This is a genomic window from Yokenella regensburgei, assembly GCF_051486985.1.
GTDB lineage: Bacteria > Pseudomonadota > Gammaproteobacteria > Enterobacterales > Enterobacteriaceae > CBFFRJ01.
On sequence record NZ_JAHVDV010000004.1, the window covers coordinates 114224 to 171894 of the forward strand.

Genomic DNA, 57671 nt, shown 5'->3' on the forward strand with positions numbered 1-57671 from the left:
CAACTCCACCATGAAGAAGCAGGGCCGTGCGCTCCTCTCCGTGCGTGAAGGTGACAAAGAGCGCGTGGTCGACCTGGCCGCTAAGCTGCTGAAGTACGGCTTCGAGCTGGATGCGACGCACGGTACGGCGATTGTGCTGGGCGAAGCGGGCATCAACCCACGTCTGGTGAACAAGGTGCATGAAGGTCGTCCGCACATTCAGGATCGTATCAAGAATGGCGAGTACACTTACATCATCAACACCACTGCGGGTCGTCAGGCAATTGAAGACTCCAAGCTGATTCGCCGCAGTGCGCTGCAGTATAAAGTGCATTACGACACCACCCTGAACGGCGGTTTCGCGACGGCGATGGCGCTGAATGCGGATGCCACCGAGAAGGTGATTTCGGTGCAGGAGATGCATGCGCAGATCGTGAAATAAAACCGGGTTGACTAACCGAAAGCCAGCGCAAGCTGGCTTTTTTTATTTTCGTCCCCCCTAAATTTAATAGTTAATTTATTTTTCACTATGCGAGAGCCATCCTTTACCCTTAAAACCGTGTCGTTTACTGAGTTCGTCTTTCACGTTTAAGGAGAAACACGTGTTAAAAAGAATAATGCTTTTGGGTGCCTGTCTGACGTTAACCGCCTGTTTTGGCGACAGCAAAGAGTTTCTTATTGATAACCCGACCGGGAAACCATTAGCGATTTCGATCGACGATCAAAAAATAACGATCCCGGCAAAAGAAACGCAAAATATTAAGCTGGACGCGGGTCAACACACGCTGACCCTGGAGAGTGGTGAAAAGGTCAAATTCAGCGTGTTTGACGCCTGGCCTCGCTCAGGCGAGAGTGGTCTTATCAACCCTACCCGGACCCGCTATATATATGTGGTACAGAAGTATCTGGCGCAAGGGGTACAGCCAGCCGGTGAAAACAGTGATGTGCATACTCTGACGATTGACGGACAGACCGTCACCGGTCCGTTTAACGATCTGGGCAGCGAGCTGTTTATTGATAAATTCGCGAATAGCTGGGAACTGAAACCCACTGAAGCTTTCCCTGAATCGATGTCCTCTACCTCTAAAGATAACTACAAAACCAAGATATTCCGTATAGAGGACTTTAAGCACTATTATAGCAATGAGTTTTCTCCGTCTGCTGATTACACTCAAAATATGCGCATCACAGAGTCGCGTTATCAGCCGCCGGTTATCACCGCCCATTTCAGCTCCCCTGAGCTTCAGCAAAATCTGAATGATGCCACCAAAATTTACACCGACTTCATTCATGCCGGGTCGGCAGATGAACAAAAAGATCTGCTGAAAGAATTCGAAAAACAGAACCGCGAAAAATGGCGCAGCCCTAAAGCAGGCGGCGAAGAGCTGACCCGCTATTATGAAGTGATGACCAATCTGAATCACACCATGATGAGCTCTATTCTTGAGCTTAAACCCTAACCTCTGAGGGCCGGGCAGGCGCTTATCCGGCTGCCCGGCCTCAGAACCTTCTGTATTTACATAAATTTTCAGCAAGTTAACCTAAAATAATAAGGCGAATAATCAAAACCAACTGAAAGCAGGGGAGAACACCATGCGATCGAAACTACTGATAACGTCCATTTTTGCTGCCGCCACGCTGTTTACCGTCGCGGGCTGTTCATCCAATCAGGCAGTGAAAACCACCGATGGCAAGACCATTGTTACAGACGGTAAACCAGAAGTAGACAGCGATACCGGGCTGGTGTCCTATGAAAATGCTGAAACCGGTAAAACCGAGCAGATCAACCGCGATCAGCTTAAGAATATGAGCGAACTGGATAACTAAGTTCGCGAAGCAGTGGCCTCCGTCACTGCTTCTCTCTTCTTTTGCCTGATTATCAAGGCGGTATTTTCAGTGAGTACACAGGTTAGGCCTGTAATAAGGATTTATCGCTTTTAGATTTACATCCGCGGCAAAATATAAATTAATTAAAGCCTCGCACATATTCACCGTGGATATATATATGTCCTGGTGGTGAAGTTTACTGAATATAAATAATAAATATTATTAATTGTCGCTGTGAATTTTTAAACAGTGTTTTCTATAGTTTTGATTTGTGTCATTGGCGGTAAGGGCGTATTAAAGGAAAATTATTTCCTTTTTAGGTACTCATCATGGATGAAAACAAAAGCCCTAAAGAGAGTATTTCTCTCAATATAACGCGGCGCAGGTTTATGAAAGGCAGCGCGGCGTTAGTGACGCTTCCATTTATTTCTACCAAAAATGCGCAAGCGACAACCCTGCCACCAGAATCAACATCTGGCGTGGCAGAGCAGGTTATCCCGACCTGCAGCACTTTCGATTGCGGCGGAAAATGTGATATTCGTGCGCATGTCTTAGACGGCGTTGTAACGCGCATCGCCACGCGTCCGGATGCGGCCCTGGATCCCGATATGCCAATCATGCGTGCATGTGTGCGAGGCCGGGGTTATCGGAAATTTGTCTACCATCCTGACCGCTTGAAATATCCGATGAAACGCGTTGGTAAGCGCGGGGAAGGAAAATTTGAGCGGATTTCCTGGGATGAAGCCACTACTCTTATTGCAGATAATCTAAAACGTATTACGGATAAATACGGTCCTGAATCACGCTTTGTGCATAATAATACGGCGACAAGCGGCGGTGCGTTCTCTGGTGATGGAATGATGCGCCGACTTTTAAATCTTACAGGCGGTTATCTCTCTTATTACCATTCCGTTAGCCTTGGTAATACGGTTGCAGCCACACCTTACACATATGGGGCGGCAGCAAGTGGTAATTCGTTAGATACACTTGAAAATACCCCATTAGTCATTCTTTGGGGACATAATCCTACAGAAACAATATTTGGTCATACCAACCACTATTTTCAGAAAATGAAAAAGAACGGTACGCGTTTTATAGTGGTTGACCCGCGTTATTCAGACACGGCCTCTTCACTGGCTGACGAGTGGATCCCGCTGCTGCCTACTACTGATAATGCGTTAATGGATGCCATGATGTATGTCATCGTCAGTGAAAATCTACATGATAAAACCTTTATTAATCGATATACGTTAGGGTTTGATGAAGATTCAATGCCAGACGGCGTGCCGGAAAACGAATCGTTGATGGCCTATCTCATGGGCAAAAAAGACGGTGTAGTGAAAACGCCGGAGTGGGCCGAAAAAATTACCCATGTTCCCGCACAGACCATCCGCCAATTAGCCCGGGACTACGCAACAACAAAACCGGCTGCGCTGATTCAGGGCTGGGGTCCCCAACGTCATAACTGCGGTGAGCGTACGGCACGTGGTTCTACCCTGCTGGCAACGATAACGGGCAACGTAGGTGTGAAAGGTGGCTGGGCTGCGGGTTACGGCGGCTGCGGAAATCGTAAATTTACCACGGGTACTGAGACGCTGGATAACCCGGTGAAAGAAACGCTCTCTATCATGAACTGGGTTCAGGCAGCTGAGGACGCCAGCAAAGTGACACCAGAGGACGGTTTAAAAGGTACCGACAAGCTGAAGAGCAATATACGTATTTTGTTTTCTCTGGCGGGGAATTACCTGGCGAATCAGAACCCTGATATCCATCAGGCGGTAAAGGTTCTGGAAGATGAAACTAAAATTGAGTTTATCGTTGTCAGTGACCTGTATCTGTCTCCCAGCGCGAAATATGCCGACGTGTTATTACCGGAAACAAGCTTCATGGAGCGCTGGAACATTGGCGAAACATGGGGGACCGCCAATTATCTTATTCTTTCCGAAAAATTGATCGAACCTGATTTTGAACGTCGTAGCGATTATGAGTGGCAGCGTGAAGTGGCCGCGAAGCTTGGTGTGGAAGCGGCATTCAGTGAAGGGCGTGATGAAAAGCAGTGGGTCGAGCATATTTGGGAACAGTCGCGAAAGGCCATGCCTGAAGAACATCTGCCCACCTTCGCAGAACTGCTGGTGAAGCGTCAGCATCTGTTCAAAGGCGCGCCTCATGTGGCGTTCGCAGACAACATCCGGGATCCGGAGAATCATCCTTTCCAGACGCCCTCCGGTAAAATTGAGATCTTTTCCAAACGTCTCTACGACATGCACCATGCAGAAATACCTGCATTGTCTCATTACGTACCCGCTCATGAAGGGCCCGACGATTCGCTCGCACAAAAATACCCTTTGCAGTTAATTACCTGGAAGGGGAAGAACCGCGCTAATTCCACCCAATATGCGAATCCGTGGTTGCAGGAAGTGCAAACGCAAAGGCTATGGATTAACCCGCAGGACGCAAAGCCGCGCGGTATTCAACAGGGCGATATGGTGCGCATTCACAATGACCGAGGCATTAGTCAGATTCCGGCGGAAGTGACACCCCGCATTATCCCAGGTGTTGTGGCAATGCAGGCAGGTGCATGGTGGAAGCCGGATGCTCAGGGTGTCGATCACGGGGGATGTGCCAATGTGCTCAGTTCGGCGCGTATTACTGCGCTGGCGAAAGGGAATTCCCATCAAACCATGCTGGTAGAGGTAGGTAAAGCATGAGCCAATTCATTGATTACGCATCGGTAAGTGAAAAACAGTTGGGTTTCTTCATTGATTCTTCTCGCTGTTCAGGTTGTAAGGCATGCCAGGTGGCATGTAAAGATAAAAATAATCTTGAGGTGGGACGGCGATTTCGGCGGGTCTACGAAGTGAATGGCGGCGGGTTTGTCCCTACCGGACAAGGCGGCGTAGAAAACAATGTCTTCGCTTACACATTGTCGATTTCCTGCAATCACTGCGACGATCCTGTTTGCACAAAAAACTGCCCAACTGGAGCGATGCATAAACGCGCAGGTGATGGGATTGTTCGTGTTGATACGGATAAGTGTGTGGGATGTGGTTATTGCGCATGGTCTTGCCCCTACGGCGCACCACAGCTTAATACTCAGACCGGACAAATGTCCAAGTGTGATATGTGTATCGATCTTTTAGCAAAAGGTGAGCCGCCAGTCTGTGTGGCAACTTGCCCGCTTGGCGCTATCGATTTCGGGCCTGTTGAAGAATTGCGCGCAAAGTATGGGGCCCTCTGTGATGTAAAAGGATTACCAGACTCTTCCATTACCCATCCTAACCTGGTCGTGAAAGCGCATTCGGGTGCGGAAAAAGAGGAGTCACACCATGCATGAGTTACCGTTACTGATTTTTACCCTGCTGTTGCAGGGGGCGGTTGGCATTATGCTGTTTCTGTCTGTAGCCTTGTTGAAGGCAGCGGCCTGTCCCGATTATCAGGCGAGCCTCGCAAGACATTTTTTACCTGCCCTGATGGTTGCCTGCATGGCGGGCGGGGTTGGCTTGCTTGCATCTGTGTTTCACCTTGGCTACCCACTAAATGCATTGAATGCGTTGTGCCATATCGCCAGTTCATGGTTGAGTCGTGAGATCGTTTTCGCCACGCTTTTCCTCGCTTCGTTGGGATTGTGCACACTTCTTGCACTTATGTTTAAACGGCTCTGGGGTTGGCTTATCCCGCTCGCAGCTTTGTTGGGATTAGTGGATGTCTTCTGCATGAGCGCTATTTATATGCACGCTTCAGTGGTGACCTGGACGCATATTAATACACCGTTGATGTTTTTTGGTTCGGTCGCCATTATCGGCGCGGTAGCCTCCACTATTCTCATCGCTGGATGCCGGTATACGCCTGCGCCATTGACGCGAAACCTGATGCGAATGGCGATTGCCCTTATTGGTGGGGCTATATTGGTGCGTCTGCTGGGGCAGCCTTCCTATCTGGAGTGGCTGGCGCAGGCCCTACAAAGTGATGCGGTGACCTTCCCGCATCAACCCCTTGTGGCCTTTTCTTCAATGAGCACTCTGCGTCTCGCCGCATGGTGTCTATCAGTACTGGGTGCACTCGTGTTTGTCGTTGGCGCATTACGTGCCAGCAGGAAAGCTATTTTTATCGGCGGTGTGCTCCTGATTGTGGCGGAGGTGCTATTGCGTTTGGTTTTCTTTAGCATCCAGTAATGTTGCGTTTTTCTCTTGCAGAGTCCCCTGCCCCGCCGGGTGTAGGGGAGGCCTGTTCCCGCCGCCGTTTTCGCCGCTCTTCATGCAGGGCGTGCGTTGATGTCTGTCCGGTGCAGGCATTATCCTTCACCGGTAGCGGCCCCATTCTCAACAATGATCACTGTATTCGTTGCGGCAACTGTCTGTTTGCATGTCCAGTTGGCGCCGGGGCATTAACGAATCTAAGTCCGGTTGCACGATATTACCGTCGCGATCGTCTGGTCTCTCCTTTTTCTTCCTGTCCGGCAAGTGCGAACGAATTACTGATATGGCATACCGACTATGCCATTCGCGGTGTGGAGATGGAACTGGACGCTCACCCTGCGTGGGGGCGGGAAATAGCGATATTAAATCTTCGCTTACAGGCGCTTGGTGAGCCCGCCTGGTGCGTTTATCCACCGCAAGAAAGTACAGTGGATATCGTTCGCCGTAAAATGCTCCATACAAAGGGGGGCGAGGTGCGCTGCCACGCCGCGACGCCTGATGCTAATAGATCGCGGCAGGCTTTCCCGCAACAGAGTGAGTTCGCCTTAGCTATCGACAGGCAGGCATGTTTGTTGTGTGGGGCCTGCTTTCGTGCCTGCCCGACAGCCGTTTTTACCGTGGGTGAAGAGACACTGTCTATCCGCGAACAGTCCTGTTCAGGATGTGAAATTTGCGTGGCAGTTTGCCCAACGAAGGCGATATCCATCACCCCTTACATTCATAAAACGTCTTATAAAGATATCCCCCTCTGCCACCTGACCTGTAAAAGTTGTGGCCGCCTTTTCATCTCATGGGAAGGTAATATCGATGAGTGCGCAATCTGTCGGCAGCATAATCACGGCATGCGTTAACGATCTTGAGCAGAGGGCGGGTCTTCCCACCATGCCTGCAATTCCCTACAGATTATCTCTGTTTGCCGGTCGATTAACTGTCTACACTCACTGAAAAATAGTGCAGTGAAAGCAGGTTAATCAATGATTCTGATTATTTATGCGCATCCTTATCCGCAGCATTCCCATGCGAATAAGCGGATGCTTGAGCATATAGGGACGCTGGAAGGGATTGAAGTTCGCTCTTTATATGAGCTTTACCCCGACTTTACTATCGATATTGCGGCTGAACAGGCGGCTCTTAACCGCGCTGATCTGGTGGTCTGGCAGCACCCCATGCAATGGTATAGCACGCCCCCTTTACTCAAACTCTGGATCGATAAAGTCCTCGCCCACGGCTGGGCATATGGTCACGGGGCGCAGGCATTGAAGGGTAAAAGTCTGCTCTGGGCCGTGACCACCGGCGGTGGCCAAGCGCATTTTGACATTGGCTCCCACCCAGGATTTGAGGTTCTGGCTCAGCCTCTACAGGCGACCGCGCTCTATTGCGGCATGAAATGGCTGCCGCCCTTTGCGATGCACTGCACTTTTATCTGCGATGATGAAACCCTGGAAGGAGAGGCTCGTCATTACAGGCAGCGTCTGATTGACTGGCAGGAGGCCTCGCATGGATAGCCACAGCTTAATTCAGGCGCTGATTTATCTTGGCGCGGCGGCATTGATTGTGCCGATTGCCGTCCGGCTGGGGCTGGGATCGGTGCTGGGCTACCTCATCGCGGGCTGTATTATCGGCCCCTGGGGATTGCGCCTGGTGACGGATGCCGCGTCGATTCTGCACTTTGCGGAAATCGGTGTCGTACTGATGCTTTTTGTCATTGGCCTTGAGCTGGACCCGCGGCGTTTGTGGAAACTGCGCGTCCCGGTATTTGGCGGCGGCGCGTTGCAAATGGCCTCCTGCGGGTTACTGCTTGGCGGTTTTTGCATGGCGCTGGGGCTCGCCTGGCCGGTAGCGCTCCTGACGGGCCTGACGCTGGGGCTCTCCTCAACGGCGATAGCCATGCAGGCAATGAACGAACGTAACCTCACGGTCTCGCAAATGGGACGCAGCGCCTTTGCAGTGCTCCTTTTTCAGGATATCGCCGCCATTCCGCTGGTCGCGATGATCCCCCTGCTGGCCAGCAGCGGCGCATCGACCACCTTAGGTGCCTTCGCGCTCTCGGCATTAAAAGTTATTGGTGCGCTGGCGCTGGTGGTGGCGCTCGGTCGCTATGTGGCACGCCCGGCACTACGGTTCGTCGCCCGCTCCGGGTTACGTGAGGTATTCAGTGCCGTGGCGCTGTTTCTGGTGTTTGGCTTTGGTTTACTGCTGGAAGAGGCCGGGCTCTCAATGGCGATGGGGGCCTTTCTGGCAGGGGTTCTGCTGGCGAGCTCTGAATATCGCCATGCGCTGGAAAGCGATATTGAACCTTTCAAAGGGCTACTGCTGGGGCTCTTTTTCATTGGCGTCGGCATGTCGATTGATTTCGGCACCCTGGTTACCCACCCGTTACGTATCCTCATTCTGCTGGCCGGGTTCCTCATTATCAAAGTTACGGTGTTGTGGCTTATTGGCCGACCGCTGAATGTCCCTGCGAAACAGCGACGCTGGTTTGCCGCATTGCTGGGGCAGGGCAGTGAGTTTGCTTTTGTGGTCTTTGGAGCGGCACAGATGGCAGGGGTGTTGGATCCGGAATGGGTCAAGGCGCTGACCCTGACCGTGGCGCTCTCGATGGCAGCGACGCCGCTGCTGCTTGTTCTGCTCACCCGCCTGGATAACGCAGGAAGTACCCAGGCGCACGACGCGGATGAGATTGATGAAGATGAACCGCGTGTGATTATTGCAGGGTTCGGGCGTTTTGGTCAGATTGCCGGGCGTTTACTACTTTCCAGCGGGGTAAAAATGGTCGTTCTGGATCACGATCCTGACCATATCGAAACGCTGCGCAAGTTTGGTATGAAGGTTTTCTATGGCGATGCTACCCGCGCGGACCTGCTTGAATCTGCCGGAGCCGGCAAGGCAGAAGTGCTGGTAAATGCGATTGACGATCCGCAGGCCAGTTTGCAGTTAACAGAACTGGCACAGACACACTTCCCGCATCTGCGAATTATTGCGCGTGCACGCGATGTTGATCACTACATCCGCCTGCGCCAGGCGGGCATTGAGAGCCCGGAACGTGAAACTTTCGAAGCGGCGCTGAAGGTGGGGCGCATGGCGCTGGAAGGGCTGGGGCTTGGTCGCTATGAAGCCCGTGAGCGCGCCGATCTGTTCCGCCAGTTTAATACCCGGATGGTGGAAGAGATGGCGGAGGTGGAAAACGATCCGCAGTCCCGCGCCGCCGTCTTTAAACGTACCAGCGCTATGCTGACGGAAATCATCACCGAGGATCGGGCGCATTTATCATTGATTCAGCGCCACGGCTGGCAGGGAACAGAAGAGGGCCGCCATACCGGCGATCCTCATGATGAGCCGGAAGTAAAACCTCAGCCGTAACCGCTCCCGGTAATAAAGTGGGAAACTTGCGGGTAACGTGTTGATTCAACGGATATCGAAAGCAAAACGTCAGCGATACAGGCGAGGGGTGGCTTACAGAATGCGAAAATTTTCGCATTCTTTACCCTGCCGCCAGTCGACGAAAGAATGTGCTTTCCGTATAGTGGCGACAATTTTTTTGCATCCAGGAAATTATCAATGATCAGTCTGATTGCGGCGCTAGCAGTGGATCGCGTGATCGGCATGGAAAATGCCATGCCATGGAATTTACCCGCCGATCTCGCCTGGTTTAAGCGTAATACGCTCAATAAACCTGTCGTGATGGGCCGCCTGACGTGGGAGTCGATCGGACGCCCGCTGCCAGGTCGCAAGAATATTGTGATAAGTAGTAAACCCGGCACTGACGATCGTGTGCAGTGGGTCTCCTCGGTTGACGAGGCGATTGCGGCCTGTGGCGATGCGCAGGAGATCATGGTGATTGGTGGTGGTCGCGTTTATGAGCAGTTCCTGCCAAAAGCGCAGAAACTCTACCTGACGCACATTGACGCGGAAGTGGAGGGCGATACCCATTTCCCGGATTACGATCCCGATGACTGGGAGTCTGTGTTCAGCGAGTTTAATGATGCGGATGAACAGAACTCACACAGCTACTGCTTCGAGATTCTGGAACGTCGCTGATCTCCGGGCATAAAGCCTGCGAAAGCGATAGTAAAAAGCCTGACGGCACTGGCCTGTCAGGCTTTTTTATTAGGCTAACGACACGGGTTATGAGGCAACCGCTTCGCCTTCCTCGGGATCTATCTGGCGATTCGATGGTTGCACGAACCAGCTTTTATCTTCCCAGCGCAGACAGGTCAGGTCGCCACCCCAGCAACAGCCGGTATCTAACGCATATATCCCTTCCGGCGTCCCTTTTCCTTCCAGCGATGCCCAGTGACCAAACACAATGTTGTACTCCTGTGACACCGGACCGGGAATGGTGAACCAGGGTTTCAACGGGGCGGGCGCATGTTCAGGAATGTCTTTGCAGTACATATCCAGTTCGCCATTCGGGAAACAGTAGCGCATACGAGTAAAGGCGTTACTGATAAAACGCAGGCGCGCCATGCCGCTTAGCTCACTGGACCAGCTATTGGGATAATCGCCGTACATGCCGTCAAGGAAGAAGGGGTAAGAGTCGCTGGCGAGGATCGCTTCCACATCGCGTGCACATTGCTGAGCAATGTCCAGCGTCCACTGTGGCGTAATCCCGGCGTGAGCCATGACTAACTTTTTCTCTTCATCGACCTGTAACAGCGGCTGGCGACGCAGCCAGTTGATCAGCTCATCGGCATCTGCGGCTTCCAGTAAAGGCGTGAGCCGATCCTTTGGCTTGTTGCGGCTGATACCCGCATACACCGCCAGCAGGTGCAGGTCATGGTTGCCGAGAACCAGACGAACGCTGTCGCCTAAGGATTTCACGTAGCGCAATACGTCCAGAGAACCCGGTCCGCGTGCAACGAGATCGCCGGTCAGCCACAGGGTGTCTTGCTCAGGCACGAACTGTACCTGATTCAGTAATGCGATCAGTTCATCGTAGCAACCGTGAATGTCGCCAATAAGATAAGTAGCCATGAATTAGTGGATCAGTGTTTGGACGGCAAGTCGGAAGACCGGGATTGCGACGCGGAACGCCTTCCCTTGCGCATCGATCATCTCGTAATGGCCCTGCATTGTGCCCATTGGTGTTTCAATAACGGCACCACTGGTGTACTGATATTCTCCGCCCGGCTCAATGTGCGGCTGAACGCCAATCACACCTTCGCCCTGAACCTCAGTCTCACGGCCATTCCCGTTGGTGATAAGCCAATAACGCTTCAGCAACTGGACAGGGGTTCGCCCCAAATTCCGAAGGGTGATGGTATAGGCGAATACATAACGTTCTTCTTCAGGTGAAGATTGAGACTCAATGTAGACACTTTGTACCTGGACACTGATTCGGGGCGAATTGATCATGAATTAACTCTCCTTCGGTGGCGCGTTTTCAGAAACGTAATTCGCCAGCTGGCAATACTGCGCTACAGAGATATTTTCCGCACGTTTAGCCGGATCGATTCCCAGCTCAGTCAATACCTCAACAGTAAAGAGATTGCCGAGGCTGTTGCGGATGGTTTTACGGCGCTGGTTGAAGGCTTCCGTGGTGATTCTGCTCAGCACACGAATATCTTTTACCGGGTACGGCATCGTGGTGTGCGGAACGAGACGCACCACCGCAGAATCAACTTTAGGCGGCGGTGTAAAGGCCGTCGGCGGTACTTCAAGCACTGGAATGATATTACAGTAGTACTGCGCCATAACGCTTAATCGACCATACGCCTTACTGTTCGGCCCCGCAACCAGGCGATTGACGACCTCTTTTTGCAACATAAAGTGCATGTCGGCAATGGCATTAGTATAGGTAAAAAGATGGAACATCAGCGGGGTGGAGATGTTGTAGGGCAGGTTGCCAAACACGCGCAGTGGCTGGCCCCGCTTTTCCGACAGCTCGCCGAAGTTCATGGTCATCGCATCTTGTTGATAAATCGTCAACTTTGGCCCCAGGAACGGGTGCGTTTGCAGACGAGCAGCCAGATCGCGATCCAGCTCGATGACGGTCAGTTCGTCCAGTCGTTCTCCGACGGGTTCCGTCAGTGCCGCCAGGCCCGGGCCGATTTCGACCATGGCCTGACCTTTCTGCGGATTAATGGCAGAGACAATACTGTCGATCACGAACTGATCGTTGAGGAAGTTTTGCCCGAAGCGTTTACGGGCTAAGTGGCCCTGGTGGACTCTATTATTCATTGAGTATTAACAATCATGGTAATGGCGAGATTAAGCGCCGTAATAAAACTGCCGACGTCTGCTTTCCCCTGACCCGCCAGTTCGAGCGCGGTGCCGTGGTCTACAGAGGTACGAATAAAGGGTAAACCGAGGGTGATATTCACGCCCCGGCCAAAGCCCTGGTATTTTAGCACGGGCAGGCCCTGATCGTGGTACATGGCGAGTACCGCGTCGGCGTTGTCCAGATACTTTGGCTGAAACAGCGTATCAGCCGGAAGCGGCCCGCTAAGATTCATGCCCGTTGCACGCATCTCATTAAGCACCGGGATGATAGTCTCTATCTCTTCTGTTCCCATATGCCCGCCTTCACCCGCATGCGGATTGAGTCCACACACCAGAATATGGGGCTGACGAATACCAAATTTTTGCTGCAAATCGGTGTGAAGAATGGTGATCACATCGCGGAGCACATCTGCAGTAATGGCCTCAGGAACAGCTTTAATCGGTAAATGAGTAGTTGCCAGCGCGACACGCATTGCTTCCGTTGCCAGCATCATCACGACTTTGTTGACCTGAGAGCGTTCTTCAAAAAACTCGGTGTGTCCGGTAAACGGTGTGCCTGAATCGTTAATCACACCTTTATGCACGGGGCCGGTGATCAGTGCGGCAAATTCACCGTTCAGACATCCGTCGCAGGCCCGGGCCAGGGTGTCGACCACATACGGGCCATTCTCGACATTGAGCAGGCCTGGCACGACCGGTGCTTTAAGTTCAACAGGCAGTAACGTCAAACTGCCCGCTTGCTGAGCAACGGCGGGCAGGGATGGAGCATATTCGCGCAGGGTGAGCGGCAGACCGAGCAAACAGGCTCGCCCGGTCAGTAATTCGGCATCCGCGCAGACCACCAGTTCGACCGGCCAGTCACGCTGGGCGAGCTGGACGACTAAATCAGGGCCAATCCCGGCAGGTTCGCCGGGAGTGATAACAACGCGATGTACCGGCATTAATTGCTCAGGACCTTAACATAGGCGCTGGCACGCTGTTCCTGCATCCAGGTAGCCGCTTCTTCAGAGAACTTACGGTTCATCAGCATACGGTATGCACGATCTTTTTGCGCCGCGTCGGTTTTGTCGACGTTGCGGGTATCGATCAGCTCAATTAAGTGCCAGCCGAAAGAGGAGTGTACCGGTGCGCTCAACTGGCCGCGATTCAGTTTCATCAGGGCATCACGGAAGGCAGGATCGTAGATATCAGACGCCGCCCAGCCCAAATCGCCTCCCTGGTTCGCTGAACCTGGATCCTGAGAAAACTCTTTTGCCGCCGCTGCGAAGGTGGTTTTGCCGCTCTTGATGTCAGCTGCAATTTGTTCCAGTTTTGCACGCGCCTGGTCATCGCTCATGATCGGCGACGGTTTCAGCAGAATATGACGTGCATGAACTTCGGTAACGGAGATACTTTTGCTCTGACCACGCAGGTCGTTCACTTTCAGAATGTGGAAACCCACACCGGAACGAATCGGGCCAATGACATCGCCTTTTTTCGCCGTGCTCAGCGCCTGAGCGAAAATAGACGGCAGCTCCTGAATGCGTCCCCAGCCCATCTGGCCACCTTTCAGCGCCTGTTGATCGGCGGAGTAGGTAATAGCCAGTTTGCCGAAATCACCGCCGTTACGCGCTTCTTCAACAATCGACGTCGCCTGGCGTCCAGCTTCGTTTACCTGCTCAGAGCTTGGATTTTCCGGCAGCGGAATCAGAATGTGGCTCAGGTTCAGCTCGGTGCTGGCATCGTTTTGATTGCCAACCTGCTGCGCGAGGGCATCGACTTCCTGTGGCAGAACGGTAATGCGACGACGCACCTCGTTATTACGTACTTCGGAGATAATCATCTCTTTACGAATCTGCGCACGGTAAGTGCTGTAATTCACACCATCGTAGGCCAGGCGGCTACGCATCTGATCCAGAGACATGTTGTTCTGTTTCGCGATGTTAGCGATAGCCTCATCCAGTTGTTCATCGGTGACTTTGACGCCCATTTTGGTCGCCATTTGCAGAATGATTTGATCCGTAATCAGACGTTCCAGAATCTGATGGCGCAGGGTGGCGTCATCAGGTAACTGCTGACCAGCCTGACCTGCGTTGAGTTTTACGGATTGCATCAAACCATCAACGTCGCTTTCGAGCACCACACCGTTATTGACGACGGCGGCGACTTTATCAACAACCTGTGGTGCAGCGAAACTGGTATTCGCGACCATAGCGATACCGAGAAGCAGCGTTTTCCAGTTCTTCATACCTTTTCCATTTCAATTAACCGCAATGCGGATTACGTGGCAAATCAACTACATCATAAAGAGCTACGGTACGGCAGAATGTTAGACCGCAGCATCTGCTGCGTGCCCAAACCGTAATTCGAACTCAAACCGCGCAACTCAATGTTGAAACCGATGACGTTGTCATACTTGCTTTGGTTATTTTCCCAGCCGTTGATCTTGCGTTCATAGCCAACGCGAAGGGCATAACAGCAGGAGTTATATTGCAGACCCAGCATCTGGTCAGCAGGTTTGCTCGTATTGGTGTCGTAATAGTAAGCGCCGACGACAGACCAGCGGTCGACGACCGGCCAGCTTGCAACCACACCCACTTGTGAAATTCCGTCTTTATACTGTTCTGTTGTGGCGTAGTTGGGCAAGGTAGCCTGAATGTATTCCGGGCTGGCATAGCGATAGCTTAGCTGTACCAGACGGTCTTCATCGCGGCGATACTCAACGGCGGCGGTGCTGTTGGCTACATTGTCCAGACGTGTGTCGTATTGCACACCACCACGTAAGCCCCAGCGATCGGAAATGCGCCAGTAAGTATCGCCTGCCCACACCAGAGAGCCCGTTTTGCTGTCTTTCTCCCAGTTGATATTGTCATCGCCGGTGCGAGACTCAGTGAAATAGTAGATTTGACCAACAGAAACGTTAAAACGTTCAACGGAAGCATCATCATAAATGCGGGATGTGACGCCGGAGGTGACCTGGTTCGCGGATGCGATGCGGTCCAGACCGCCATATACGCGGTCACGGAACAAGCCACTGAAGTCGGACTGCAGCAGCGAGGAGTCGTAGTTGTTGATACTGCTCTGGTCGCGGTAAGGCACGTACAGGTACTGCGCACGTGGCTCAAGCGTCTGGGTGTAGCCGTCGGCCAGGGACATATCCCGTTCAAAGATAAGCTTACCGTCAACTTTGAACTGTGGCAGGGTCCGGTTGACCGAGTCTTTTAATTTGTTGGCAGAACTGAGTAACCGTTCATTGCCTGACGGATTCGCATTGTACTGCTGCTGAGCATAATTGCGATAATCGTCCAGATTATCCTGCTGATAGTGGGTCGCAAGAAGTTTGACTTCAGTGTCTAAACTGCTCCACGAATTCGATAAAGGCAGGTTTAGCGTTGGCTCAATATGTAAACGTGTCGCTTCCGGGCGGCTCGAGTTGGTATTGGTGAAGTGCACGGCCTGACCATAGATCCGTGCATCGAACGGCCCGAGGTCGTTTTTATAGTAATTCACATCCAGCTGCGGTTCAGCTGAGTAAGAATTGCTGTTGGTACGATCGAAGACCTGGAACTGTTTGGTCGATACCGTTGCGTCAAAGTTATCAATGGCGTAACCAAGACTGAATTTTTGCGTGGCATAACCATCAGTACTGGAGCCATATTTCGATGAAAAATCATTGAAATAACTGGGATCGCTGACTTTGGTGTAATCCACGTTGAAACGCCACACCTGATCCATTACGCCAAAATGGTTCCAGAAGAATAACCAGCGATGACGATCGCCTTCGGTCGGGTGGTCATCCTGATAGACATCATCAGAGGGCAGATAATCAAATTCTACCAGCCCGCTGCCTGCCTGCGTCAGGTAACGAAATTCGTTTTGCCACTGAATATTCCCGCGTTTAGCGATGTAATGCGGCGTAATGGTGGCATCGAAGTTAGGGGCGATGTTCCAGTAATAGGGCAGGTAGAACTCAAAAGAGTTATTGGTACTGTATTTGGCGTTCGGGATAAGGAAGCCTGAACGGCGTTTATCGCCTACCGGTAGTTGCAGATAGGGGCTATAGAAAATCGGCACCGGGCCTAGTTTGAAGCGCGCGTTCCAGATTTCAGCGACTTGCTCTTCACGGTCATGAATGACCTCACTCCCGACCACGCTCCAGGTGTCGGAACCTGGCAGACAGGAGGTGAAGGTTCCGTTATCCAGAATGGTATAGCGGTTTGCACCACGCTGTTTCATCAGATCGGCTGTGCCCCGGCCCTGTCGGCCCACCATCTGATAATCGCCTTCCCAGACGTTGGTGTCTTTCGTATTCAGATTCGCCCAGGCTTTCGGACCTTTCAGGATGACCTGGTTATCGTCGTAGTGCACATTACCCAGTGCATCCACCGTGCGCACTGGCGCAGCCTGGCCATCAGCTTGCTGCTGATGAAGTTGTACCTCATCGGAGCGTAAACGGCTGTTTCCCTGATTGATATCGACATTGCCGGAAAAAACGGCATCGTCAGGGTAGTTCCCTTTCGCGTTATCAGCATTAATGGTAACAGGCAGATTATTGGTATCGCCTTCAACCAGAGGTCGATTATAGCTGGGTACGCCAAGCATACATTGCGAGGCGAGACTGGCCGTCAGCCCCTGTTGACTGTATAGGGCAGTACCAATCATGGTGGCCAGGAGGGTGGGAATACGTTTTTTCATACGTTGTATTTGTTGTTCCGTCATCTGTGGCTTTACGCTGGCAAACGGTCAGAGACTAACGTACTCATCTTCGCTGCGCTAGTTTTAATCCTGCCCGTTTTCGAGCCAGGTCAGAGAAGAGTGTACCTGTGCACGGCATAGAATGACGGGTATGATAAAGCAAATTTTAGCCGACGGCATGACGATTTGGGGAGTATATGCAGTATTGGGGAAAAGTGGCGGGTTTGGTCATCGCTCTGATTATGGGCGGAGGCTTTTGGGGCGCGGTCCTTGGGCTTTTAGTCGGTCATATGTTTGATAAGGCACGCAGCCGTAAAATGGCGTGGTTTGCCAATCAGCGTGAACGCCAGTCGCTCTTTTTCGCCACCACCTTCGAGGTGATGGGGCATCTGACCAAATCAAAAGGGCATGTTACTCAGGCAGATATCCAGGTAGCCAGCCTGTTCATGGACCGGATGAATCTTCACGGGGATTCCCGTACCGCGGCACAACAGGCCTTTCGCGTCGGCAAAGCGGATAACTACCCGTTACGTGAAAAAATGCGTCAGTTTCGCAGCGTTTGCTTTGGCCGCTTCGACCTGATCCGGATGTTTCTGGAAATTCAGATTCAGGCGGCATTTGCTGATGGTTCGCTGCACCCGAACGAGCGTGAAGTGCTGTATGTCATCGCCGAAGAGTTGGGTATTTCACGCACCCAGTTCGATCAGTTCCTGAGAATGATGCAGGGCGGCGCCCAGTTTGGTGGTGGCTATCAGCAACAGGCAGGCGGCGGCTGGCAGCAGGCGCAACGCGGCCCGACGCTGGAAGATGCCTGCAATGTGCTGGGGGTCAAAACCACTGACGATGCCGCGACCGTTAAGCGCGCCTATCGCAAACAGATGAGCGAACACCATCCTGATAAGCTGGTGGCGAAAGGTTTACCGCCAGAGATGATGGAGATGGCGAAGCAGAAAGCGCAGGACATTCAGAAGGCTTACGAGCTGATTAAAGAGCAAAAAGGGTTTAAGTAAGTCTGCAGTTTTTCATCCTCATGCCGACCCTCTCCCTCAGGGAGAGGGAGAAAATCGCCGTTCCAGTCCGCACAATCTGCCCCCCGCCCCTTTGAGAAGAGGGTCAGGGTAAGGGCAAAAACGAGACCCGAAACTAAAAATCCACCGGTGCTTTGAACGTCATGCTGTTGCCAAACGCGGGGTGGGTGATGGTTAAGCTTTCCGCATGCAGTAACAGGCGTGGCGCCATTGCCAGCGCCTCTGGTGTCGCGTAAAAGCGGTCACCCAGAATCGGGTGACCCAGTGCCAGCATGTGAACACGCAACTGGTGGGAACGCCCGGTAATGGGCTTCAGGCGCACCCGCGTGGTGTTGTCAGATGCACGCTCCAGTACCTCATATTCCGTCTGCGCTTTTTTACCGGTTTCGTAACACACCTTCTGCTTCGGGCGATTCGGCCAGTCGCAAATCAGCGGTAAATCCACCAGACCTTCTTCTTTTTCCAGATGGCCCCAGACGCGTGCGACATAGTGCTTTTTCGGCTCGCGGTCGCGGAACTGGCGCTTAAGCTCACGCTCGGCAGCTTTGGTCAGCGCCACCACAATGACCCCGCTTGTCGCCATATCCAGACGATGCACGGACTCGGCCTGCGGAAAATCGCGCTGAACACGTGTCATCACGCTGTCTTTGTGCTCATCAAGACGCCCCGGCACGGACAACAAGCCGCTCGGCTTGTTGACCACCATAATGTGTTCATCCTGATAAAGGATGACCAGCCAGGGCTCCTGAGGCGGATGGTAGGGCTCCATCAACATAGCCTTCTCCGTTACTGATGCGTCACGACGATAAGACGTAACGCATCCAGACGCCAGCCAGCCTGCGACAGGCTTTCCAGCACCTGCTGACGGTTACTCTCAATGGCAGCAAGCTCATCATCACGAATGTTCGGGTTCACTGCACGCAGTGCTTCAAGGCGAGAGAGTTCTGCGGAGAGCTTCTCGTCGGCTTCGGTTTTCGCGCCTTCAATCAGGGCCAGGGCCGCTTTCTCCACCTGCGCTTCGCCTTTTTGCAGAATGGTATGCACATCCTGATGCACCGCATTGACCAGTTTGCTGCCGGTATGGCGGTTCACCGCACTGAGCTGGCGGTTAAAGCTTTCAAACTCCACCTGACCTGCAAGGTTGGTTCCATTTTTATCTACCAGCAGACGAATCGGCGTCGGCGGCAGGAAGCGCGTCAACTGCAGCTGCTTCGGAGCCTGGGCTTCCACCACATAGATAAGTTCAAGCAGCAGGGTGCCAACAGGCAGTGCTTTGTTCTTCAGCAGTGAAATCGTGCTACTGCCCGTATCGCCTGAGAGGATAAGATCCAGACCGTTACGGATAAGCGGATGCTCCCAGGTAATGAACTGCGCATCTTCACGAGACAGCGCGACGTCGCGATCAAAGGTGATGGTGCAGCCATCTTCCGGCAGGCCAGGGAAATCCGGCACCAGCATATGATCTGACGGCGTCAGCACGATCATATTCTCGCCGCGATCGTCCTGGTTGATCCCGACGATATCAAACAGGTTCATCGCGAAGCTGATGAGTCCCGTGTCGTCGTCCTGCTCTGCAATACTCTCGGCCAGTGCCTGGGCGTTTGCACCTCCGTTGGAGTGAATTTCCAGCAGGCGATCGCGGCCTTGCTCAAGCTGCGCTTTCAGGGCATCGTGCTGTTCGCGACAGGTAGTGATCAGTTCATCAAAGCCCTCGGTCTCTTCGGGGGAGGCCAGGTACCCAATAAGGCGGGTATGAACCTGATCGTAGATGGCACGACCGGTGGGGCAGGTATGTTCAAAGGCATCCAGCCCTTCGTGATACCAGCGCACCAGCACCGACTGCGCAGTTTTCTCCAGATACGGAACGTGAATCTGGATATCGTGCGCCTGACCAATACGATCCAGACGGCCGATACGCTGTTCCAGCAGATCCGGGTTAAACGGCAGATCGAACATCACCAGGTGGCTGGCAAACTGGAAGTTACGTCCTTCCGAGCCAATCTCGGAACACAGCAGAACCTGAGCACCACTGTCTTCTTCACCAAACCACGCGGCTGCGCGGTCACGTTCAATGATCGACATGCCTTCATGGAACACCGCTGCGCGGATACCTTCGCGTTCACGTAAAACCTGCTCCAGTTGCAGCGCGGTGGCCGCTTTGGCACAGATGACCAACACTTTTTGCGAGCGGTGGCTTGTGAGGTAACCCATCAACCACTCAACGCGCGGATCGAAGTTCCACCAGGTGCCGGTGTCGCCTTCAAATTCCTGATAGATCTGCTCCGGGTAAAGCATGTCACGAGCGCGATCTTCCTGGCTTTTGCGCGCCCCCATGATGCCCGAAACCTTGATGGCGGTCTGATACTGGGTGGGGAGCGGCAACTTAATGGTGTGCAGCTCTCGTTTCGGGAAGCCTTTCACACCGTTACGGGTATTACGGAACAGCACGCGGCTGGTGCCGTGGCGGTCCATAAGCATTGAAATCAGCTCCTGACGTGCTGCATCAGCACCCTCTTTATCGCTGTTCGCGGTCTGCAAAAGAGGTTCAATATCCTGCTCGCCAATCAGGTCGCTCAGCATATTGAGGTCGGCATCACTCAGGCGTTTACCTTCCAGCAGGAGTGCTACGGCATCGGCAACCGGGCGGTAATTCTGTTGTTCATCCACAAACTGAGCGAAATCGTGAAAACGATTTGGGTCCAGCAGGCGCAGACGGGCAAAGTGGCTCTCCAGCCCCAGCTGTTCCGGCGTGGCGGTCAGCAGCAAAATGCCAGGTACGCGTTCGGCCAGCTGCTCAATAGCCATGTACTCACGGCTTGGCGCCTCTTCGCTCCAGACAAGGTGATGCGCTTCGTCGACCACCATCAGGTCCCATTCTGCGTCACAAAGGTGTTCGAGACGCTGCTTGTTACGGCGAACGAAATCGAGGGAGCAGATGACCAGCTGTTCGGTCTCAAACGGGTTATCCGCATCGTGCTGCGCTTCGGCATAACGTTCATCATCAAACAGCGCAAAGCGCAGGTTGAAGCGGCGCAGCATCTCTACCAGCCACTGATGCTGAAGGGTTTCCGGCAGGACAATCAGCACACGTTCAGCAGCCCCGGACAGCAGTTGCTGATGCAGAATCATCCCGGCTTCAATCGTTTTACCCAGGCCCACTTCATCAGCCAGCAGGACGCGGGGGGCGTAGCGACGGCCCACATCGTGTGCAATGTGCAACTGATGAGGGATCAGGCTGGTGCGCTGCCCGCGCAGGCCGCTCCACGGCATGCGGTACTGTTCGCTCTGGTATTTACGTGCGCGGTAACGCAGGGAAAAGCGATCCATACGGTCAATCTGACCCGCAAAAAGCCGGTCCTGCGGTTTGCTGAACACCAGTTTGCTGTCGAGCATCACCTCGCGCAGCATCGTGTTCGCTTCTTCCGTGTCTAAACGGGTACCGATATAGGCGAGCAGGCCGTTTTCTTCTTTAACTTCGTCGATGCTCATCTGCCAGCCTTCGTGGCTGGTCACCGTATCGCCAGGATTAAACATCACACGCGTGACGGGGGAGTCACTGCGTGCGTAAAGACGGTTTTCTCCGGTCGCGGGGAAAAGCAATGTGACAGTTCGCGCATCCATCGCAACGACGGTTCCAAGTCCGAGTTCGCTTTCCGTGTCGCTGATCCAGCGTTGACCAAGTTTAAAAGGCATAAATGGACTCTATATCTTAAATTGCAGGCAATAGTTCGTCACCGTCTGACAGGCAGGCGGGCGTCTAATGTTGGGGCCAGGAATAGAAAGGGCGCTATGGTACTGGATGGCAATGATTTCGTCACTACTCCTTATACCCGTTGTCTTTCATGTTGCCTCTTTGTTGGCTGACGTCAGATACCACCACCATAATGTGTACTCTGTTGATGGGGATGTGCTCAGTGGTCGTCGCAATGCAACCTGACATCCAACGTCATCAGGGCGCAAAACTGACAAGTGTTCACGCTCATTGTGTCAAAACAGTCCCAGTTGCCCCGTCAGTAGTGTAGCAAAATCATCGTCGGTGAAAGGTAAGATTCCATCGGCAACGGGCATCAGCTGTTTGGTCAGATAGTGATCATAGTCCAGCGGCGAATGCTGATAGTCGAGCGGCTCAGGTCCTTGCGTAGTCCAGACATATTTGATGGTTCCCCGATTCTGATACTGGGCGGGCCGTCCGCGTTTCAGGTTCTCTTCATCAGCAAGACGGGCGGCGCGAACATGGGGCGGCACATTGCGTTCATACTCGGCAAGGGGCCGACGCAGGCGCTTGCGATACACCAGCTGGTCATCCAGTTTTCCCTCTAACAGATCCTTAATGGTTTCGCGAACAAAGTCCTGATAAGGCTCACGGCGGAAAATACGCAGGTAGAGGTCTTTCTGAAATCTTTGCGCCAGTGGGGTCCAGTCGGTGCGCACCGTCTCCAGCCCTTTAAATACCATGCGTTGCGCTTCACCTTCCTGAATCAGCCCGGCGTAACGCTTCTTGCTCCCCTGGTCGGTGCCGCGAATGGTCGGCATTAAAAAGCGACAAAAATGGGTTTCAAACTCCAGCTCCATCGCGCTGGTGAGGTTCTGCGCCTTCAGATGCGCCGTCCACCAGTCGTTCACATGCGCCACCAGCGCCTGGCCTATGCGCGCTGCGTCTTCCTCACTATGGGCCTTTTTCAGCCATACAAAGGTCGAGTCGGTGTCACCGTAAATTACGTCGTAGCCCTTTTCCTCGATCAGCGTTTTTGTCTGGCGCATGATCTCATGGCCGCGCATGGTGATTGACGACGCCAGACGAGGATCGAAAAAGCGACAGGCGCTGGTACCGAGCACGCCATAAAAGGCATTCATAATGATTTTCAGCGCCTGCGAGAGCGGTTTGTTCCCGGTGCGTTTTGCTTCATCACGTCCTTGCCATATCTGGCCGACGATACCCGGCAGACAGTGGGTTTGCCGGGAAAACCACGCCCCAAGAAAACCCTCCGTACTCTGTTCTGCATCGGGGCTGGCCATGCCTTCCACCAGCCCGACGGGGTCGATAAGAAAAGTGCGGATGATGGAGGGGTAGAGGCTTTTGTAATCCAGCACCAGCACCGAATCGTACAGACCCGGGCGCGAGTCCATTACGTAGCCGCCAGGACTGGCCTGTGGCGGCACATCGCCGAGGTTGGGGGCGACGTAGCCCGCGCGGTGCATGCGGGGGAAATAGAGGTGGCTGAAGGCAGCGACGGACCCGCCGTGGCGATCAACCGCCAGACCATTGACCGTCGCCCGTTCAAGCAGAAACGGCATGATCTCAGTTTTGTGGAAAATGCGCGTGACCAGCTCACAATCTTTCAGGTTATAGGTGGCGAGGGCGGGTTTATCCTCGGCAAAGCGGCGTTCGATCTCATCCATGCGATCCCAGGGGTTATCAATGGCTTTTCCTTCGCCTAATAACGCCTGCGACACTGATTCCAGTGAAAATGAGGGGAATGACCAGAAGGCGGATTTAAGTGCATCGATGCCATCAATGATCAACCGACCCGTAGCCTGGGCGAAGAAAACGCCATTTTTAAAGCCATGTTCACGCCATTCGAGAAGAGCGTTGCCGCGCCCCAGCAGCAGAGGAACCCGGTAACGGTCGGCGCTCTTTTGCAGCACGCGCAGATCAAATTGCACCACGTTCCAGCCAATGATTACGTCAGGATCGTGCCTGGCAAACCAGGCGTTGAGCTTTTCAAGCAGTTGCGGGCGACTGTTAACGTACTCAAGGTGAAAATCGAGCCCGCTGTCATCACCGTTGGCCGGCCCCAGCATATAAACCGTGCGCTGACCGCAGCCTTCAAGACCAATGCAATAGAGTTCACCGTGGCGGGTGGTTTCAATATCCAGCGAGACCCATTTCAAAGAGGGGCGGTAATCCGGATTCGGTTTAAGACGGGCATTCACTAACCTTTGACCCTGCCCATCGCCGTCGACCCAGACGGGCGCCGTAATAAAGCGCTCCATCAGAAAACGTTCAGGTGGGCGTATATCGGCTTCATACACGGTGACGCCGCCGTCGCGTAGCAGCTTTTCATAACGCATGAGCTGGCGGTGGGCGCGGCAGTACAGGCCGTGTACCGGCTGGCGATGGAAATCGGATAGCTGGAGAGGGGCGAGGCGGAAATGATGTTCACCATCGAGCAGGCGCTGAGCCTGCGCAACCTGCGAGGAGGGGATAAACGCGACGGACTCCTGAGGCGGCAGAAAAACCTGCAACGGCCCGCTGTCCGTTGCCAGCCAGAACTCTACTTCAGTGCCCTGCGGCGTGTCCCGCCAGTGCCGGGTCAGTAAAAAGCCTTCTCGCGCCTGCGTCACACCGTTCTCTCACTCTGCCATTCACGGCGAGATTATAACCTGGAATGATCGTCAGTACTGATTTTTTGTACAGGTATCACCGGGAGATAGCGCAGGATCCGGTAGCCCGTGTAATAAAAGGCTTCGCGCAGCAGGAAGGGAAACCGGGTCGACCCGCTTTGATAGCGGCTGGCGGTAGTGGGAGAAGACCAGCTTTCAATGTGATTATCCCAGGCGATAATACGCATGCGCAGCATATGCAGGGGGTCACTCACCAGGAGCGCCGTCTTAAGCTGATGACGATGCATAAGCTCTGCGGCATAGCGCAGGTTTTCACGCGTGACGGTCGACCGCTCTTCGATAAGAATATCGGCATCCGGGACAGCGTTTGCCAGCACGTAGGCTTTTGCCACCGCGGCGTCCGAGCGCGTGGCGCCTGGGCTCATCCCACCGGTCAAAATCAATGTCCTGACAAAACCTTCGTGATAAAGCCAGATGGCGTGATCCAGTCGTGCTTTAAAAACCGCCCCCGGACCCTCGCCTTTAATCCCTGCGCCTGCGACGATGGCACAGTCTGCATGGCGCGTCTGATCCTGTTTGCTGAACTGCCAGATAGCCACGGCATTATAGATGATGACAATAAGCGCAGTGATCGCCCCCATTACCACCAGTTTGATTATGCCTTTGCGCATGATGCGGATCCTTTGTGATCGGTCAGGCAACAACGTTACCTGTTATCATTGTAGATTCAACATTCATGAAGACGTAATGCAAAAATTCGGAACTTACAAAGGGATAAGCGAAGCAGGACGCTTCGCTTCATGCACGTGGATTACTGACCGTAATAGGCTTTTGCGCCATGTTTACGCAGGTAGTGTTTGTCGAGCAGGGTTTGCTGCATGGCGGGCAACTCAGGGGTAAGCTGGCGGCAGAAAATACCCATGTAAGCTACCTCTTCCAGCACAATGGCGTTATGTACCGCATCGTCAGCATTTTTTCCCCAGGCGAAAGGCCCGTGAGAATGTACCAGCACGCCGGGCATCTGCGCCGGATCGATACCCTGAGTTTTAAAGGCTTCGACGATAACGTTGCCGGTTTCCCATTCGTACTCGCCGTTAATTTCCGCATCGGTCATTTTGCGTGTGCAGGGAATGGCACCGTAGAAGTAATCCGCATGGGTTGTGCCAGTGGCGGGTATGGATTTGCCCGCTTGCGCCCAGATGGTGGCGTGGCGCGAGTGGGTGTGGACGATTCCGCCTATGGTCGGGAACGCCTGATAGAGCAGACGGTGAGTGGGGGTGTCAGAAGAGGGCTTTTTACTGCCTTCCACGACTTCGCCGGTCTCCAGGCTCACGACCACCATATCCTCTGCTGTCATCACCGCGTAATCAACGCCGGAAGGCTTAATGACCAGCACGCCCTGTTCGCGATCTACCGCACTGACGTTGCCCCAGGTCAGGGTCACCAGGTTATGTTCAGGCAGGGCAAGATTGGCTTCCAGTACCTGCTGTTTAAGATTCTCTAGCATGCTTTCCTCCAGGAAAAAGCGGCCTGCCGGAGCAGGCCAAATGTTCCCCTGTTAACGTTTGGAGCCGTAATACACTTCATTCCAGCGCAGCGCGTCTTTAAAGGCAGGCAGGCGGGTATCGTTGTCAATAACAGCAAGTTCAATGCCGTGCAGTTCGCTGAACTGACGCATATCGTCCAGGGTGAGAGCGTGACTAAAGACGGTGTGGTGCGCACCGCCAGCGATGATCCAGGCCTCTGAGGCGGTTTGCAGATCCGGCTGGGCTTTCCACAGGGCATTAGCAACCGGCAGCTTCGGCAGCGCGTGTGGGGTTTCCACTGCATCCACGCAGTTCACCAGCAGGCGGAAGCGATCGCCCAGATCGATCAGGCTCGCATTGATGGCCGGCCCGGTTTTGGTAGAGAAGATCAGACGTGCCGGATCGGCTTTTCCGCCGATGCCGAGGTACTGCACGTCGAGGATCGGTTTTTCATCAAGCGCGATGGTCGGGCACACTTCCAGCATATGGGAACCGAGCGCCAGATCGTTGTTCTCTTCAAAGTGGTAGGTGTAATCCTCCATAAAGGAGGTGCCGCCCTGCAGACCGGTCGACATCACCTTCATGATGCGAAGCAGAGCGGCAGTTTTCCAGTCGCCTTCACCGGCAAAGCCGTAGCCCTGCTGCATCAGACGTTGAACCGCAAGGCCTGGCAGCTGTTTCAGGCCATGAAGATCCTCAAAGGTAGTGGTGAAGGCATGGAATCCGCCCTGTTCGAGGAAGCGTTTCATCCCCAGTTCAATGCGTGCGGCATCAATCACATTCTGGCGTTTGTCGCCGTTCACCTGCGCGGCAGCGGTCAGGCGATAGCTGCTTTCATATTCATCCACCAGTGCGCTGATGTCGCCGTCGCTGATACTGTTTACGACCTGAACCAGGTCGCCAACGGCCCAGGTATTTACCGAGAAGCCGAACTTGATCTGTGCTGCCACTTTATCGCCATCGGTCACGGCCACTTCACGCATGTTATCGCCAAAGCGGCACACTTTCAGGTGACGGGTGTCCTGTTTAGAGACGGCCTGACGCATCCAGGCGCCGATACGCTGGTGCGCTTTTTTATCCTGCCAGTGGCCGGTAACCACGTCGTGCTGCTGGCGCATACGGGCACCGATGAAGCCGAACTCACGACCACCGTGCGCGGTCTGGTTCAGGTTCATAAAGTCCATATCAATGCTGTCCCACGGCAGGGACGCATTAAACTGGGTATGGAACTGCAGCAACGGCTTGTTAAGAATGGTGAGGCCGTTAATCCACATTTTGGCGGGTGAGAAGGTGTGCAGCCACACCACCATACCGGCACATTTGTCGTCGTAATTGGCGTCACGGCAGATGTTTGTTATCTCATCCGGTGAGGTGCCGAGCGGCTTGAGTACCAGTTTGCAGGGCAGTTTGGCTTCGGCGTTCAGCGCGTTAACGACTTGTTCGCCATGCTGCGTCACCTGACGCAGCGCTTCGGGTCCGTAAAGGTGTTGGCTGCCAATCACAAACCAAATTTCATAATTATCAAAAATCGTCATTATTGTGTCCTTAGTGAGTGAGCGCTGCCTGCGGTGCTGGCGCGGCTACCGGGAGATAGTGAAGCTCGGCGCTTTTTGCCCACTGCTGATAGCGGCGATAGAGTTGTTCAAAACGCTGGGCTTGCGCAGTGGCGGGCTGCAGCGTGCTTTCGATCTGGCTGGCCATTTGCTGTTGCGCGGCCGGGATATCGGTATGCACACCCGCGGCGACGGCTGCAAAAATGGCCGCACCCAGCGCACAGCACTGGTCAGAGGCAACAATTTGCAGCGGACGATTGAGTACGTCGCAGCAGGCCTGCATGATGACTGGGTTTTTGCGCGCGATGCCGCCCAGTGCCATGACGTTGTCCACAGCAATACCCTGTTCGGTAAAACACTCCATGATGGCGCGCGCGCCAAAGGCCGTGGCGGCGATGAGCCCGCCAAAGAGCGCCGGAGCGTCGGTGGCAAGATTTAGATCGGTGATAACACCCTTCAGGCGCTGATTCGCATTCGGGGTACGGCGGCCGTTAAACCAGTCCAGTACCACGGGCAGATGTTCCAGAGAGGGGTTTTTCGCCCAGGCGGCGGTCAGTGCCGGCAGAAGCTGTTTCTGGCTGGCTTTGATCTGGGTTTTCAGTTCCGGATGCTCAATCGCCAGCTGCTCCAGCGGCCAGCCAAGGATGCGGCCAAACCAGGCGTAGATGTCACCGAAGGCAGATTGCCCGGCTTCCAGCCCGATAAAGTCCGGCACCACGCTGCCATCCACCTGCCCGCAGATTCCTTTTACCGCCCGATCCCCCACGCTGGGTTTATCCGCAATCAGGATGTCGCAGGTTGAGGTGCCAATCACTTTGACCAGCGTGTTAGGTTGTGCCCCGGCTCCTACGGCTCCCATATGGCAGTCAAATGCGCCACCAGAGATAACGACGGTTTCAGGCAGGCCAAGGCGCTGCGCCCACTCCGCCGTCAGCGTACCGACCGGCAGATCGGCGGTGAACGTCTCGGTAAAGAGCGGGGTCGGGAGGTGTTTGTTGAGCAGCGGGTCCAGATCGTCAAAGAAGCTCGCTGGCGGCAGACCGCCCCAGCTCTCATGCCATAGCGATTTATGCCCGGCGCTACAGCGTCCACGGCGAATATCCTGTGGTCGGGTGGTACCGGAGAGCAGGGCAGGTACCCAGTCGCACAGCTCAATCCACGAGGCGGCAGCCTGAGCAACATCGCGGTCTGCACGGGTCACATGAAGGATTTTGGCCCAGAACCACTCACTGGAATAAATACCGCCGATATAGCGTGAATAGTCGGTCTTGCCCGGTGCGTGGCAGAGTGCAGTGATCGCTTCTGCTTCTTCCACTGCCGTATGGTCTTTCCACAGCACGAACATCGCGTTGGGGTTGTCGGCGAATTCCGGTCGCAGAGCCAGTACGCGACCTTCAGCATCAATAGGGGCTGGCGTTGAGCCGGTGCTGTCGACGCCGATGCCTTTTACCTCCTGACGCTGCGTCTCTGTCAGTTGTGCCAGCACGGCTTTGATCGCCGCTTCCATCGACTCGATGTAGTCCCTGGGGTGGTGGCGAAAGCGGTTGTTGGCGGCGTCGCAGTAACGACCTTCCTGCCAACGAGGATACCACTCTACGCTGGTGGCGATTTCATTTCCGGACGCGCAATCCACTGCCAGTGCGCGTACCGAGTCGCTACCAAAATCGAGGCCAATTGCAATTGCCATCGTGTTGCTCCATGAAGAGTTACCTTAGGGAGAAACATAGTGATCGGCTGAAAAAAGCGTCAGGCTGTATTCGCTAATCTTATGGACGAAAATGCTATGTAAGTACAAAGTGTGACGCCGTGCAAAAATTCGATGTGGACATTTCTGCCGCCTTTATAGACACTTTGGTTGGCCCTTTCTCTACCAATAATATGCGCTAAACTGGCATAACTGCTTTTATCAGGCGGGGTTGAAAGTGGCGATCATTTCCTTGTGCCCGGTCAACATGTGGGGGGAATGAAGCGCGTATCAATATGGACAATTGGTTTCCTGACTGACATCCGGAGTATTGCGTTTATGGCTGAATCTCAAAACGATCCACTGCTGCCTGGCTACTCGTTTAATGCCCACCTGGTAGCGGGATTGACCCCCATTGAGTCGGAAGGTTACCTCGATTTTTTCATCGACCGTCCCCTCGGCATGAAGGGATACATTCTGAACTTCACCATCCGGGGGGAAGGGGTAATTGATAACAATGGCAAGCAGTATGTCTGCCGCCCCGGCGATATGCTGCTCTTCCCCCCCGGTGAGATTCACCACTATGGTCGCCACCCCGATGCCAGCGAGTGGTATCATCAGTGGGTCTATTTCCGCCCCCGTGCCTACTGGCATGAGTGGTTAAGCTGGCCGACTATTTTCGCCCAGACCGGTTTTTATCGCCCGGATGAACAGCATCTGACGCAGTTCAGCGAGCTGTTTGGACAAATCATTGATGCCGGGCAGAGTGGCGGACGTTATGCCGAACTGCTGGCGATTAACCTGCTGGAACAACTGCTGCTGCGACGTATGGATGCGATTAATGAATCTCTCCATCCTCCGCTGGATAATCGGGTTCGCGACGCCTGCCAGTATATCAGCGACCATTTGGCCGATAGCCATTTCGATATTGCAGGTGTGGCGCAGCATGTCTGCCTTTCACCCTCGCGCCTGTCGCATCTGTTCCGCCAGCAGCTGGGCGTTAGCGTGTTGAGCTGGCGCGAGGATCAGCGCATCAGCCAGGCCAAATTGCTGCTGAGTACCACGCGTATGCCGATTGCCAGCGTCGGGCGCAACGTGGGCTTTGAAGATCAGCTCTATTTTTCACGGGTATTCAAAAAATGCACCGGTGCCAGCCCCAGCGAATTTCGTGCAGGATGTGAATAAAGGGTAAAGAAGCGCAATGAATTTCGCGGGTGAATATCTTACTCGCTAAACTATTCGGATAATTAAGGATTGACCCTTGTGGTTCGGCTCCGGACAATCCCGGCGTCGTTACTCAACCGGATAGACTATGCAAGCTTTGCTGGAACACTTTATGACGCAGTCAGCCACCTATTCGCTGATTGCGATTGCGCTGGTGGCCTTTCTTGAGTCGCTGGCGCTGGTGGGGTTAATCCTCCCGGGCACGGTAATGATGGCGGGGCTGGGGGCGCTGATTGGCAGCGGTGAGGTGAATTTCTGGCATGCGTGGCTGGCGGGAATTGTCGGCTGCCTGCTGGGGGACTGGATCTCTTTCTGGCTCGGCTGGCGCTTTAAGCGCCCTCTGCACCGGCTCTCTTTCCTTCAAAAGAACAAAGCGTTACTGGATAAAACCGAACATGCGCTGCACCAGCACAGTATGTTCACCATTCTGGTGGGGCGTTTTGTCGGCCCTACTCGCCCGCTTATCCCGATGGTCGCAGGTATGCTTGACCTGCCGGTTGCCAAATTTGTGGTGCCTAATATCATTGGCTGCCTGCTCTGGCCGCCGTTTTACTTCCTGCCTGGTATTCTGGCGGGCGCAGCCATTGATATTCCGGCGGGGGAACAGAGCGGTGGATTCAAATGGTTGCTGGTGCTGGCGGCGGTGCTTGTCTGGCTGGCTGGCTGGATGTGCTGGCGACTCTGGCGCAGCCAGAAAAGTGGCCGTGATAAACTCTCCGCTTATCTTCCCCGCCAGCGCCTCTACTGGTTAACGCCGTTACTGGTGTGTGTGGCAGCCATTGCGGTCACCCTTCTTGTGCGCCATCCGCTGATGCCGGTCTATGCGCAAATACTCGTGAAAGTCGTCACCTGATGCCCAGCAGGGCGGAGACCGGGGCGCTGCCGCTCAGCAACGTGTCGGTTTCTCCATCCCAGGCGATCCGCCCGTCAGCCACCACTACCGAACGAGGCGCAATGCGCGCCGCATCTTCGACGCTGTGAGAGACCATGAGCAACGTTAACTGCTGGCGGTGACAGACTTCCTGAACCAGAACGAGCATCTCCTGGCGCAGCGCCGGGTCAAGGGCTGAAAAGGGTTCGTCGAGTAACAGCACCGGCTGTTCGCGCACCAGGCAGCGGGCCAGAGCGACACGTTGACGCTGCCCACCGGAAAGCTCGCCAGGTAGCCGGTTAAGCAGGCTCTCCAGCCCCATAGTGGCAGCAATGGTCTCCAGTTTGCTGGATTGCGCGCTGGACAGCTTCAGGCCGGCATCCAGCCCCAGTCCTATGTTCTGCCTGACGGTTAAGTGGGTAAAGAGGTTGTTTTCCTGAAACAGCATCGATACCGGGCGTTTTGCGGGTGGCGTGTGCGTATGTTCCCGGTTTTCAATCATGATGGTGCCACTCGCCGGGGCCAGGAAACCTGCAACCAGGCTTAACAATGTGCTTTTTCCCGCACCGCTGGGGCCGAGTACGGCAATACGTTCACCCTGTCTTGCCGAGAGTGTAAAGCGCATGGGCAGATGCTGGTACAACCAGGTTACATCAATCAGTCTTAGCATGGCGTCCCGGAAGTTTTTCAATAAAGGTGAACAGTGAGAAGCAGAGTATTAGCAGTATCAGTGCCGTGACCGCCCCGTCCTGGGTGCGATAGGAACCTATCTGCTGATAAAGGTAGAACGGCAGGGTGCGAAAATCGTCGTTACCAAAAAGCGCGACCACCCCAAAATCACCGATGGAGAGTACGCAGGCAAAGGCCAGCGCCTGCGCCAGCGGCACCTTCAGCGCTCGCAGTTCCACCACCCGCAGGCGACGCACTCCCGTCATACCCAGCGACTGGCACAGCAGGCTGTAGCGCGCGGTAATGTCACGCATCGGGTTTTCCAGCACTTTCAGAGCATAGGGAACCGCCATCAGCGCGTTGGTAAAAATCACAATGCCATCCGCTGAGCCAGGCAGGCCAATGCTGTCGTTCAGCAGCAGGAAAAACCCGGTCGCCAGGACAATGCCTGGCATCGCCAGAATCAACATGCCGCTCATCTCCAGCGCCTGGCCTGCCAGGATCTGCTGGCGTGCGCGCAGTTCGCGGCTGCTCCAGAGCAGCATCATGGTGAAGACAATGCAGAGCAGCCCCGCACAGAGCGCAATGCGTAACGAGGTCCAGACCGCCTGCCAGAGCACCGGACGTGAGAGCATGTTCAGCATGCTGAGGTTCAGCCCGTCAAACATCACCGCCAGCAGCGGCGGGAGAAGCAGCAGCAGCGCCAGCGCAATCAGGGTGACATCACAGATGCGGCTAAAGAGCCTGTCCTGCGGATCGCGCCAGCCCTGAATCTGATGGCTCCCCACGGCAAAGGCTTTGCTGAGGCGCTGGCTGAGCAGAACCAGCCCCAGGCAGCAGACCATCTGAATCAGCGCCAGCAGTGCCGCGCGGCCAGGGTCAAAGTCATAGCTCAGCGCCTGGTAAATGGCCAGTTCAATAGTAGTCGCCTGCGGCCCGCCGCCCAGCGACAGCACGGTGGCAAAACTGGCAAAGCAGAGCATGAAAATCAGTGCTGCGACGGGGGGAATTTGTCGACGCAGCCACGGCCACTCGACATAGCGGAAAAAGGACCAGCCTCGCATACCCAGCTGTGCCGCAAGCTGGCGCTGCTCACCGGGGATCTGTTCCAGCGCCTGAAGCAGTAAACGTGAGGCCATCGGCAGGTTAAAAAAGACATGGGCCAGCAGGATGCCTTGGAGTCCATAAGGTGAGAAGGACCACTTCAGTCCGAGTGCGGAAAATAGCGACGCCAGCCAGCCATGATGACCGTAAACGCTGAGAATGCCAAAGACCGCCACCAGCACCGGCAGAATCAGGGTCATGGCGCACAAACGTAACAGCGCCATTCGCCCCGGGAAGCGACGTCGGTAGAGCGCTCTGGAGAGAAAAATAGCCGGAACCACGGAGAACAGGGCTGAGAGAAACGCCTGCCAGAAGGAAAAACGCACCACGTGCCACAGATAGCTGTCCTGTAAGACCTCCGTCAGTTCAGACGCGGGGGCGTGCTTCCAGAGCGCCAGGAAGGCGGCCAGCGCTACCGCTACCATGACGGTAGCGGCGGTCAGGCCGGGCGCCATCCAGCCGGGAATCAGCGGCTGACGGCGTGTTGCCATGCACGGATCCAGTCGGCGCGCTGAGTTGCCACCTGTTCAGAGGTGTACTCAAGGGAGGTTTGAGGTTTCACCAGCGTATCAAAACCCGCCGGCAGCGCCACGTTGGTTACCGGGTACATCCAGTTGCCGGTAGGGATGGCGTTCTGGAACGCCGGAGACACCATGAATTTGAGGAATTTTTCTGCCAGCTCAGGCTCTTTGCTGGCGGCGGTGCGGGCCGCGACTTCAACTTGCAGGTAGTGTCCCTCGCTGAAGTTAGCGGCGGCGTACTGCTCTTTTTTCTCTTCAATGATGTGGTAAGCCGGAGAGGTCGTATAGCTCAGCACTAAGTCACCTTCCCCTTTCAGGAACAGACCGTAAGCTTCGCTCCAGCCTTTAGTGACGGTGACGGTCTTCGCCGCCAGCTTCTTCCAGGCGTCTGATGATTTATCGCCATAGACTTTCTGCATCCATAACAGCAGACCCAGCCCCGGTGTGCTGGTCCGTGGATCTTCGTAGATCACGCGCCATTTCTGTTCGCTTTCAACCAGCTCTTTCAGGCTTTTCGGCGGGTTCTGCAGTTTGGTTTTATCGTAAACGAAGGCAAACCAGCCGTAATCAAAGGGGACAAAGGTGTCATTCTTCCAGCCGCCTGGTACCTTAACCGCATCAGTGGCGACGCCGCTTTTGGCAAAGAGGTTGGTGCTGGTTGCTGCTTCGAGCAGATTGTTGTCCAGTCCCAGCACCACGTCAGCTTTGCTGTTTTTACCCTCCATACGCAGACGGTTAAGCAGCGAGACGCCATCTTCCAGCGCGACCAGCTTCAGTTCACAGTTGCAGTCAGCTTCGAACGCTTTTTTTATTACCGGGCCGGGGCCCCAGTCGGCGGCAAAAGAGTCATAGGTGTAAACGGTGAGGGTCGGTTTGGCAAATACGGGAGCTGCAACCAGCAGCAGGACGGGCAGAACGTTTTTTAGCACTTTGCACCTCAAAATGTAGGTGGCAAAGGATTTTGAGTGAGAGCCTCAAATCCCTTCGCCGGCGTTATCCGGATCAGGTTCGACGGGTATTTTCTCAGCACACGCCTGACGCGCAGCACCCCGTTGAGCACCGCAATAGTGTAATGATTTTGTAAGTTTTCGGAAAGCATTAAGGATCGGGTGGGGCAAACCAGGCCGATTTGAAGTCAAACCAGCCGAGCGTATTCATCCGTAGTCCGCGCATGCTTCGTTGGCCCTGAATCATCAGCCAGTGGTGGATTAACGGCACCATCGCTTTGCTCTCCAGCAACTGCTGACACCAGGCCGCAAGATTCAACTCTCCGGCACGCCAGATTGCAGCATCGCCCTGCCAGTCAAGGGGTATGCAGTGCCGGATGAGGGGGACTTCATAAAGATGCGTGAAGAGAGAGAAGTCGAGCGGCAGAGTAAAGTTGGCACTGTTTAGCCAGATGTCGCTGATGATTTCGCCCGCATGCCACTCCACATAGTCCACCTCCTGAATCTCCAGGCGCACGCCCTGGCTGGCAAGCAGGGCGCTCATGGTGTTGGCGATAGCTTTATGTTCGTTATGATCGCGATAGAAGGTCAGGGTCAGCGACTCCAGTCCGGCGGGTTTTTCTCCGCCGGTGGGACGGGCATGATGCCAGCGTGGCAGCAGGCCGTAAGCCGGGAACCAGTAGCGCTGATAGTGCTCTTCAGCGTGGTAAAGCAGGTTGGTGGGGGATAACACCTGGCTTATCCAGTCGCGTACCGCCGGGTTTGCGCCTCGCGTCGAACGCGTGTCAAAGAGCAGATAGTAGCATCCCTCCTCGAGGCGGCTTTCGATGGCTTGTTCACTGTCGGTCGGGCCGTCAATGGTCAGGCCGCCGTTAGGCTCATCACCGATTTCCGGCAGTACCCAGACGTTGACCTCATCGATCAGCGCGCGAAAGCCAAAATAATCCTCAAAGGCATGGATCTTCAGCTGGTTGCTATTGTTGCGAGTGACGGCATAAGGGCCGGTGCCAACCGGATGACTGGAGAAGTCAGGCAGGGTCTCCCACTCCTGGGGGAGGATCATCGCCGGGATATGCCCGACCAGCCACGGAAGCCATTGATCCGGCTGGCTCAGATGAATATCCAGCGTCCAGGGGGTGGGGGAGGAGATCCCGATGATATGAGAGTAGAGGGGCAGCGTACTGATGCGCTCAAGCGAGGCAATCACATCACGCATCTCCAGCTCACGCCCGTGATGAAAATGGATACCGGGGCGCAAATAAAATCGCCAGTGTAAGGGCGTAATCTCCTTCCAGTGGTGGGCAATGTCCGCTTCCAGTTCCCCATTTGCCTCATTTATGCGGGTCAGGGCGTTGAAAATCTGCCGGGCCATATGGGTTTCGGAACGGCGTAATGCCGTACCAGGTAACAGGTTGCGCAGCGGGCGGTAGTAGAGGACGCGCAGTATATGTCGGCCCTGCCGGAAACTGCGGCCCAGATGGGACACCAGCATCTGTCGCACCGTGCTTTTATCGCCAACCAGTTGCACCAGCTGATCGATGCGGTCCTGCTCAAGTAAGTCTTCGGCGCGCTGCTGCTGAAGAGCAAGCCCGGTATAGAGAAAGGTGAGGCGTGAGCGTTTCCCGCGTCCGGCTTCAGCATCCCATGTCAGCCAGCCCTTCTCCTGCATGGTATTGAGCAGAGTGCGCATGTGGCGGCGCGAACAGCTCAGTAACGTGGCCAGCTCATTGAGCGTGGTCTCTTGTGACTTCCCGTCGCAGCATTGCCAGAGGCGAATGAACTGCTGTTGCAGGCGACCAGAGGACATAAAAGGGGAACTCCTGAGAAAAAGTCAGCAATTTATTAATCCCTATATTAAGCCAATACTTCTCTGCGATGAAAGCGAGGAGGGGAGTATGAAGAGATCATTCACCCGGCAGTTTTACTTAGCGTATTTTCACGCGACACAGGCCGTGTCCTGGCTGAAATGCCCGAATGCCGTTCAGCGTCAGAAAATGCTCGAAGAATTAATGCAGTGGGAAGTGACATCCCCGATCTCCACCCTCAATAATTCGGATTGCAGCACGGCGGCAAGTGAGTGATTCTTCAGGCGCTTAATGAAGTAAGTAACCGGAAGAGATGCTGGCGGCCAATGCCCATGCAACCTGAAGTATGACGGGTATAAACCCTGAATCGCAGCCATCATGTGTGACTGAGTATTGGTGCGAATCACCACGCCAGCAGGTATCATCTGCTGGCTTTTTTCGTTTCTACGCATGGAAGGATCTTTATGCTCTGGTTGATGACGATGGGACGCCGCCTGAATGGGGTTTACCTCGCTTTTATGATGGTCGCGTTTATGATTGGGGTGGCGGGGGCGCTGCAGGCACCCACCCTTAGTCTGTTTCTCAGCCGCGAAGTGGGCGTGGAGCCCTTCTGGGTAGGCTTGTTTTACACCGTGAACGCTATCGCCGGGATTGCGGTAAGCCTGGCGCTGGCAAAGCGGTCTGACCGGCAGGGCGACAGGCGCAAACTGATTATGTTCTGCTGTCTGATGGCGGTGGGGAATGCGCTGCTGTTTGCCTTCAATCGCCATTATCTGACGCTCATCACCTGTGGCGTTTTCCTGGCGTCGCTTGCCAGTACGGCAATGCCGCAACTCTTCGCCCTGGCGCGTGAGTATGCGGATAATTCTGCCCGCGAAGTGGTGATGTTTAGTTCCATCATGCGTGCGCAGATTTCTGTAGCCTGGGTGATTGGGCCGCCGCTGGCGTTTATGCTGGCGCTCAATTATGGCTTCACTACCATGTACGTTATTGCCGCCGGGATATTCGTGATTAGCCTGGTGATGATGGCGTGCTGGTTGCCCTCGGTGGCGCGTGTTGAACAGCCGACCGATGTACCCGTGACCCGGATCAGTGGCTGGAGCGATAAAAATGTGCGCATGCTGTTTATCGCCTCCACGCTTATGTGGACCTGCAACACCATGTACATCATCGACATGCCGTTATGGATTAGTACGGTACTTGGGCTGCCCGACAGCCTGGCCGGTGTGCTGATGGGGACTGCCGCAGGGCTTGAAATTCCGGCGATGATCCTGGCGGGTTACTACGTTAAGCGTTTTGGTAAACGCAAAATGATGGTCGGCGCTGTCGGGGCGGGCGTGCTGTTCTACGCGGGTTTGTTGATGTTCCATAGCCACGAAGCCTTGCTGGGCCTGCAAATTTTTAATGCCATTTTCATCGGCATTATCGCCGGGATTGGCATGCTGTGGTTCCAGGATCTGATGCCGGGTCGTGCAGGTTCAGCCACTACGCTTTTTACTAACAGCATCTCGACGGGCGTAATTCTGGCGGGGGTTATTCAGGGCGCACTGGCGCAGAGTTATGGCCATGCCTCGGTGTACTGGGTTATTGCCGGGTTGTCGCTGGTGACGCTTTTTCTGACCAGTCGGGTGAAAGATATCTGACGCCGTTTCCGGCGTCAGGCGGTCGGCGGCGATCGGTCAGTGGCATTTACCCCTGAAGCCGCCCGCTTTCAGGCTGCTTTCAGGAGAGGATATCCATCATTTCACGCAGTTGGGCAAGGGCTATCTGACCGGGCGCTGACGCCTGACCCACGGTGCCGAAGGTCATGGCCGAACCAAAGAGACGTCCGGTAACACGACTCAGTCCCCCCATTTTTGCCATTGACATGGTGATGACAGGGCGCGTTGCATACTTCTCTTTCATCGTCAGCGTGGCGGACAATAGCGTCAGCACATCCTGCGGGGTCTGGGGCATCACGGCCATTTTCGGCAAGTCAGCCCCCAGGTCCTGCATCCGTCGCAAGCGATAGATGATCTCCTCCTGCGGCGGCGTTTTATGGAAGTCATGGTTACTCATGACAACTTTTACCCCTGCGGCATGAGCGACATCAACGATCGCGCGGATGTGCCCTTCATCATTAAAGAGCTCAATATCAATTAAATCGACCAGCCCGCTCTCTGCCGCCAGGCGGTTGAGTTCAAAGTAGGCTTCATCACTAAGCTCTGTTTCACCGCCTTCGCGTTTGCTACGAAAGGTAAAGAGCAGCGGGATGTCGGGCACTATCTGGCGAATAGCAGTAAGCGCCTGGTGTACCTGCTCCGCGTCACTCACCTGAGCGAAATGATCAACCCGCCATTCAATCAGATCCGCGCCTGCATTCGTGAGGGAAACAGCGCTGGTTTTTATCTGTTCCAGCGTTTTGCCAGTTAAAGGGACGCAAATCAGCGTACAGCCTTCCTGGAAGGTGATGTTTTTAACATTTACCGTTTGGGTCATCTTGGTATCCATTATTCTTTTCGCTGTGCTTTCAGGCCATCCGGACAGCATGCACCTGAAAGTGACGATAACCGATGTGCAGGGCGATCACAAAGCCGATGACGGCAATAATCAAATCAAAAGCGTTGACCATAAACGGTCTGGGAAAAGGGAAAAAGGGTGCTTTGATTTCAGCAAATTTGCTGCCAACAAAAAACCCGGCGCTGGGCCGGGCTAAAGAGGAGTTATCCACTCAGTTCATAAAAGCAGGTTGTTTTTGCTCATAAGCCGCAATCGCATCTTCATGCTGTAAGGTCAGACCGATGCTGTCCAGACCATTGAGCATGCAGTGACGACGGAACGGGTCAATCGTAAAGCTGTAGCTCTTCTCACCCGCTTTCACTACCTGAGCCTCCAGATCGACCTCAAACGAGATGCCCGGATTGGCCTGAACCAGTTTGAACAGTTCGTCGACCTCTTCATCACTCAGCTTTATCGGCAGCAGTTGGTTATTAAAACTGTTGCCGTAAAAGATGTCCGCGAAGCTTGGGGCAATCACGGTTTTAAAGCCGTAATCGGTTAATGCCCAGGGCGCATGCTCACGGGAAGAGCCGCAGCCGAAGTTTTCCCGCGCTAACAGAATCGACGCCCCTTTATATTCCGGGAAGTTCAGGACGAATTCCGGATCAGGCACTTCGCCTTTATCATCGAGGAAACGCCAGTCGTTGAACAGATGTGCACCAAAACCCGTACGCGTCACCTTCTGTAAAAACTGCTTGGGAATAATAGCGTCTGTATCGACGTTGGCGGCATCCAGAGGGACAACCAGGCCGGTGTGTTGAGTATATTTTTCTGCCATGATTATCTCCTGTTACAAGCTACGAACGTCAGCAAAATGGCCACTCACTGCGGCGGCGGCGGCCATTGCCGGGCTCACCAGATGGGTGCGACCGCCACGGCCCTGACGGCCTTCAAAGTTTCGGTTACTGGTGGATGCGCAACGTTCACCCGGATTCAGGCGGTCGTTGTTCATTGCCAGGCACATGGAGCAGCCCGGCAGACGCCACTCAAAGCCCGCTTCGATGAAAATTTTGTCCAGCCCTTCCGCTTCCGCCTGTGCTTTCACCGGGCCAGAGCCTGGCACCACCAGCGCCTGAACGCCGGGTGCCACTTTACGTCCTCTCGCCACTTCTGCTGCGGCACGCAAATCTTCAATGCGCGAGTTGGTACAGGAACCAATGAAGACTTTATCAATAGCCACTGAAGTCAGCGGGACACCAGGCTGCAGGCCCATATAGGCCAGCGCTTTTTCGGCTGAGGCCCGTTCAACCGGATCGGCAAACGAAGCCGGATCGGGAATGTTGTCGTTAACGGAGATAACCTGACCCGGATTAGTGCCCCAGGTCACCTGGGGGGCAATGTCTTCGGCTTGCAGTGTGACTACCGTATCGAAGACGGCGCCGTCATCGGTTTTCAGGGTCTTCCAGTACTCCACCGCATCGTCAAAGTCTTTGCCCTTAGGCGCATGCAGACGGCCTTTCACGTAATTGAAAGTAGTTTCATCCGGTGCGACCAGACCGGCCTTGGCCCCCATTTCGATGGCCATGTTGCATAAGGTCATGCGGCCTTCCATGCTCAGCGCCTGAATGGCCTCGCCACAGAATTCCACTACGTGACCCGTACCGCCGGCGCTGCCGGTAGTGCCGATAATGGCCAGCACGATATCTTTGGCGGTGATGCCTGCTGGCGCTTTGCCCTGGACTTCAATCTTCATGGTTCTGGCGCGGCCCTGTTTCAGGGTCTGGGTTGCCAGAACGTGTTCAACTTCTGAGGTGCCGATCCCGAATGCCAGCGCACCAAACGCACCGTGAGTGGCGGTGTGAGAGTCGCCACAGACGATGGTCATGCCCGGCAGCGTGACGCCCTGTTCCGGCCCCATCACGTGAACAATGCCCTGATACGGATGGTTCAGGTCATACAGCTCAACGCCGAACTCTTTACAGTTTTTAATCAGTTCCTGCATCTGGATACGCGCCATTTCACCAGACGCGTTGATGTCTTTGGTCTGCGTGGAGACGTTGTGATCCATGGTGGCGAAAGTTTTGCCAGGCTGGCGCACCGGACGATTGTGCGCACGCAGGCCATCGAACGCCTGGGGTGAGGTTACTTCATGCACCAGATGACGGTCGATATATAACAGTGGGGTTTCGTTGGGCGCTTCGTGGACAACGTGCGCATCAAACAATTTTTCGTATAACGTTTTAGCCATGATTACACCCCTTCGGCGACATAACGGGCGATGACGTCACCCATTTCATCGGTACTGACGGCGGCGGCACCACGGGCTAAATCGCCGGTGCGTACCCCCTCTTCTAATGCGCGGTTTATAGCACTTTCAATCGCGGTGGCAGCGTCGTCTGCCCCCAGGCTATAGCGCAGCAGCAGCGCCAGGGAGAGGATTTGCGCGATCGGATTAGCAATATTTTTGCCTGCGATATCGGGTGCGGAGCCGCCAGCAGGTTCATACAGACCAAAGCCTTGTTCATTCAGGCTGGCAGAGGGCAGCATGCCCATAGAGCCTGTGATCATGGCGCACTCATCAGAGAGAATATCGCCAAACAGGTTGGAACACAGCAGCACGTCGAACTGGGACGGATCTTTAATCAGCTGCATGGTGGCGTTGTCGATATACATGTGTGTCAGTTCAACGTCCGGGTACGCCTGCGCCACTTCATTAACAATCTCACGCCACAGCAGGGAGGTTTGCAGGACGTTGGCTTTGTCAATGGAGTGCACTTTTTTGCGGCGCTTGCGCGCAGATTCGAAGGCGATACGCGCAATACGCTCAATTTCGAAACGGTGATAGACCTCGGTATCGAACGCTTTCTCATGCTGACCGCTGCCTTCACGACCTTTCGGCTGGCCGAAATAGATGCCGCCCGTCAGTTCGCGTACACACAAAATGTCAAAGCCGTTTGCAGCGATATCGGCGCGCAGCGGGCAGAAGCCTTCCAGCCCCTGATACAGTTTTGCCGGACGCAGGTTACTGAACAATTTGAAATGTTTACGCAGGGGCAGCAGGGCGCCACGCTCCGGCTGCTGTGCCGGCGGCAGGTTTTCCCACTTTGGTCCGCCGACGGAGCCAAACAGGATGGCATCGGCCTGCTCGCAGCCTTCTACCGTTGCCTGCGGCAGCGGATTACCGTGACGATCGATGGCGATGCCGCCGACGTCATAGTGGCTGGTGGTGATACGCATATCGAAACGGTTACGAACGGCTTCCAGAACTTTCAGGGCTTGCGCCATCACTTCCGGGCCAATGCCATCTCCCGGCAAAACAGCAATATGAGCGTTCTTCGACATCACACAGTTTCCTTGTTGTTTTCTTTATTTTGAGCTTTGCGTTGCAACTCTTTTTCGACTTCGGCGGCGCGCCAGATGTTGTTCAGGACGTGAACCATCGCCTTCGCGGAGGATTCAACGATATCCGTTGCCAGGCCTACGCCGTGGAAACGGCGGCCGTAGTAGTTCACCACGATATCAACCTGACCTAATGCATCTTTACCCTGGCCTTTAGCATTGAGATCGTATTTGACCAGTTCAATGTCATAACCGGTGATGCGATTTATCGCCTGATAGACAGCATCTACCGGCCCGTTGCCATTGGCGGCTTCCGCTTTCGTTTCTTCGCCACAGGCTAATTTCACTGAGGCGGTAGCAATATCGCTGGAGCCGGACTGCACGCTGAAGTAATCCAGACGGAAATGCTCTGGCTCTTCCTGCTGTTTATTGATAAATGCCAGGGCTTCCAGATCGTAATCAAAGACCTGGCCTTTTTTATCTGCCAGTTTCAGGAAGGCGTCGTACAGATGATCCATGTTGTAGTCGCTCTCCTGGTAACCCATCTCTTCCATGCGGTGTTTCACTGCCGCACGGCCGGAACGTGAAGTCAGGTTCAACTGGACCTGATTCAGGCCAATGGATTCCGGGGTCATAATTTCGTAGTTTTCGCGGTTTTTCAGCACGCCATCCTGGTGAATACCAGAGGAGTGGGCGAAAGCGCCAGTGCCGACAATGGCTTTGTTGGCCGGAACCGGCATGTTGCAAATCTGGCTGACGGTCTGGCTGGTACGCCAGATTTCATGATGATTAATGCGGGTGTGCACATTCATAATATCTTTGCGCACCTTGATGGCCATGATGACCTCTTCCAGCGAACAGTTACCGGCACGTTCACCGATACCGTTCATCGCGCCTTCAACCTGGCGAGCTCCCGCGTGAACGGCGGCAATGGCGTTGCCGACGGCCAGACCCAGGTCATCGTGGGTGTGAACCGAGATAATCGCCTGATCGATATTGGGCACGCGTTCATACAGACCAGTGATGATATTGGCGAACTCAAAAGGCATGGTATAGCCGACGGTATCAGGAATGTTAATGGTCTTCGCGCCAGCGGTAATGGCGGCTTCGACTACGCGTGCCAGGTCAGCAATTGGTGTACGACCCGCATCTTCACATGAGAACTCCACATCGTCAGTGTAATTGCGTGCGCGCTTCACCATATAGACCGCGCGCTCAATCACCTCATCCAGCGTGCTGCGTAATTTGGTCGCAATGTGCATTGGCGAGGTGGCGATAAAGGTGTGAATACGAAAGGCTTCGGCAACTTTCAGCGACTCGGCAGCGACATCAATATCTTTTTCTACGCAACGGGCCAGCGCGCAAACGCGGCTGTTTTTCACCTGGCGGGCGATAGTTTGCACGGATTCGAAATCGCCTGGGGAGGAGACCGGGAAACCGACTTCCATCACGTCCACACCCATACGCTCCAGCGCCAGAGCGATCTGCAGTTTCTCTTTCACGCTCAGGCTTGCCTGTAATGCCTGTTCACCATCACGTAAGGTGGTATCGAAAATAATGACTTGTTGTTGCTGGCTCATGGATTGGTCCTTGTCTCTTCAGGTCGCCTTGCTACGAGCATAAAAAAACCCGCGCCAGGGCGCGGGTTTTTAGTGTTAACTGGAGGATGATTAACGCTGAGCGTCGTCCACCGGTCTACCGCGCACACAGAATGCGTTTAGTAGTAGTAGACCGAGGAAGCGAACATTGCGAATCATGACCATGCTCCAGATGAATGCGTAATGCTATTAGTGGTACTGGATACGGAATTCAAAGTCAACCCTCTGTTCTGGAAAAGAAGGGGAAAGCAAGAAGCGCATCGATTCTGGTTTTAGCTAATCGTGCTGGTTTTAACGGGAAAAACAAAATAAGGTATTTGTGCTATTTCATACTTGCTGATCTTTGTTCCCTGAAGGCACATTCCCTTGCAACTGGCCATATCTTTACACCCTTTTGTGGGCGTAAGTATCTCAATGAAATTGCATGAATAATAATAAAAATGTATCAGTGAAACTGAATAATAGGTCTAAATGATAAAATTAGGTTAAATTATGGTGTCCATGCTCTTTGAAATATTTTAGCAGGCTCGCATTTCTGATCCGTTTTCGCCGTATTGTGCATTCATTGAATTTATGATTTGATTTTCCACTATCGGTACCGGGAATTAATTAATGAAGATAAATGCGATCAGGCCGGGTGATAGGCTGAATGTATTTTACGTCTTTATATATTCCTATTTTATTGAAATTCTCTTTTCCTCATCCTATATGCATGGTAAATCATATTTGTAGCGGTTATTGCTACCGGAAAAGGGATGGAGTTTGACAGTGGAGATGAAAATGTCAGAAGAACACGTTGAAGACACCGGGAACATTGAGGCGTTGAAACCTCAACTGCGTAAAGTTGATCTTAATTTGTTAACGATTTTTGATGCCGTTATGCAGGAACAAAATATTACCCGGGCCGCCCATTCGTTGGGGATGTCGCAACCGGCGGTCAGTAACGCGCTGGCACGACTAAAAGTGATGTTCAATGATGAACTCTTCGTACGCTATGGCAGAGGCATCCAGCCTACCGCACGCGCGCATCAGCTTTTTGGTTCCGTCCGACAGGCGTTACAGCTCGTACAGAACGAGCTGCCAGGCTCCGGTTTTGAACCCGTAACCAGTGAGCGAATTTTTAATCTTTGCGTTTGCAGCCCAATAGATAATTTTCTGACTTCTATTATTTATAATAGCGTTGAAAAAATCGCGCCTCATATCCATCTGGTCTTTAAGTCTTCTGTCAATCAGAATACAGAACATCAGCTTCGCTATCAGGAGCTGGAATTTGTCATTGGTTACGATGAGTTTCATCGACCCGAGTTTAGTTGCGTTCCTCTTTTTAAAGATGAAATGGTGCTGGTCGCCAGTAAAACCCATCCACGTATTATGGGGCCATTGCGAGAAAGCGATATTTACAATGAACAACATGCTGTTGTCTCTCTTGAACGTTACGCATCCTTTAGCCAGCCCTGGTACGATACGCCAGATAAACAAGCCAGTGTTGCTTATCAGGGGATGGCGTTAACAAGTGTATTAAACGTGGTCTCCCAAACACATCTTATTGCTATTGCACCGCGCTGGCTGGCTGAAGAATTTGCGGAAAAATTACATCTGCAGGTCTTACCGCTTCCTTTAAAATTGAACAGCCGCACCTGCTATCTCTCCTGGCATGAAGCCGCCGGGCGTGATAAAGGCCATCAATGGATGGAGGAATTGTTAGTCTCTGTTTGTTCTCGATAATTATGTCTGCTCGCGAAAGCGCGTATATTCTTTAGGTTTGAACTGCTCAGGCGATGCATGACAAAATTTTATGCTGAAACCCATTTTACAGCCAGGGTTTTGGTCATTTAAAAATGCATGAATTACTGGGCAGTCAGCAATTTGAACGATGATTTATCATCGACTTTACTTATCTCAGACTATTCCACCATTTCCTGCAAACTAACATCCTGTTTTCACTTTTGATGACGGATGCGGCAGAGGGGGCGCTGATTGCCTGCCAGATTTTCTGCGGTTATGGTAACGGCCATTCATAATCAGAATGCAGGAATGTCCTGTTCTGAGCAGAGCGACAGAGTCGGCAGTTGAAATGAATTCTACTGCCCGTCGACAAACACTAGCCTGGAGGCAAACCATGGAGATGTTGTCTGGAGCCGAGATGGTCGTCCGGTCGCTAATCGATCAGGGCGTTAAACAAGTATTCGGCTACCCCGGGGGCGCGGTCCTCGATATTTACGATGCGCTACATACCGTCGGTGGCATCGACCATGTGCTGGTTCGTCACGAGCAAGCCGCCGTGCACATGGCCGACGGCCTCGCCAGGGCAACGGGGGAAGTAGGGGTGGTTCTGGTGACCTCTGGCCCGGGAGCAACCAATGCCATCACCGGCATTGCCACTGCTTATATGGACTCTATTCCTCTGGTGGTCATTTCCGGGCAGGTGGCAACCTCCTTAATCGGTTACGACGCCTTCCAGGAGTGCGACATGGTGGGTATCTCCCGCCCTGTGGTGAAACACAGCTTTTTGGTGAAGCAAGCGGAAGACATTCCTGGGGTGCTGAAGAAGGCCTTCTGGCTGGCTGCCAGCGGTCGCCCTGGCCCGGTGGTGGTTGATTTGCCAAAGGATATTCTTAGCCCCGCCAACAAGCTTCCTTATGTCTGGCCTGAGACGGTGAGTATGCGTTCGTATAATCCCACCACACACGGTCATAAAGGACAAATCAAGCGCGCCCTTCAAACGTTGATCGCCGCGAAAAAACCGGTTGTCTATGTGGGCGGAGGAGCGATTACCTCCGGCTGTGAAGCGCAACTGCGAACGCTGGTTGAAAAGCTCAATATCCCGGTCGCCTCTTCACTCATGGGACTGGGCGCGTTTCCGGCCACTCATCGGCAGGCGCTTGGGATGCTGGGCATGCATGGCACCTATGAAGCCAACATGACCATGCACAATTCCGATGTGATTTTTGCCGTTGGCGTCCGTTTTGACGATCGCACCACCAATAATCTGGCGAAGTACTGCCCAAATGCCACCGTGCTGCATATTGATATCGACCCTACGTCAATCTCAAAAACCGTGCAGGCTGATGTGCCCATTGTCGGGGATGCGCGTCTGGTGCTGGAGATCATGCTGGATCTGCTTGCTCAGGAGGAGACGCAGCAACCTCTGGACGATCTGCGCGACTGGTGGCTGCGTATCGATCAGTGGCGCGCGCGTCAGTGCCTTAAATATGATAAGCAGGGCGAAAGTATTAAACCGCAGGCTGTTATTGAAACCCTCTGGCGGCTGACCAATGGTGAAGCCTATGTGACTTCTGACGTCGGCCAGCATCAGATGTTTGCAGCCCTTTATTACCCCTTTGATAAATCACGGCGTTGGATCAACTCCGGTGGGCTGGGAACGATGGGCTTTGGCCTGCCTGCGGCCTTAGGGGTGAAAATGGCGTTGCCGGCTGAAACCGTCGTTTGCGTCACCGGTGATGGCAGTATTCAGATGAACATTCAGGAGCTTTCCACGGCGCTGCAGTATGAGCTACCGGTGCTGGTGCTCAATCTCAATAACGGCTATCTGGGCATGGTTAAACAGTGGCAGGACATGATCTATTCCGGTCGCCATTCCCAGTCGTATATGACCTCTTTACCGGATTTTGTTCGCCTGGCTGAAGCTTACGGGCATCTGGGGATGCGAATCACTCAGCCTGCTGAGCTTGAGAGCAAGCTGGCGGAAGCGCTTGAACAGGTGCGTAACAACCGCCTGGTGTTTGTGGATGTGTGCGTTGACGGTGGAGAGCACGTTTATCCGATGCATATTCGTGGCGGCGGTATGGATGAGATGTGGCTTAGCAAAACGGAGAGGACGTAATTATGCGCCGGATATTGTCTGTGTTACTGGAAAACGAGTCAGGTGCACTGTCGCGCGTGATTGGTCTGTTCTCCCAGCGTGGTTATAACATTGAAAGTCTGACGGTCGCGCCAACTGACGATCCCACGCTATCGCGTATGACCATTCAGACGGTTGGCGATGCAAAAGTACTGGAACAGATTGAAAAACAGCTGCACAAGCTGGTCGACGTGCTTCGCGTCAATGAGCTTGGTCAGGGAGCCTACGTTGAGCGTGAAATCATGCTGGTAAAAGTGCAGGCCAGTGGGTATGGCCGGGAAGAGGTCAAACGCAGTGCAGAAATCTTCCGTGGGCAAATTATCGACGTAACACCCTCCATTTATACTGTCCAGTTGGCGGGTACCAGCGACAAGCTTGATGCTTTTCTTGCGACAATTCGGGACGTTGCGAAGATTGTTGAAGTCGCACGTTCAGGCGTGGTTGGCTTATCGCGCGGTGACAAAATCATGCGTTAAGCTGTTTGCGTAGATAAATTCCAGGCCCGGCATCCACTGCCGGGCTTTTTTTTGCGAAATCCACCTGAAGCGAACATAAAAGCGGTTGCCGCAGTGACTATTCTGCGCTTAGATGTTATGGAATTTAACCTATATCCCTAAAAAGGTTATGGAGTTCTTTTATTTTTCGAGGGGCAATTGTGAAACTGGATGAAATCGCCCGGCTAGCCGGCGTCTCACGTACCACGGCAAGCTATGTCATTAATGGAAAGGCAAAGCAATATCGTGTAAGCGACAAAACCGTCGAGAAGGTTATGGCGGTTGTGCGTGAGCATAATTACCACCCGAACGCGGTGGCGGCTGGATTGCGGGCGGGTCGCACGCGCTCTATTGGTCTGGTTATTCCGGATCTGGAAAACACCAGTTATACACGGATTGCAAATTATCTTGAGCGCCAGGCCCGTCAGCGCGGTTACCAGCTGCTGATTGCCTGTTCGGAAGATCAGCCTGATAACGAAATGCGCTGCATTGAGCATCTTTTGCAGCGTCAGGTAGATGCAATTATCGTTTCGACCTCCCTGCCGCCGGAGCATCCTTTTTATCAGCGCTGGGCAAACGATGCCTTTCCTATCGTCGCGTTGGACAGGGCGCTGGATCGGGAACACTTCACCAGCGTGGTCGGGGCCGATCAGGATGATTCAGAGATGCTGGCGGCTGAACTGCGTACCTTCCCCGCTGAAAACGTGCTTTATCTGGGCGCACTACCTGAACTGTCCGTGAGTTTTTTGCGCGAGCAGGGTTTCAGGACCGCATGGCAGGACGATCCACGCGAGGTGCAGTACCTTTATGCCAACAGTTATGAGCGCGAGGCAGCGGCTCAGCTGTTTGAAAAATGGCTGGAAACCCATAAGATGCCGCAAGCATTATTCGTCACCTCATTTGCATTACTGCAGGGGGTGCTGGATGTCACGCTGCGTCGGGATGGCAAATTGCCTTCCGATCTCGCGATTGCCACCTTCGGGGATCATGAGTTACTGGATTTCCTGCAGTGCCCGGTGCTTGCGGTAGCGCAGCGCCATCGGGATGTCGCAGAGCGCGTACTGGAAATCGTGCTGGCAAGCCTTGATGAACCCCGGAAACCTAAAGCAGGGCTAAGCCGTATACGGCGTAACCTCTACCGCCGTGGCGTGTTGAGCCGGGTGTAAAAATCCATTAAAGGCAGCGCGGGCTGCCTTATTGCGACAGGGCTCATACCGGCATTAAGTATTTTCTTAATTAGGATAAATCCTTACTTTTTTAAAGTAGCGGTTTAATTAATTCCCGACTGCCCTTTTAATTACATCTGCAGGATAAATAAGACGTAACTAAACATTATGCTCGTATTGTTTTGTTACATCTTCATTCGTAAGCGGGCGAGGCGTGCCTTTTTCGAACTTAAAGAATCGTTGCCCTGCCTGACATCAGCAATCTCTTGTGATTCCTTAGACAGGTACTGTTATCCGGGCACGTTATGCCTTAAAATGCCGCCCGCGTCGCAAACTGACATTTTATATTTCATATGCGTCTAATGAGTACGCTTTAACGTCCTGATCAATATTTGCTTTTTTTCTTACAAATATTCATGACGTTAATTTCCCTCATCAGGTGAGTGGTATTTCGCCAATCTGAAATGAAACCGCGAATAAGAGATCTTTTGCTCTGGTTAGGCTTTGCCCTGGCTTGACAAGGTTTTCCTCCGCTCCGTAAACTCCTTCGGTGGGGATTTGTGGGTTAAAGTGGTGAAAAAGGTCATTCAGGGGTGGAGCGTGTATGTTCCGTGGAGCAACGTTAGTTAATCTTGATAGCAAAGGCCGGTTAGCCGTGCCGACGCGTTATCGTGATTCGCTGCTTGAGAATGCTTCCGGTCAGATGGTATGCACCATTGATATCCGTCACTCCTGCCTGCTGCTTTACCCCTTGCCTGAATGGGAAATTATTGAGCAAAAATTGTCGCGTCTATCAAGCATGAACCCGCTGGAACGTCGCGTACAACGCCTGTTGTTGGGGCATGCCAGCGAATGCCAAATGGATAATGCAGGGCGCTTATTGATAGCCCCCGTTTTACGGCAACATGCCGGGCTGACGAAAGAAGTGATGCTGGTTGGGCAGTTCAACAAGTTTGAGCTGTGGGATGAAACGACCTGGTATCAACAGGTCAGGGAAGATATCGACGCTGAGCAATCGGGTACTGACATGCTGTCAGATCGGTTGCAGGATTTGTCTCTGTAATGATGATGGAAAATTTTAAACACACAACGGTGCTGCTTGACGAGGCCGTTAACGGCCTGAATATTCGTCCTGATGGCATCTATATTGATGGCACTTTTGGTCGCGGTGGACACTCGCGCCTGATCCTCTCCCAACTTGGGCCGGAAGGGCGCCTGCTGGCTATTGATCGCGATCCACAAGCGATTGCTGTCGCGAAGACCATTACCGATCCCCGCTTTTCCATTGTGCATGGTCCTTTTTCCGCGCTTGCTGATTATGTCAATGAGCGTGGACTCACCGGAAAGATTGACGGCATTCTGCTCGATCTTGGTGTCTCCTCACCGCAGCTTGATGACGCCGAGCGCGGCTTCTCCTTTATGCGCGACGGTCCGCTGGATATGCGCATGGATCCAACCCGTGGCCAATCGGCAGCTGAATGGCTACAAACCGCTGATGAAGCCGATATTGCCTGGGTTATCAAAACTTTCGGAGAAGAACGTTTTGGTAAGCGTATAGCGCGCGCCATTGTTGAGCGTAATCGCCTTGAGCCGATGACCAGAACGAAAGAGCTGGCAACCGTGGTTGCTGCCGCGATGCCGGTGAAAGATAAGTTCAAACATCCCGCGACCCGTACCTTCCAGGCGGTGCGCATCTGGGTCAACAGCGAGCTGGAGGAGATAGAGCAAGCGCTAAAAAGCTCGATTGAGGTGCTGGCCCCGGAAGGGCGACTTTCTGTCATTAGTTTCCACTCTCTGGAAGACCGTATTGTGAAGCGTTTTATGCGCGAGCAGAGTCGTGGTCCTCAGGTTCCGGCGGGATTACCGATGACAGAAGCACAGCTTAGTAAGCTCGGTGGCCGTCAACTGAGAGCCCTGGGCAAGTTGATGCCGGGTGAGGAAGAAGTGGCAGAGAACCCACGTGCCCGTAGTTCAGTTCTGCGTATTGCAGAGAGGACGAACGCATGATCGGGAGAGTGTCGGAGACCCTGAGCAAGGTTAAAGGATCGTTAGCAAGCAACGAACGCCACGCCTTGCCTGGCGTGATCGGTGACGATCTTCTGCGTTTTGGGAAGCTGCCACTCTGCCTGTTCATTTGCATCATCATGACGGCCGTTACCGTCGTCACCACTGCCCATCACACCCGTTTATTAACGGCGCAACGCGAACAGCTCGTGCTTGAGCGTGATGCGCTGGATATCGAATGGCGTAACCTGATCCTTGAAGAAAATGCCTTAGGCGATCATAGCCGGGTAGAACGGATCGCAACGGAAAAGCTGCAAATGCAGCATGTTGATCCCTCTCAGGAGAATATCGTTGTTCAAAAATAAGGAATCACGCGTCGCATGAAAGCCGCTGCGGTCAAAACGCCAAAACCGAAACGCCAGGAAGAACAGGCCAGCTTTGTTAGCTGGCGTTTTGCCTTGCTGTGCGGCTGTATTTTACTGGCGCTGTGCTTCCTGCTAGGCCGTGTTGCCTTTTTACAAATCATTGCGCCGGATATGCTGGTACGCGAAGGTGATATGCGCTCCCTGCGCGTGCAGGAGGTCTCCACTTCGCGTGGCATGATTACCGACCGTTCCGGTCGTCCGTTGGCGGTGAGTGTTCCGGTTAAGGCAATCTGGGCCGACCCGAAAGAGCTCAAAGATGCAGGCGGCGTCACGCTGGATAACCGCTGGAAAGCGCTGTCTGATGCACTCAACATGCCGCTTGATCAGCTGGCTGCACGAATCAATGCCAATCCCAAAGGGCGGTTCATCTACCTTGCGCGTCAGGTTAACCCCGATTTAGGCGACTACATCAAAAAGCTTAAGTTGCCCGGTATTCACTTGCGCGAAGAATCGCGTCGTTACTACCCCTCAGGTGAAGTGACTGCTCACCTCATTGGTTTTACCAACGTCGATAGTCAGGGCATTGAAGGGGTTGAAAAGAGCTTTGATAAATGGCTTACCGGGCAACCGGGCGAGCGCGTGGTTCGTAAAGACCGCTATGGTCGCGTAATTGAGGATATCTCCTCTACTGACAGCCAGGCGGCGCATAACCTTGCCCTTAGCATTGATGAGCGTCTGCAGGCGTTAGTCTACCGTGAGCTGAATAACGCAGTGGCCTTTAACAAAGCGGAGTCCGGTAGCGCCGTACTGGTTGATGTGAACACTGGCGAAGTGCTGGCGATGGCCAACAGCCCGTCCTATAACCCGAATAATTTCACCGGCACGGCAAAAGATGCGATGCGTAACCGGGCAATTACCGACGTGTTTGAACCGGGCTCAACGGTGAAACCGATGGTTGTCATGACGGCCCTGCAGCGTGGCGTGGTGACGCCCAATACTGTTCTGAATACCGTCCCTTATCGAATTAATGGCCATGAAATCAAAGATGTGGCCCGTTACAGTGAATTGACCCTGACAGGGGTACTACAGAAGTCGAGTAACGTCGGTGTTTCTAAACTGGCGTTAGCGATGCCGTCCTCAGCGTTAGTAGATACTTACTCTCGCTTTGGGCTGGGAAAGGCGACCAATTTGGGGTTGGTCGGAGAACGCAGTGGCTTATATCCTCAAAAACAACGGTGGTCTGACATAGAGAGGGCCACCTTCTCTTTCGGCTACGGGCTAATGGTAACGCCGTTACAGTTAGCGCGAGTCTACGCAACGATTGGCAGCTATGGCATTTATCGTCCGCTGTCGATTACTAAAGTTGACCCGCCTGTTCCGGGTGAACGTATCTTCACTGAATCTATTGTGCGCAATGTCGTACACATGATGGAAAGCGTCGCGCTGCCGGGTGGCGGTGGTGTGAAAGCAGCGATTAAAGGCTATCGCATTGCGATCAAAACAGGGACGGCGAAAAAAGTCGGCCCGGATGGTCGCTATATCAACAAATACATTGCTTATACCGCAGGCGTTGCGCCCGCGAGTAATCCGCGCTTCGCGCTGGTTGTCGTTATTAACGATCCGCAAGCGGGTAAATACTACGGCGGCGCCGTCTCTGCGCCGGTGTTCGGTGCCATCATGGGTGGCGTGCTGCGCACCATGAACATCGAACCGGATGCGCTGGCGACGGGCGAGAAAAATGAATTTGTAATTAATCAAGGTGAGGGATCAGGTGGCAGATCGTAATTTGCGCGACCTTCTCGCTCCGTGGGTGCCAAATGCGCCGGAGCGAACACTGCGGGAAATGACACTCGATAGCCGTATTGCGGCATCGGGTGATCTTTTTATGGCAGTCGTAGGTCATCAGGCGGACGGGCGTCGATATATCCCGCAGGCGATTGCGCAAGGTGTAGCTGCCATTATTGCTGAAGCGAAGGATGAAGCCAGCGATGGTGAAATTCGTGAAATGCACGGCGTGCCGGTCATCTATCTTAGCCAGCTTAGCGAACGCCTTTCTGCGCTTGCGGGCCGCTTCTACGGCGAACCCTCTTCACGCCTGCGCGTAGTTGGTGTGACCGGCACTAACGGGAAAACCACGACCACACAACTGCTTGCGCAGTGGAGTCAGCTGCTGGGCGAAACCAGTGCGGTGATGGGAACGGTGGGCAACGGTCTGCTGGGGAAAGTCATCCCCTCCGACAATACGACCGGCTCTGCCGTGGATGTGCAGCATGAGATTGCCAGTCTGGTGCAGCAAGGTGCAACCTTTGCCGGCATGGAAGTCTCGTCACATGGCCTCATTCAACACCGGGTAGCGGCGCTGACCTTTGCCGCTTCCGTTTTCACAAATTTAAGCCGCGATCACCTTGATTACCACGGCGATATGACCCACTACGAAGCGGCAAAATGGCTGCTCTTCTCGGCGCATCACTATGGTCAGGCCATTGTGAATGCCGATGATGAAGTAGGACGCCGATGGCTCGCCAATTTGCCTGATGCTGTCGCGGTCTCAATGGAAGACCATATTAATCCGAACTGTCATGGCCGCTGGTTAAAAGCTGTCGCCGTTGAATATCACGACAGCGGCGCCACCCTTCGTTTCACCTCAAGCTGGGGGGAGGGTGAAATTGAAAGCCGTCTGATGGGGGCATTCAATGTAAGCAATTTGCTGCTGGCGCTGGCAACGCTGCTGGCGCTGGGCTACCCGCTCGATGATTTATTGAAAACTGCTGCGCGTCTTCAGCCGGTATGCGGGCGAATGGAAGTCTTTAGCGCACCGGGTAAACCGACCGTGGTAGTGGATTATGCTCATACACCGGATGCCCTGGAAAAAGCCTTACAGGCGGCACGGCTGCACTGCACCGGCAAGCTATGGTGCGTATTTGGTTGTGGCGGCGATCGCGATAAAGGCAAACGCCCGCTGATGGGCGCCATTGCTGAAGAATTTGCCGATATCCCGGTAGTAACTGATGACAACCCACGTACTGAAGAGCCTCGCGCCATTATCAACGACATACTGGCAGGTATGGTTGACGCCGGGCGTGCCCGTGTGGTGGAAGGTCGTGCGGAAGCTGTGACCAACGCCATTATGCAGGCGAAAGAAAATGATGTGGTTTTACTGGCTGGAAAAGGGCACGAAGATTATCAGATAGTTGGCGCACATCGCCTGGATTACTCCGACCGCGTGACCGCGGCACGCTTACTGGGGGTGGTGGCATGATTTGCGTCAAACTGAGTCAACTGGTTGCGGTTCTCAATGCTGAACTGCACGGTGCGGATGTGACGCTCGATGCAGTCACCTCGGATACGCGCAAAGTGACGCCTGGCTGCCTGTTTGTTGCGCTCAAAGGTGAACGTTTTGATGCCCATGATTTTGCCGATAAGGCGAAAGAAAGTGGTGCGGGCGCACTGCTGGTCAGCCGTAAACTGGCTATCGACCTGCCGCAGTTAGTGGTTAAGGATACGCGCGTCGCTTTCGGTGAACTGGCCGCATGGGTGCGCCAGCAGGTCCCGGCCCGCGTAGTGGCGCTGACCGGCTCCTCGGGTAAAACGTCAGTAAAAGAGATGACCGCGGCTATCCTCAGCCAGTGTGGAAACACGCTCTATACCGCCGGAAACCTGAATAACGACATTGGTGTACCCATGACCTTGCTGCGGCTGACAAACGAACATCAGTACGCGGTCATTGAGCTTGGCGCTAACCACCAGGGTGAAATAGCCTGGACGGTGGGACTCACGCGCCCTGAAGCCGCGCTGGTGAATAATCTGGCAGCGGCGCACCTTGAAGGGTTTGGCTCCCTTGCGGGCGTGGCGAAAGCGAAAGGTGAAATTTATACCGGTTTGCCTGCCAACGGCATTGCGATCATGAATGCGGATAACAATGACTGGTTGAACTGGCAAGAAATCATTGGCTCACGCAAAGTCTGGCGCTTTTCCCCCAACGCGGCCAACAGCGACTTCACTGCCACCAATATTCACGTCACTTCACACGGTACGGAATTTACGCTGCAGACGCCGACAGGCGGTATTGATGTTGTCCTGCCATTGCCCGGGCGTCACAACATTGCCAATGCGCTGGCAGCCACTGCGCTTGCGATGGCCGTAGGGGCGACACATGAGGCGGTGAAAACCGGCCTCGCCAATCTGCAGGCAGTTGCCGGGCGTCTGTTCCCGGTGCAGCTCGGCGAAAACCAGTTACTCCTCGATGATACCTACAATGCCAATGTTGGCTCAATGACGGCGGCAGCGCAGGTGTTGTCTGAAATGCCGGGGTATCGGGTGATGGTGGTTGGCGATATGGCAGAGCTGGGTGATGAAAGTGAAGCGTGTCATCAACAGGTCGGTGAGACGGCAAAAGCCGTGGGCATCGATCTTGTCATCAGCGTTGGCTCGCTGAGCAGAGCCATTAGTGATGCCAGCGGCGTGGGCGAACATTTTAACGATAAGCCATCCGCGATAGCGCGGTTAAAGACGTTAATTGCTGATAAGCAGATTATTACCATTTTGATCAAAGGATCACGTAGTGCCGCCATGGAAGAGGTTGCACGCGCATTACAGGAGAATAGGGCATGTTAGTTTGGCTGGCCGAACATTTGGTCAAATATTATTCCGGCTTTAACGTCTTTTCGTACCTGACGTTTCGCGCCATTGTCAGCCTGCTGACTGCGCTCTTCATCTCATTGTGGATGGGGCCGCGTATGATTGCCCGCCTGCAAAAACTCGCTTTTGGTCAGGTAGTTCGTAATGATGGTCCAGAGTCCCACTTCAGTAAACGCGGCACCCCGACCATGGGCGGGATCATGATCCTGACCGCCATCGTCGTTTCCGTACTGCTGTGGGCTTATCCCTCCAATCCTTATGTCTGGTGCGTGCTGGTCGTGCTGGTCGGGTACGGCATTATCGGTTTTGTCGATGACTACCGCAAAGTGGTGCGCAAAGATACTAAAGGCCTCATTGCGCGCTGGAAGTATTTCTGGATGTCGGTGATTGCACTTGGCGTAGCCTTTGCACTGTATCTTGCCGGTAACGACACGCCAGCGACCCAGCTTGTGGTGCCGTTCTTCAAAGATGTGATGCCTCAGTTGGGCATTTTCTACATTCTGCTTGCTTACTTCGTCATCGTGGGTACGGGTAATGCCGTGAACCTGACGGATGGTCTTGATGGCCTGGCTATTATGCCGACCGTCTTTGTAGCGGGCGGTTTTGCGCTGGTGGCATGGGCGACGGGTAACATGAACTTTGCCAGCTATCTGCATATCCCTTACCTGCGTCACGCGGGCGAGCTGGTGATTGTCTGCACGGCGATTGTAGGTGCAGGGCTTGGGTTCCTGTGGTTTAACACCTACCCGGCGCAGGTCTTTATGGGCGATGTCGGCTCACTGGCACTGGGTGGCGCGCTTGGCATCATTGCGGTGCTGCTGCGCCAGGAATTTCTGCTGGTGATCATGGGGGGCGTATTTGTTGTTGAAACGCTGTCGGTCATTTTGCAGGTGGGCTCATTCAAACTGCGCGGCCAGCGTATTTTCCGTATGGCACCTATTCATCACCACTATGAACTGAAAGGCTGGCCAGAGCCGCGCGTCATTGTGCGCTTCTGGATTATTTCGCTGATGCTGGTCCTGATTGGGCTGGCAACGCTGAAGGTACGTTAATCATGGCAGATTACCAGGGTAAAAAAGTCGTCATTATTGGTCTTGGTCTGACCGGGCTCTCGTGCGTGGATTTTTTCCTTGCCCGCGGCGTTACGCCAAAAGTGATGGACACCCGTACCTCGCCGCCGGGGCTGGATAAGCTGCCGGAAGAAGTGGAGCGACACCTTGGTGGTCTGAATGATGACTGGCTGCTCAGCGCCGATCTGATTGTGGCAAGTCCTGGTATTGCGCTGGCCCATCCTTCACTCAACGCGGCGTCTGAAGCAGGCGTTGAGATTGTGGGGGATATCGAGTTGTTTTGCCGTGAAGCGCAGGCGCCCATTGTGGCGATCACCGGATCGAACGGCAAAAGCACGGTCACTACGCTTGTCGGCGAAATGGCGACTTCAGCGGGGGTAAACGTGGGCGTCGGCGGCAATATTGGCCTGCCTGCGCTTATGCTGCTGGATGCTGCTCGCGAGCTGTACGTCCTTGAGCTCTCCAGCTTCCAGCTTGAAACC

General features: G+C 53.9%; 50 protein-coding genes and 1 riboswitch (2 of these 51 running past the window's edge). Of the genes, 27 read left to right on the forward strand and 23 right to left on the reverse strand.

The features are described from left to right. The 10 genes from carB to folA form a co-directional block, all read left to right on the forward strand. Positions 1–421: the end of a carbamoyl-phosphate synthase large subunit gene (gene carB, locus KXR87_RS04885; RefSeq protein WP_437431130.1), read on the forward strand. The gene continues 2804 nt to the left of window position 1, outside the view; the window shows 421 of its 3225 coding nt (coding positions 2805–3225); its start codon lies beyond the left edge, outside the window; the stop codon is at positions 419–421. Between the two features lie 160 nt (positions 422–581). Beyond that, positions 582–1439: a hypothetical protein gene (locus tag KXR87_RS04890; protein WP_437431131.1), complete on the forward strand. Its 858-nt coding sequence runs from the start codon at positions 582–584 to the stop codon at positions 1437–1439. Positions 1440–1572: 133 nt separating this feature from the next. Next, positions 1573–1806 (forward strand): YgdI/YgdR family lipoprotein, encoded by a 234-nt coding sequence (locus tag KXR87_RS04895; protein ID WP_437431132.1) that lies wholly within the window; start codon positions 1573–1575, stop codon positions 1804–1806. Positions 1807–2195: 389 nt separating this feature from the next. After that, the gene (locus KXR87_RS04900) at positions 2196–4514 is read left to right on the forward strand and encodes a DMSO/selenate family reductase complex A subunit (protein WP_437431133.1); all 2319 of its coding nucleotides are present in this window, start codon (positions 2196–2198) and stop codon (positions 4512–4514) included. Continuing rightward, the gene (locus KXR87_RS04905) at positions 4511–5140 is read left to right on the forward strand and encodes a DMSO/selenate family reductase complex B subunit (RefSeq protein WP_437431134.1); all 630 of its coding nucleotides are present in this window, start codon (positions 4511–4513) and stop codon (positions 5138–5140) included. Before KXR87_RS04900 ends, KXR87_RS04905 begins: the two co-directional genes overlap by 4 nt. Next, positions 5133–5978, forward strand: a complete 846-nt coding sequence (locus KXR87_RS04910; RefSeq protein ID WP_437431135.1) for a dimethyl sulfoxide reductase anchor subunit family protein — start codon at positions 5133–5135, stop codon at positions 5976–5978. Before KXR87_RS04905 ends, KXR87_RS04910 begins: the two co-directional genes overlap by 8 nt. After that, positions 5978–6853 (forward strand): 4Fe-4S binding protein, encoded by an 876-nt coding sequence (locus tag KXR87_RS04915; RefSeq protein WP_437431136.1) that lies wholly within the window; start codon positions 5978–5980, stop codon positions 6851–6853. The genes KXR87_RS04910 and KXR87_RS04915 overlap by 1 nt, the downstream gene beginning before the upstream one ends. Before the next feature lie 123 nt (positions 6854–6976). Further along, positions 6977–7507, forward strand: a complete 531-nt coding sequence (gene kefF / locus KXR87_RS04920; protein WP_437431137.1) for a glutathione-regulated potassium-efflux system oxidoreductase KefF — start codon at positions 6977–6979, stop codon at positions 7505–7507. Further along, positions 7500–9362 (forward strand): glutathione-regulated potassium-efflux system protein KefC, encoded by a 1863-nt coding sequence (gene kefC, locus KXR87_RS04925; protein WP_437431138.1) that lies wholly within the window; start codon positions 7500–7502, stop codon positions 9360–9362. The genes kefF and kefC overlap by 8 nt, the downstream gene beginning before the upstream one ends. Positions 9363–9560: 198 nt before the next feature. Continuing rightward, complete coding sequence (gene folA, locus KXR87_RS04930; RefSeq protein WP_437431139.1) at positions 9561–10040, forward strand: type 3 dihydrofolate reductase; 480 nt, start codon at positions 9561–9563, stop codon at positions 10038–10040. An 87-nt stretch (positions 10041–10127) separates the two neighbouring features. Here the strand turns inward: folA and apaH are convergent, their stop codons facing one another. Genes apaH through lptD form a run of 6 tightly spaced genes read right to left on the reverse strand, consistent with a single transcriptional unit; the run spans position 10128 to position 16898 of the window. Continuing rightward, positions 10128–10976, reverse strand: coding sequence for a bis(5'-nucleosyl)-tetraphosphatase (symmetrical) ApaH (apaH, locus tag KXR87_RS04935; protein WP_437431140.1), 849 nt, complete (start codon positions 10974–10976; stop codon positions 10128–10130). A 3-nt stretch (positions 10977–10979) separates the two neighbouring features. Next, positions 10980–11357 carry a Co2+/Mg2+ efflux protein ApaG gene (gene apaG / locus KXR87_RS04940; RefSeq protein WP_437431141.1) on the reverse strand — a complete coding sequence of 126 codons (378 nt, stop codon included), beginning with the start codon at positions 11355–11357 and terminating at the stop codon, positions 10980–10982. Between the two features lie 3 nt (positions 11358–11360). Continuing rightward, on the reverse strand, positions 11361–12182 hold the full coding sequence (gene rsmA, locus KXR87_RS04945; RefSeq protein WP_437431142.1) for a 16S rRNA (adenine(1518)-N(6)/adenine(1519)-N(6))-dimethyltransferase RsmA: 822 nt from the start codon (positions 12180–12182) through the stop codon (positions 11361–11363). After that, entirely contained in the window at positions 12179–13165 is a 987-nt protein-coding gene (gene pdxA / locus KXR87_RS04950) for a 4-hydroxythreonine-4-phosphate dehydrogenase PdxA (RefSeq protein ID WP_437431143.1), read from the reverse strand. Before pdxA ends, rsmA begins: the two co-directional genes overlap by 4 nt. Continuing rightward, positions 13165–14451 carry a peptidylprolyl isomerase SurA gene (surA, locus tag KXR87_RS04955; protein WP_437431144.1) on the reverse strand — a complete coding sequence of 429 codons (1287 nt, stop codon included), beginning with the start codon at positions 14449–14451 and terminating at the stop codon, positions 13165–13167. The genes pdxA and surA overlap by 1 nt, the downstream gene beginning before the upstream one ends. Positions 14452–14504: 53 nt before the next feature. Continuing rightward, positions 14505–16898 (reverse strand): LPS assembly protein LptD, encoded by a 2394-nt coding sequence (gene lptD, locus KXR87_RS04960; protein WP_437431145.1) that lies wholly within the window; start codon positions 16896–16898, stop codon positions 14505–14507. 197 nt (positions 16899–17095) lie between these two features. Between lptD and djlA the strand changes: the two genes are divergently transcribed. Continuing rightward, a complete protein-coding gene (gene djlA / locus KXR87_RS04965) occupies positions 17096–17908 on the forward strand; it encodes a co-chaperone DjlA (protein WP_437431146.1) in 813 nt (270 codons plus the stop codon). A gap of 133 nt (positions 17909–18041) precedes the next feature. Here djlA and rluA read toward each other — a convergent pair whose 3' ends face one another. From rluA to araB, 7 genes are all read right to left on the reverse strand, one after another. Beyond that, positions 18042–18701: a bifunctional tRNA pseudouridine(32) synthase/23S rRNA pseudouridine(746) synthase RluA gene (rluA, locus tag KXR87_RS04970; RefSeq protein WP_437431147.1), complete on the reverse strand. Its 660-nt coding sequence runs from the start codon at positions 18699–18701 to the stop codon at positions 18042–18044. An 11-nt stretch (positions 18702–18712) separates the two neighbouring features. Beyond that, positions 18713–21619: an RNA polymerase-associated protein RapA gene (gene rapA, locus KXR87_RS04975; protein WP_437431148.1), complete on the reverse strand. Its 2907-nt coding sequence runs from the start codon at positions 21617–21619 to the stop codon at positions 18713–18715. A 294-nt stretch (positions 21620–21913) separates the two neighbouring features. After that, positions 21914–24271 carry a DNA polymerase II gene (polB, locus tag KXR87_RS04980; RefSeq protein ID WP_437431149.1) on the reverse strand — a complete coding sequence of 786 codons (2358 nt, stop codon included), beginning with the start codon at positions 24269–24271 and terminating at the stop codon, positions 21914–21916. A gap of 32 nt (positions 24272–24303) precedes the next feature. Beyond that, entirely contained in the window at positions 24304–24942 is a 639-nt protein-coding gene (locus tag KXR87_RS04985) for a YdcF family protein (RefSeq protein WP_437431150.1), read from the reverse strand. Positions 24943–25082: 140 nt separating this feature from the next. Then, a complete protein-coding gene (gene araD, locus KXR87_RS04990; RefSeq protein ID WP_437431151.1) occupies positions 25083–25778 on the reverse strand; it encodes an L-ribulose-5-phosphate 4-epimerase in 696 nt (231 codons plus the stop codon). A gap of 51 nt (positions 25779–25829) precedes the next feature. Further along, positions 25830–27332 carry an L-arabinose isomerase gene (araA, locus tag KXR87_RS04995; RefSeq protein ID WP_437431152.1) on the reverse strand — a complete coding sequence of 501 codons (1503 nt, stop codon included), beginning with the start codon at positions 27330–27332 and terminating at the stop codon, positions 25830–25832. 10 nt (positions 27333–27342) lie between these two features. After that, positions 27343–29037, reverse strand: coding sequence for a ribulokinase (araB, locus tag KXR87_RS05000; protein ID WP_437431153.1), 1695 nt, complete (start codon positions 29035–29037; stop codon positions 27343–27345). 336 nt (positions 29038–29373) lie between these two features. Here araB and araC point away from each other — a divergent pair, with 336 nt between their 5' ends. Beyond that, the gene (gene araC, locus KXR87_RS05005; RefSeq protein WP_437431154.1) at positions 29374–30219 is read left to right on the forward strand and encodes an arabinose operon transcriptional regulator AraC; all 846 of its coding nucleotides are present in this window, start codon (positions 29374–29376) and stop codon (positions 30217–30219) included. A 127-nt stretch (positions 30220–30346) separates the two neighbouring features. Then, positions 30347–31111, forward strand: a complete 765-nt coding sequence (locus KXR87_RS05010; protein ID WP_437431155.1) for a DedA family protein — start codon at positions 30347–30349, stop codon at positions 31109–31111. On the opposite strand, the gene thiQ is transcribed toward KXR87_RS05010, so the two are convergent. The 4 genes from thiQ to sgrR all read right to left on the reverse strand — a co-directional run bounded on the left by thiQ (position 31104) and on the right by sgrR (position 36177). After that, a complete protein-coding gene (gene thiQ, locus KXR87_RS05015; protein WP_437431156.1) occupies positions 31104–31799 on the reverse strand; it encodes a thiamine ABC transporter ATP-binding protein ThiQ in 696 nt (231 codons plus the stop codon). The two genes, KXR87_RS05010 and thiQ, sit on opposite strands and share 8 nt — an antisense overlap. Continuing rightward, complete coding sequence (gene thiP / locus KXR87_RS05020) at positions 31783–33393, reverse strand: thiamine/thiamine pyrophosphate ABC transporter permease ThiP (RefSeq protein ID WP_437431157.1); 1611 nt, start codon at positions 33391–33393, stop codon at positions 31783–31785. Before thiP ends, thiQ begins: the two co-directional genes overlap by 17 nt. Continuing rightward, complete coding sequence (thiB, locus tag KXR87_RS05025) at positions 33369–34352, reverse strand: thiamine ABC transporter substrate binding subunit (RefSeq protein ID WP_437431158.1); 984 nt, start codon at positions 34350–34352, stop codon at positions 33369–33371. Before thiB ends, thiP begins: the two co-directional genes overlap by 25 nt. A gap of 32 nt (positions 34353–34384) precedes the next feature. Then, positions 34385–34485, reverse strand: a riboswitch (TPP riboswitch). A gap of 36 nt (positions 34486–34521) precedes the next feature. Then, positions 34522–36177 (reverse strand): HTH-type transcriptional regulator SgrR, encoded by a 1656-nt coding sequence (sgrR, locus tag KXR87_RS05030; protein WP_437431159.1) that lies wholly within the window; start codon positions 36175–36177, stop codon positions 34522–34524. An 88-nt stretch (positions 36178–36265) separates the two neighbouring features. Here sgrR and sgrT point away from each other — a divergent pair, with 88 nt between their 5' ends. Together sgrT and KXR87_RS05040 are read left to right on the forward strand one after the other, a co-directional pair. Next, positions 36266–36451: a glucose uptake inhibitor SgrT gene (gene sgrT, locus KXR87_RS05035; RefSeq protein WP_437431160.1), complete on the forward strand. Its 186-nt coding sequence runs from the start codon at positions 36266–36268 to the stop codon at positions 36449–36451. 188 nt (positions 36452–36639) lie between these two features. Beyond that, positions 36640–37818, forward strand: a complete 1179-nt coding sequence (locus KXR87_RS05040) for a sugar efflux transporter (RefSeq protein WP_437431161.1) — start codon at positions 36640–36642, stop codon at positions 37816–37818. Positions 37819–37897: 79 nt separating this feature from the next. Here the strand turns inward: KXR87_RS05040 and aroD are convergent, their stop codons facing one another. The 6 genes from aroD to leuL all read right to left on the reverse strand — a co-directional run bounded on the left by aroD (position 37898) and on the right by leuL (position 43755). Then, positions 37898–38653 (reverse strand): type I 3-dehydroquinate dehydratase, encoded by a 756-nt coding sequence (gene aroD / locus KXR87_RS05045; protein ID WP_437431162.1) that lies wholly within the window; start codon positions 38651–38653, stop codon positions 37898–37900. A gap of 232 nt (positions 38654–38885) precedes the next feature. Then, entirely contained in the window at positions 38886–39491 is a 606-nt protein-coding gene (gene leuD, locus KXR87_RS05050; protein ID WP_437431163.1) for a 3-isopropylmalate dehydratase small subunit, read from the reverse strand. A gap of 12 nt (positions 39492–39503) precedes the next feature. Further along, a complete protein-coding gene (gene leuC, locus KXR87_RS05055; RefSeq protein ID WP_437431164.1) occupies positions 39504–40901 on the reverse strand; it encodes a 3-isopropylmalate dehydratase large subunit in 1398 nt (465 codons plus the stop codon). A 2-nt stretch (positions 40902–40903) separates the two neighbouring features. Beyond that, a complete protein-coding gene (leuB, locus tag KXR87_RS05060) occupies positions 40904–41995 on the reverse strand; it encodes a 3-isopropylmalate dehydrogenase (protein WP_437431165.1) in 1092 nt (363 codons plus the stop codon). Then, positions 41995–43572 carry a 2-isopropylmalate synthase gene (leuA, locus tag KXR87_RS05065; RefSeq protein WP_437431166.1) on the reverse strand — a complete coding sequence of 526 codons (1578 nt, stop codon included), beginning with the start codon at positions 43570–43572 and terminating at the stop codon, positions 41995–41997. The genes leuB and leuA overlap by 1 nt, the downstream gene beginning before the upstream one ends. A gap of 90 nt (positions 43573–43662) precedes the next feature. Continuing rightward, on the reverse strand, positions 43663–43755 hold the full coding sequence (gene leuL / locus KXR87_RS05070; RefSeq protein ID WP_437431167.1) for a leu operon leader peptide: 93 nt from the start codon (positions 43753–43755) through the stop codon (positions 43663–43665). 615 nt (positions 43756–44370) lie between these two features. Here leuL and leuO point away from each other — a divergent pair. The 12 genes from leuO to murD all read left to right on the forward strand — a co-directional run. After that, on the forward strand, positions 44371–45315 hold the full coding sequence (gene leuO, locus KXR87_RS05075; RefSeq protein WP_437431168.1) for a transcriptional regulator LeuO: 945 nt from the start codon (positions 44371–44373) through the stop codon (positions 45313–45315). 394 nt (positions 45316–45709) lie between these two features. Beyond that, on the forward strand, positions 45710–47434 hold the full coding sequence (gene ilvI / locus KXR87_RS05080; RefSeq protein WP_437431169.1) for an acetolactate synthase 3 large subunit: 1725 nt from the start codon (positions 45710–45712) through the stop codon (positions 47432–47434). 2 nt (positions 47435–47436) lie between these two features. Further along, on the forward strand, positions 47437–47928 hold the full coding sequence (gene ilvN / locus KXR87_RS05085; protein ID WP_437431170.1) for an acetolactate synthase small subunit: 492 nt from the start codon (positions 47437–47439) through the stop codon (positions 47926–47928). A gap of 179 nt (positions 47929–48107) precedes the next feature. Beyond that, positions 48108–49112: a catabolite repressor/activator gene (cra, locus tag KXR87_RS05090; protein WP_437431171.1), complete on the forward strand. Its 1005-nt coding sequence runs from the start codon at positions 48108–48110 to the stop codon at positions 49110–49112. Positions 49113–49716: 604 nt separating this feature from the next. Then, the gene (mraZ, locus tag KXR87_RS05095; protein WP_437431172.1) at positions 49717–50175 is read left to right on the forward strand and encodes a division/cell wall cluster transcriptional repressor MraZ; all 459 of its coding nucleotides are present in this window, start codon (positions 49717–49719) and stop codon (positions 50173–50175) included. A gap of 2 nt (positions 50176–50177) precedes the next feature. Then, positions 50178–51119: a 16S rRNA (cytosine(1402)-N(4))-methyltransferase RsmH gene (gene rsmH / locus KXR87_RS05100; protein WP_437431213.1), complete on the forward strand. Its 942-nt coding sequence runs from the start codon at positions 50178–50180 to the stop codon at positions 51117–51119. Continuing rightward, complete coding sequence (ftsL, locus tag KXR87_RS05105) at positions 51116–51481, forward strand: cell division protein FtsL (protein ID WP_437431173.1); 366 nt, start codon at positions 51116–51118, stop codon at positions 51479–51481. The genes rsmH and ftsL overlap by 4 nt, the downstream gene beginning before the upstream one ends. A gap of 15 nt (positions 51482–51496) precedes the next feature. Further along, positions 51497–53266 carry a peptidoglycan glycosyltransferase FtsI gene (locus KXR87_RS05110; RefSeq protein WP_437431174.1) on the forward strand — a complete coding sequence of 590 codons (1770 nt, stop codon included), beginning with the start codon at positions 51497–51499 and terminating at the stop codon, positions 53264–53266. Continuing rightward, on the forward strand, positions 53253–54740 hold the full coding sequence (gene murE, locus KXR87_RS05115; protein WP_437431175.1) for a UDP-N-acetylmuramoyl-L-alanyl-D-glutamate--2,6-diaminopimelate ligase: 1488 nt from the start codon (positions 53253–53255) through the stop codon (positions 54738–54740). The genes KXR87_RS05110 and murE overlap by 14 nt, the downstream gene beginning before the upstream one ends. After that, complete coding sequence (murF, locus tag KXR87_RS05120; RefSeq protein ID WP_437431176.1) at positions 54737–56095, forward strand: UDP-N-acetylmuramoyl-tripeptide--D-alanyl-D-alanine ligase; 1359 nt, start codon at positions 54737–54739, stop codon at positions 56093–56095. The genes murE and murF overlap by 4 nt, the downstream gene beginning before the upstream one ends. Beyond that, the gene (gene mraY, locus KXR87_RS05125; RefSeq protein ID WP_437431177.1) at positions 56089–57171 is read left to right on the forward strand and encodes a phospho-N-acetylmuramoyl-pentapeptide-transferase; all 1083 of its coding nucleotides are present in this window, start codon (positions 56089–56091) and stop codon (positions 57169–57171) included. Before murF ends, mraY begins: the two co-directional genes overlap by 7 nt. A 2-nt stretch (positions 57172–57173) precedes the next feature. Then, positions 57174–57671 carry the 5' end (the start) of a UDP-N-acetylmuramoyl-L-alanine--D-glutamate ligase gene (gene murD / locus KXR87_RS05130; protein WP_437431178.1) on the forward strand. The gene runs 819 nt beyond the window's last position, so the window shows 498 of its 1317 coding nt (coding positions 1–498); it begins with the start codon at positions 57174–57176; the stop codon falls past the right edge of the window.

What these genes read in the sequence shown, in the direction of transcription:
- KXR87_RS04895 (WP_437431132.1), top strand. Translation starts at nt 1,573, where the DNA reads ATGCGATCGAAACTACTGATAACGTCCATTTTTGCTGCCGCCACGCTG.
- KXR87_RS04900 (WP_437431133.1), top strand. Translation starts at nt 2,196, where the DNA reads ATGAAAGGCAGCGCGGCGTTAGTGACGCTTCCATTTATTTCTACCAAA.
- KXR87_RS04905 (WP_437431134.1), top strand. Translation starts at nt 4,511, where the DNA reads ATGAGCCAATTCATTGATTACGCATCGGTAAGTGAAAAACAGTTGGGT.
- KXR87_RS04910 (WP_437431135.1), top strand. Translation starts at nt 5,133, where the DNA reads ATGCATGAGTTACCGTTACTGATTTTTACCCTGCTGTTGCAGGGGGCG.
- KXR87_RS04915 (WP_437431136.1), top strand. Translation starts at nt 5,978, where the DNA reads ATGTTGCGTTTTTCTCTTGCAGAGTCCCCTGCCCCGCCGGGTGTAGGG.
- kefF (WP_437431137.1), top strand. Translation starts at nt 6,977, where the DNA reads ATGATTCTGATTATTTATGCGCATCCTTATCCGCAGCATTCCCATGCG.
- kefC (WP_437431138.1), top strand. Translation starts at nt 7,500, where the DNA reads ATGGATAGCCACAGCTTAATTCAGGCGCTGATTTATCTTGGCGCGGCG.
- folA (WP_437431139.1), top strand. Translation starts at nt 9,561, where the DNA reads ATGATCAGTCTGATTGCGGCGCTAGCAGTGGATCGCGTGATCGGCATG.
- apaH (WP_437431140.1), bottom strand. Translation starts at nt 10,976, where the DNA reads ATGGCTACTTATCTTATTGGCGACATTCACGGTTGCTACGATGAACTG.
- apaG (WP_437431141.1), bottom strand. Translation starts at nt 11,357, where the DNA reads ATGATCAATTCGCCCCGAATCAGTGTCCAGGTACAAAGTGTCTACATT.
- rsmA (WP_437431142.1), bottom strand. Translation starts at nt 12,182, where the DNA reads ATGAATAATAGAGTCCACCAGGGCCACTTAGCCCGTAAACGCTTCGGG.
- pdxA (WP_437431143.1), bottom strand. Translation starts at nt 13,165, where the DNA reads ATGCCGGTACATCGCGTTGTTATCACTCCCGGCGAACCTGCCGGGATT.
- surA (WP_437431144.1), bottom strand. Translation starts at nt 14,451, where the DNA reads ATGAAGAACTGGAAAACGCTGCTTCTCGGTATCGCTATGGTCGCGAAT.
- lptD (WP_437431145.1), bottom strand. Translation starts at nt 16,898, where the DNA reads ATGAAAAAACGTATTCCCACCCTCCTGGCCACCATGATTGGTACTGCC.
- djlA (WP_437431146.1), top strand. Translation starts at nt 17,096, where the DNA reads ATGCAGTATTGGGGAAAAGTGGCGGGTTTGGTCATCGCTCTGATTATG.
- rluA (WP_437431147.1), bottom strand. Translation starts at nt 18,701, where the DNA reads ATGTTGATGGAGCCCTACCATCCGCCTCAGGAGCCCTGGCTGGTCATC.
- rapA (WP_437431148.1), bottom strand. Translation starts at nt 21,619, where the DNA reads ATGCCTTTTAAACTTGGTCAACGCTGGATCAGCGACACGGAAAGCGAA.
- KXR87_RS04985 (WP_437431150.1), bottom strand. Translation starts at nt 24,942, where the DNA reads ATGCGCAAAGGCATAATCAAACTGGTGGTAATGGGGGCGATCACTGCG.
- araD (WP_437431151.1), bottom strand. Translation starts at nt 25,778, where the DNA reads ATGCTAGAGAATCTTAAACAGCAGGTACTGGAAGCCAATCTTGCCCTG.
- araA (WP_437431152.1), bottom strand. Translation starts at nt 27,332, where the DNA reads ATGACGATTTTTGATAATTATGAAATTTGGTTTGTGATTGGCAGCCAA.
- araB (WP_437431153.1), bottom strand. Translation starts at nt 29,037, where the DNA reads ATGGCAATTGCAATTGGCCTCGATTTTGGTAGCGACTCGGTACGCGCA.
- araC (WP_437431154.1), top strand. Translation starts at nt 29,374, where the DNA reads ATGGCTGAATCTCAAAACGATCCACTGCTGCCTGGCTACTCGTTTAAT.
- KXR87_RS05010 (WP_437431155.1), top strand. Translation starts at nt 30,347, where the DNA reads ATGCAAGCTTTGCTGGAACACTTTATGACGCAGTCAGCCACCTATTCG.
- thiQ (WP_437431156.1), bottom strand. Translation starts at nt 31,799, where the DNA reads ATGCTAAGACTGATTGATGTAACCTGGTTGTACCAGCATCTGCCCATG.
- thiP (WP_437431157.1), bottom strand. Translation starts at nt 33,393, where the DNA reads ATGGCAACACGCCGTCAGCCGCTGATTCCCGGCTGGATGGCGCCCGGC.
- sgrR (WP_437431159.1), bottom strand. Translation starts at nt 36,177, where the DNA reads ATGTCCTCTGGTCGCCTGCAACAGCAGTTCATTCGCCTCTGGCAATGC.
- sgrT (WP_437431160.1), top strand. Translation starts at nt 36,266, where the DNA reads ATGAAGAGATCATTCACCCGGCAGTTTTACTTAGCGTATTTTCACGCG.
- KXR87_RS05040 (WP_437431161.1), top strand. Translation starts at nt 36,640, where the DNA reads ATGCTCTGGTTGATGACGATGGGACGCCGCCTGAATGGGGTTTACCTC.
- aroD (WP_437431162.1), bottom strand. Translation starts at nt 38,653, where the DNA reads ATGACCCAAACGGTAAATGTTAAAAACATCACCTTCCAGGAAGGCTGT.
- leuD (WP_437431163.1), bottom strand. Translation starts at nt 39,491, where the DNA reads ATGGCAGAAAAATATACTCAACACACCGGCCTGGTTGTCCCTCTGGAT.
- leuC (WP_437431164.1), bottom strand. Translation starts at nt 40,901, where the DNA reads ATGGCTAAAACGTTATACGAAAAATTGTTTGATGCGCACGTTGTCCAC.
- leuB (WP_437431165.1), bottom strand. Translation starts at nt 41,995, where the DNA reads ATGTCGAAGAACGCTCATATTGCTGTTTTGCCGGGAGATGGCATTGGC.
- leuA (WP_437431166.1), bottom strand. Translation starts at nt 43,572, where the DNA reads ATGAGCCAGCAACAACAAGTCATTATTTTCGATACCACCTTACGTGAT.
- leuL (WP_437431167.1), bottom strand. Translation starts at nt 43,755, where the DNA reads ATGGTCATGATTCGCAATGTTCGCTTCCTCGGTCTACTACTACTAAAC.
- leuO (WP_437431168.1), top strand. Translation starts at nt 44,371, where the DNA reads ATGTCAGAAGAACACGTTGAAGACACCGGGAACATTGAGGCGTTGAAA.
- ilvI (WP_437431169.1), top strand. Translation starts at nt 45,710, where the DNA reads ATGGAGATGTTGTCTGGAGCCGAGATGGTCGTCCGGTCGCTAATCGAT.
- ilvN (WP_437431170.1), top strand. Translation starts at nt 47,437, where the DNA reads ATGCGCCGGATATTGTCTGTGTTACTGGAAAACGAGTCAGGTGCACTG.
- mraZ (WP_437431172.1), top strand. Translation starts at nt 49,717, where the DNA reads ATGTTCCGTGGAGCAACGTTAGTTAATCTTGATAGCAAAGGCCGGTTA.
- rsmH (WP_437431213.1), top strand. Translation starts at nt 50,178, where the DNA reads ATGATGGAAAATTTTAAACACACAACGGTGCTGCTTGACGAGGCCGTT.
- ftsL (WP_437431173.1), top strand. Translation starts at nt 51,116, where the DNA reads ATGATCGGGAGAGTGTCGGAGACCCTGAGCAAGGTTAAAGGATCGTTA.
- KXR87_RS05110 (WP_437431174.1), top strand. Translation starts at nt 51,497, where the DNA reads ATGAAAGCCGCTGCGGTCAAAACGCCAAAACCGAAACGCCAGGAAGAA.
- murF (WP_437431176.1), top strand. Translation starts at nt 54,737, where the DNA reads ATGATTTGCGTCAAACTGAGTCAACTGGTTGCGGTTCTCAATGCTGAA.
- mraY (WP_437431177.1), top strand. Translation starts at nt 56,089, where the DNA reads ATGTTAGTTTGGCTGGCCGAACATTTGGTCAAATATTATTCCGGCTTT.